This window comes from Curtobacterium sp. MCLR17_040 (assembly GCF_003234735.1).
Taxonomy (GTDB): domain Bacteria; phylum Actinomycetota; class Actinomycetes; order Actinomycetales; family Microbacteriaceae; genus Curtobacterium; species Curtobacterium flaccumfaciens.
This window is the reverse complement of sequence record NZ_QKTE01000022.1, coordinates 1-57,671: the sequence shown is the minus strand read 5'-3', so window position 1 is coordinate 57,671 and position 57,671 is coordinate 1. Positions and strand designations below refer to the sequence as shown.

Below are 57,671 nucleotides of genomic sequence, written 5' to 3'. Positions count from 1 at the left end.
GTGCGGGTTCTCGTTCCCGCTCGTGCAGGTCATCGGTCTCGCCGCCCACGGGAAAGAGGCGGGAACAGCCGCCTCGGTGCTCGGCGCCCTGAACTTCGGCGTCGCCGGGCTCATCTCGCCGGTGGTCGGTTGGCTCGGCATCACGACGGCCACCCCGATGGCGATGGTGATGGCGTCGACCGCCGCCGTCGCGATCCTGATGCTCTGGTTCGTGGTCCGCCCCCGGACGGTCCCCGCGCTCACGCACTGACGACCCGGACCGCCGCGCGCTCCGGTCCCTAGGCTGTGCCCATGAGCGACGCGACGGAGCGGGCACGGGCGGCTGCCGAGGCAGCGAGACAGGCCGCCGACGAGGCACGTCGGCTCGCCGACGAAGCGGCGCGGCGAGCCGAGGAGCTCGCCGCCGCACTGGCGGCGGAGGAGCAGGCGGTCCTCACCGCGGACGCGGAACCCGCGGTCGTCGGGTCCCCGCCACCTACCGGCCTGGAGGCGCGGCTCGCGCCCGACGCGGAGCCCGCCCCTGCGGCCGCACCGGCTCCCACCACCCCTGCCGGGGCGGTCGACGCGACCGCCCCGGATCCGGTGGCGACGGCGGCGACCGGCACCGTGCCTCCCGTCCGTGCAGAAGCCGGTCCGCTCGGACCGGACGCGGTCGCGGCCATCCGTGACGGCTACGCCGTCGACGGCGGTGCGATCGAACTCGGTGCCCTCGTCAACGGCGCAGCGGTGCCCGACGTGCAGGTCCGGATCCCGCTCTCGATGCTGAACCGGCACGGACTGGTGGCCGGGGCGACCGGCACCGGCAAGACCCGCACGCTGCAGGTGCTCGCCGAGCAGATCGCGGCGAACGGGGTGCCGGTGTTCGCCGCCGACATCAAGGGAGACCTGTCGGGTCTGGCCGTCGCGGGGCAGGCGAACGACAAGCTGCTCGACCGCACCGCGGGCATCGGCCAGCAGTGGCAGGGTGTCGCGAGCCAGGCCGAGCTGTTCTCGCTGGGCGGGCAGGGCACCGGCGTGCCGATCCGCGCCACCGTCTCCGGGTTCGGGCCGCTGCTGCTGTCGAAGGTGCTCGGCCTGAACGACACGCAGGAGTCCTCGCTCGGTCTGGTGTTCCACTACGCCACGCAGCAGGGCCTGGCGCTGGTGGACCTCGACGACCTGCGGAGCGTGCTGACGTTCCTGGTGAGCGAGCAGGGCAAGGGGGAGCTCGCCGAGCTCGGGGGCCTGTCGAAGCAGACCGCCGGGGTGATCCTGCGGGAGCTCGTCACCTTCGCCGACCAGGGTGCCGACCAGTTCTTCGGCGAGCCCGAGATCGACACGCAGGTGTTCCTGCGGACGGCGGCGGACGGGCGGGGGATCGTCAGCCTGCTCGAGGTGCCCGGTGTGCAGGACCGGCCGGAGGTCTTCTCGACGTTCCTGATGTGGTTGCTGGCGGACCTGTTCAACGAGCTGCCGGAGGTCGGCGACCAGGACGAGCCGAAGCTGGTGTTCTTCCTGGACGAGGCGCACCTGCTGTTCACCGGGGCGTCGAAGGACTTCACCGAGCAGATCGTGCGGACCGTGCGGCTCATCCGGTCGAAGGGTGTCGGGGTCTTCTTCGTGACGCAGACCCCGAAGGACGTGCCGAACGACGTGCTGGCGCAGCTCGGGTCGCGCATCCAGCACCAGCTCCGCGCCCACACCCCGGACGACGCGAAGGCGCTCCGGGCGACGGTGTCGACCTACCCGACGAGCGACTACGACCTGGGCGAGGTGCTCACGTCGCTCGCGACCGGCGAGGCGATCGTCACGGTGATGAACGAGCGGGGCGCGCCGACCCCCGTCGCGTGGACCCGGCTGCGCGCACCCCAGGGGTCGATGGACCCGATGCCGGCCGACGAGATGGCCGCACGGGTGCAGGCCTCACCGCTCCTGTCGACCTACGGCACCCGCGTCGACCCGGACTCGGCGCGCGAGGTGCTCGCGCGCCGGATGGAGTCGGCGGCCGCTGCGGCCGACGCCGCCGCTGCAGCCGACGAGGCCGCTGCTGCCGCGGCGGACGCGTCGGCGGACGCCCAGCAGGAGTACGAGCGGCAGCAGCGGGAGTTCGAGCGGGCCGAGCGAGCGTCGGAGGCGCGACGGTCCGGTCGGTCCGGTCGGTCCGGCGGCTCCGGTCGGTCGGGCGGGACGCAGCGGTCCGGGACGCGGCGAACCGCGGGGGACCCGCTGTCGGACCTGCTCGGCTCCGGGTTGGGCGGGACCATCGCGAAGGAAGTGGTGCGCGGCATCTTCTCGACGCTGCGGCGTCGGCGCTGACGGGTCCGCCGGTGGGTCAGCGGGCGTTGAGGCCGGCGAACTCGACGGCGAGCAGCCCGCCGACGACCAGCACGACGAGGCCGCCGACGAGCAGGAACGCCGACCGCTGCTCGTACCAGGCGCGGCTCGTCGGGTAGCGCTTCGCGAAGGTGCGGGCGGAGACCGGCCGCGACTCTTCGACGACCTGCACGCCGAGCGCGTCGACGACCCGGTCGAGCCCGTCGTCCCCCCACACGTCGGCGCGGAGCCGGAAGAGGTGGGTGCCGGTCCGGTCGAAGGCGACGAGTTCCCGGACGGTCCGGTCCACCGACGAGCCGAAGGTCGTGGCGAGCACCAGGCTGTGCACGCGCTCGCGGGGGATCCGCCGGTGCGCCGTGAGGACCCCGCGGATCGTCAGGCCGTCGTCGTCGATCCCGATGAACGCGGTGTGCAGTCGGACGAACACGATGCCGACGGCCGCGGCCATCGCGACGACGATCCCGGCGAACACGGCCCACGTGCGGAACGGGAACGAGACCCAGACCAGGGCGACGGCGAGCGGTACGGCCGAGAAGGCGATGCTCAGCGCGGTGGAGCGGACGAGGGACCGGCGCGGACGGAGGACCGTGTCGAAGACGGCGGGCCGCACGGGTACTGCGGGCACGGTGGTGTCCCCCATGGCGCGTCTCCTCGTCCCCTCGGGTGTTCCGGGCACGCTGATCAGCACGCCCTCCGAGCGACGCCCCTGCCGCTCGATGCACCGCGGTCGGCTCGTCCCGGAGCCGTTCGCTCGGCCAGCATAGGCGACCGACGGGTACCGGGGACAGCCCGTTCCACCCCTGGTCAGCGTTTCCCGGCCAACCGAGGGGGAACAGGGCACGCGCTCGTCCGCAGGGTGGGGGACCGCACGGTCGTGGAACGACGAAGGACCCGCACCGATCGGTGCGGGTCCTTCGTGGTTGTTCGGCCTTGCTCGCTGCGGAGAATGGGGGATTCGAACCCCCGAGGGCTTGCACCCAACACGCTTTCCAAGCGTGCGCCATAGGCCACTAGGCGAATTCTCCTGACACCATCTCGCGACGGCGACACCCAATGGTACAGGTTCTGCGCGGTGCTCACGACCGCGTGTCGTCGGCGCCGGTGCTCCCAGATGTCGTGACATGTCCGGCGACTACCCTGGGCCTCGTGTCGACCCGCATCTACATCACGTCAGCAGAAGGGCACACGGGCAAGAGCACCGTCGCCCTCGGTGTCCTCGAGACCCTCGCCCGGTCCGTCGGCCGCGTCGGCGTGTTCCGGCCCGTCGCCAGATCGGTCGTCGAACCCGACTACGTGCTCGAGCTGCTGCTGCAGCACACGGCCGTCGGCATCTCGTACGACGACGCGGTCGGGGTCACCTACGACGACGTGCACGCCGACCCCGAGGCGGCGCTCGGCACCATCGTCACCCGGTTCGCCCAGGTCGAGCGGCAGTGCGACGCCGTCGTGGTGCTCGGGTCCGACTACACCGACGTGGGCAGCCCCACCGAGCTGTCCTTCAACGCGAAGGTCGCCGCGAACCTCGGCGCTCCGGTGCTCCTCGTGCTGGGTGGCCGCGACGCCGCCGAACGTGCGGCCCGCACCCCCGAGGGCATGGCGCAGGTGGCGGACGTCACGACCAGCGAGCTGCGGGCGGCACACGCGCAGCTGTTCGGCGTCGTGGTGAACCGTGCCGACCCGGACGCCCTCGCCGCCATCGTGACGAGCGTCGAGCAGGCCGTGCACGACGACCACCCGGACGTGCCGGTGTGGGCGATCCCCGAGGACCGCGTGCTCGTCGCCCCGACCGTCCGCGCCCTGCTGCAGGCCACCGGCGCCACGCTGGTCCGCGGTGACGACGCCCTGCTCGACCGCGAGGCCCTCGGCACCGTCGTCGCGGGCATGAGCATGGAGAACGTGCTGCCCCGGTTGATCGAGGGCGGCATCGTCGTCGTCCCCGGTGACCGGAGCGACGTCCTCATCGCCACGCTGCTCGCCAACCAGTCCGAGACGTTCCCGAGCCTGGCCGGCGTCATCCTGAACGGCGGGTTCGAGATCGCCCCGCAGGTGTCGCGGCTGCTCGAGGGCCTGTCGAGCTCGCTGCCGATCGCGCAGAACGACCTCGGCACGTACGACACCGCCCTCCGGATCACCCAGACCCGTGGCCGCCTGGCCGCCGACTCGCCCCGGAAGGCGGACCTCGCGCTCGCCCTGTTCGAGCAGCACGTCGACGCCGAGGCCCTGCGCGACCGCCTGCAGCTCGCCCCGTCCGGGGTCGTCACCCCGCTCATGTTCGAGCACGGCCTGCTCGACCGGGCCCGCAGCTACGGCAAACGCATCGTCCTGCCCGAGGGCGAGGACGACCGCATCCTCCGTGCCGCCTCCACCCTGCTGCAGCGCCAGGTCTGCGAGCTCACGATCCTCGGCGACCCCGCCGCGATCCGCACGCGGGCGACCGAGCTCGGCCTCGACCTCGAGGCCGCGCAGCTCGTCTCGCCGTTCGACCCCGAGCTGCGGGAACGCTTCGCCGAGGAGTACACCCGGCTCCGCGCCCACAAGGGGATGTCGATCGAGCTCGCCCGCGACACCGTCACCGACGTCTCGTACTTCGGCACGATGATGGTGCAGCTCGGGCTCGCCGACGGCATGGTCTCCGGCGCGAAGCACACCACAGCCCACACCATCCGGCCGTCGTTCGAGATCATCAAGACCCGTCCGGACACCTCGATCGTGTCGAGCGTGTTCCTGATGGCGCTCGCCGACCGCGTGCTCGTCTACGGCGACTGCGCGGTGATCCCGGACCCGACGAGCGAGCAGCTCGCCGACATCGCGATCTCGTCCGCCGAGACCGCGACCCAGTTCGGCATCGACCCCCGCGTCGCGATGCTCAGCTACTCCACCGGCGACAGCGGCTCCGGCGCCGACGTCGACAAGGTGCGCGCCGGCACCGCGTTCGTCCGGGAACGCCGACCCGACCTGCTCGTCGAGGGCCCGATCCAGTACGACGCCGCAGCCGACCCAACGGTCGCGTCGACGAAGATGCCGGACTCCCCGGTCGCCGGCCGCGCGACGGTGTTCATCTTCCCGGACCTCAACACCGGCAACAACACGTACAAGGCCGTGCAGCGCTCGGCCGGCGCCGTGGCGATCGGCCCGGTCCTGCAGGGCCTGCGCAAGCCGATCAACGACCTGTCGCGCGGCGCCCTGGTGGGCGACATCGTGAACACCGTCGCGATCACCGCGATCCAGGCCGGCACCGCGACCGACGCGGCCTGACCGCCCGACCCGCACCGTGCCTCCAGGCCCGACAGAAAGTGACCACCCCGTGACCGCAGCCCTCGTCGTCAACTCCGGCTCGAGTTCGTTCAAGTACCAGCTCATCGAGCTCGAGGACGAGCGCACTCTCGCCTCCGGGCTCGTCGAGCGCATCGGCGAGTCCGCCGGGGCCTGGAAGCACACCAACGCGCTGACGGGGGAGTCGTCGTCCAACGACGCCGCGTCGGTGCCCGACCACGCGGCCGGGTTCCAGGCGATGATCGACGCGTTCGCGAAGGTCGGGCCGTCGTTCGACGAGCACCCGCCCGCCGTCGTCGGCCACCGCGTCGTGCACGGCGGCACCACCTTCGACCGTGCGACGGTCGTCACGGACCAGGTCGAGCAGCAGATCGAGGACCTCAACAGCCTCGCGCCGCTGCACAACCCCGCGAACCTCGAGGGGATCCGCGCCGCGAAGCAGGTCTTCTCGGACGTCCCCCACGTCGCCGTGTTCGACACCGCGTTCCACCAGACGATGCCGCCGCACGCGTACACGTACGCGATCCCCGCCGACCTGGCCGCCGAGTACGGGATCCGCCGCTACGGCATGCACGGCACCAGCCACAAGTACGTCTCCGAGCAGGCCGCGGAGTTCCTCGACCGGCCACTCGCCGAGCTCAAGACGATCGTGCTGCACCTGGGCAACGGCGCCTCGGTCGCGGCGATCGACGGCGGCAAGTCCATCGAGACCTCGATGGGGCTCACCCCGCTCGAGGGGCTCGTCATGGGCACCCGCTCCGGTGACCTCGACCCCGCGGTGCTCATCCACCTGCACCGCGAGGCCGGGATGACCTTCGACGAGCTCGACACCATGCTCAACAAGCGGTCCGGCCTGCTCGGCCTAACCGGCAACGGTGACATGCGCGACGTGCAGGACGCCGCCACCAAGGGCGACGAGCAGGCGGAGGCGGCGCTCGCCGTGTACCGCCACCGCATCCGTCGCTACGTGGGCGCCTACACGGCGCAGCTCGGTGGGCTCGACGCGGTCGTGTTCACCGCGGGGGTCGGCGAGAACAACGCGCTGCTGCGGCGGCGTGTGCTCGCGGGGCTCGAGCACCTGGGCATCGAGATCGATCCGGACCGGAACGAGCTGGCATCGCGGGACGCCCGCCGCATCTCCACCGACGGCTCACGGGTCGCGGTGCTCGTGATCCCGACGAACGAGGAGCTCGAGATCGCCCGGCAGTCGGCTGCGGTCGCGCTCTGACGCGTGGCGCCGCGGCGCGGCGTCGCGTCGCGGCGGCACGGTGCGGCGTTCGTGGGCTGGTGCGGGGTTGCCTGGTGGGTGCGCGCTTGCAGCGCGGCACGGGGCGCGGAAGTCTGCACGGGGTGAGCAGGTGCGCACGGTGCGGACGGGAGGCGCGGGGCGGGCTGGTTCCGTGCCTCCCGTCCGTCCGCAGGTCGCGTCCGGTGCATGGTGCGGGGCTGCCTGTTGGGTGCGCGCTTGCAACGCGGCACGGGGCGTGGAAGTCCGCACGGGGTGAGCAGGTGCGCACGGTGCGGACGGGAGGCGCGGGGCGGGCTGGCTCCGTGCCTCCCGTCCGTCGGTGGGTCGCGTCGCGGCGGCACGGTGCGGTGTTCGTCGGTGGGTGCGCGCTTGCAGCGCGGCACGGGGCGCGGAAGTCCGCACGGGGTGCGCAGGTGCGCACGGTGCGCGGCCCGGCACCTTCGGCGAGGAGCTCGCACGGGGTGGCGAAGCGCGCACGGTGCAGGCGGCACCGACCGGTCAGGTGAGCGCGTTCAGCGCCGCCGGGATCGGGGTGTCGCCGCTGGTGACCTCGAACTGCACGCCGACCGCGGCGTCGTCGAGCAGGGCGTGCAGGACGACGGTCGCGACGTCCGCGCGGGGGATCGAGCCGCGCGGGACCGTCCGGCCGACGTGCACGGTGCCCTGCGGCGGCGTGTCGAGCAGGCCGCCGGGGCGCACGATCGTCCAGCGGAGGCGTCGGGCCCGCAGGTTCGCGTCCGCCTCGGCCTTCGCCCGCAGGTAGACCTGGAACACCGCGGCGTCGTCCTGTGCGGGCACGACGGCGAGCTCGGGGTCGTAGGTGTCGGCCGCCATCGCGGAGATCATCACGTACCGCTCGATGCCGGCACGCTCGGCGGCGTCGGCGAGCAGGATCGCACCGTCGCGATCGACGGTGAGCTTCCGTTCGGCGCCGCTGTTCGGCCCGGCACCGGCGGCGAAGACCACGGCATCGACACCGCGCAGGCGGAGCGCGAGGTCGTCGTCGCCGAGCTGCTCCAGGTCGGCGACGATCGCACGCGCCCCCTGTTGCTCGACGTCGGCCACGTGCGCGGGGTTGCGGACGATCGCGACGGCGTCGTGGCCGGCGTCGGTGATCTGGCGGGCGAGGAGCAGGGCGATCTGGCCGTGTCCTCCGGCGATGGCGATCTTCATGTGTTCGAGTCTGCCCGTCGCGTCCGGTAGACTTCTCGGCGGCTCCTCACGTGACGCCATCCAGGCCAACTCCCCCAGGGCGGAAACGCAGCAAGGGTAACCAGGCTCTGGCGGGTGCGTGAGGAGTCTTCTTCGTTCCGGGTCGAGTCGGCTCCCCGGTGTCCGCCCCCTGTTCGGGAGGTCTCGCGTCCTTTTTCGTCGATGCTTGCGGACAGCTTCCTGATCATGTGTAAAGATCTGCCTCAGGAATCCCCAACCAGGGTTCCGACACTCCACCGCCTCACCAGCGGAGGAGCCTCCGCCGCCTCACCAGCGGTGGATTCCGAGGATCAGGTGGCGGGCGCGCCCGCCAGGAAAAGAGACACGCATGCGCAGGCACGCGTCGCTGCCCGGTACCCCCGTACCCTCCGCAGCGGACGAACGGACACGACGGATCACCCGCGCCGACGGCCGAGCTCGAGGACGAGCGACGGACGGTCGGCGGTTCCTCCTGCGCGGCGGCGTCGTCGCCACGGTGACGGCGCTCATCGCCGCCACCGTGGCGATCCAACCCGCTGCGGCCGCCCAGAACGACGTCGCCGAGGCCGAGGGGCTGCTGCTCAGCGGCTCCGGCATCGTCGACGCCGATGCGGTCGCCCAGCTCGGCGGCGCGTACTCCGCGCGGGGTGCGACCTCGGGCGGCGGCACCACGAACCAGCCGCTCAACCTGACGGCGCTCAACGCCATCGGGGTGGACCTCGGCAACGACGTCAACCTGCTCGGCCCGAACGGCATCCTGACCCTCGGCGTCGACGGTCAGTACGCCACGACCTCGGCCACGGGTGCGACCGCGTCGTCGGGGCTCCTGACGAACGACGGCGGCATCGGGGTCGGCACGGGGTCCGGCACCGGCGCCGCGACGCTCGACCTCAACCCGCTGTTCTCGCGCGTCGGCGCCGACACCACGGTGCTGTCGAACGCGCAGCTGCGGGTCGGGGCCCTGGCGTCCCGGATCCAGGCGACGCGCGGCACCACGGTCGGGACGACGACGGACTACCGGATCGCCGGCGCGGACCTGAACCTGACGAGCCCGGCGGTCGCCGGACTCAGCACCGCGCTCCGGAGCGACCTGCGCACCTTCTCGGGCACGGTGAACTCCGCGGTCGGCGCGAACGGCGCCCTCTCCGGCACCACGACCGCCCTGACCGCCGACATCCAGCGGCTGCTCCGTGGCACGACCCTCGGCCTGGTGAACGTCAACGGCACGAACGTCACCGCGACGGTGGACCTGAACCTCGACGACACCCTGACCCGGGTCCTGCAGGAACCCCTGACCGACGGCGCCGTGACGATCACACCGGCGACGGGCGCGATCACGGTCGACCTCGACCAGCTGACCACGCTGAACGGCCAGCCGGCGAACACGCCGGTGCTGACCGAGGCGGCCGTGGCCTCGATCAACCGGAGCATCACGACGATCCTCGGCACCCAGCTGCCGACCGTACTGCAGACGGCGGTCGTCAACACGATCAACTCGACCGCCGTGCGGGTGAACGTCACCGCGAACGTCAACGCGGCCGGCCTCCCGCTCGCCGGACTCGCGCTGCGCGCGGACACCACGCTCGGCGCCCTCGCCGGCACGTCGCCCGCCACCGCCACGGTGACGGCGACCGGTGGCCCCCTCGGGCTGAACGTGCTCGGCACCCTGCTCGCCCCGGCGGTCAACACCGTCGTCATCCCGGCACTGCAGACCATCGTGCGTCCCCTGGTGACGGGCACGGCCCTGACGAACCTCGGCACGACGCTCACGGCGACGACCTCGGCCGTCTCCACCCTGCTGAGCCCCGTCGTGCTGCTGCTCCGTCAGGTCGTCGACCTCACCGTGAACGCGCAGGACACCACCGGCTTCCGCGACCCCCGCGGGTACGACACCGGATCGCGGAGCGTGCACGCCCTGCGGCTCTCCGTGCTCCCCGGGGCGAACGTCGCCACCGTGGACCTCGCCACCTCGACCGTGCGCGCCACGGCGTTCGCGGCTCCGACCATCACGGCGCCCACGGCCGGACAGCAGTTCACCGTGCCGTCGGCGACCTCGACCCGCAGCGTCGTCGTGAGCGGGGCCGGCGAGCCCGGTGCCGCCGTGGCCGTCAGCCTCGGCGGAGGCCTGACCGGCGCCGCGACCGTCGCTGCCGACGGGACCTGGACGACGACCATCGCCGACGTCCCCACCGGTGCGTACACCGCGACCGCGACCCAGACGGTCGGCGGCATAGCGGCCGGCACCGCGACGCAGGAGTTCTCCGTCGTCGCCCAGCGTGCACTGACGATCACCACCCCCACGGCCGGTCAGGCCTTCACCACCACGGGGGAGACCGCCCCGGTCACCCTGACGGGCACCGCGACGGCGAACGCGCGCATCAACGTCGACCTCGGCGGCGGCGTGACCGCGACGGGCACGGCGGACGACGCCGGCGCCTGGAGCGTCACCGTCCCCGAGGTCCCGGTCGGCGAGCAGACGGCGAGCGTCACGCAGACCGTCGGCGACACGACCTCGGCACCCGTGACCCGGTCCTTCCGGGTCGTGGCCGCAGCCGGCCTGACCGTCGACACTCCCACGGCTGACCAGGACTTCCCGCTCGCCGGCGACACCCGGTCCGTCCCGTTCTCCGGCAGCGCACAGGCCGGTGCCCGCGTTGACGTCGACCTCGGTGACGGCCTGACCGCCACCACCCGCGCGAACGCCGACGGCACCTGGTCGACGAGCGTCACGGACGTCCCGGCCGGGGAGTACTCGGCCGAGGTCACCCAGACCGTCGGCGGCACCACGAGCGCCGCGGTCACCCGGGACTTCACCGTGACGGCGGCCCCCGCGCTCACCATCGACGAGCCGGCCGACGGCAGCACCATCACCGTCGCCGACGACAGCTCGACCACCCCGGTGACGGTGTCCGGCTCGGCCGCTCCGAACGCCCGGGTCACCGTCGGCATCGGTGGTTCCTTCACCGCCGCGGTCACCGCGGACGAGGACGGCGCCTGGACGACGACCTTCGCCGACGTCCCGGTCGGGGAGCGCACCGTCACGGCGCGTCAGAGCGTCGACGGCACCACGTCCGGCCCGGTGGAGACCACCTTCACCGTCGAGGCGGGCGACCCGCTCGCGATCACCGCGCCCGCGGACGGCGACGTGGTCACGGTCCTCGACGCCGACACCACCACCGACCTCGACCTGGCCGGCACGGCCGAGGCCGGCGCCGAGGTGCGGGTCTCGCTCGGCGACGGACTGACCGCCACCACGACGGCCGACGACGACGGCACCTGGACGCTGACCGTCACCGACGTCCCGGTCGGTCGGTACACGATCTCGGCGACGCAGACCGTCGGCGGGACCACCTCGCCGGCCGTCCGCCAGGTCGTCACGGTGCAGGCGGGCGCCCCGCTCGCCGTCACCGCTCCGGCGCAGGACGCCACCGTCACGGTCGCGACCGACGACTCCGTCGTCGACGTCACCGTGCGGGGCACCGCGCAGCCCGGTGCACGCATCGAGGTCGTCCTGGACGACGGCGACGCGGTGTCCACCACCGCGAACCCGCAGGGCGCCTGGTCGGTGGTCCTCACCGACGTCGGCACCGGCGACCACACCGCGACGGTCACGCAGACCGTCGACGGTGCGACCTCGGCACCGGTCGACCGTGACTTCGCGGTCGAGGCCGGCGACGAGCTCGTCATCGTGGCACCGGGTGACGCCCAGGAGGTCCCCGCCGGCACCGGCGGGCAGGCCAACGTGGTCGTCCGCGGCACCGCGGAGCCCGGCGCGACCGTCGCCGTCACGATCGACGAGGGCGACCCCGTCGAGGTCGTCACGGACACGGCCGGCAACTGGGAGCTCCCGACCACGCAGCTCGGCATCGGCGAGCACACCGTCGAGGCCGTGCAGACCGTGAACGGCACCGACGGCCCGGTGGTCACGCGTGACTTCACCGTGGTCCCCGGCAACGCCATCGTCATCGACACCCCGGCGAGCGGCGCACGCTTCGTCGTGGTCGACGCCGACGCCACCGCGACCGTCCGGATCACCGGCACGGCCGAGCCCGGCGCCGCGGTGACCGTCTCGGTCGGCCCCGGCACCCGGTTCACCACCACGGCTGACGACGACGGGCGGTGGGCGGTCGACGCCACCGGTCTCGCCCCGACCGGCGTGTACACGGCGTCCGCCAGCCAGGAGGTCGAGGACGTCGTGACGAGCGCCGTGCCGATCACCTTCGAGGTCGTCACGGCCAACGCGCTGACGATCACCGGTCCGGACACGGACCCGATCACGGTCGCCGGACCGGACGTCGTGCGCGACGTCACGGTCACCGGCACCGGCCAGCCCGGCGCCGCCGTCACGGCGACCCTCGCCGGCTCCGAGGACCAGGAGACGACGGTCGGTGCCGACGGCACGTGGTCGCTCACGTTCCCCGACCTCGGCGTCGACGAGCACCAGGTCGCGGTCACCCAGACCCTGGCCGGCGCCGTCTCCGACCCGCGCACCTCCGACCCGGTCGAGCGCACGGTGACGATCGAGGCCGCCGACGCCGTCACGATCACCGCGCCGGGGACCGACGTGGTCCTCCTCGTGCCGGACGCCGATGCGACGCGCGACGTCGTCGTCACGGGTTCGGCGGAGCCGGGCGCGCCGGTGACGGTGCGACTCGGCGACGACGAGGCGACCACCACCGCGGACGCGGACGGCGACTGGACGGTCACGTTCGGCGGGGTCGGTGTCGGCACCCCGACGCTCACCGCCAGCCAGACGGTCGGCGGGACCACCGCCTCCAGTCCGGACCAGACCGTCACGGTGCGGGCCGGGACCGCGCTCGCCATCGTGACCCCGGAGGACGGCGACGTCCTGACGGTCGCCGACACGTCCGGCACCGCCGACGTCGAGGTGACCGGTCGGGCGCAGCCCGACGCCGAGGTGACGGTCCGGATCTCGACCGGCGAGACCGAGACGGTGACCGCGGACGAGGACGGCCGGTGGGAGACCACCTTCCAGGACGTCCCGGTCGGTGACCACCGCGTCACCGCGACGCAGGTCGTCGGCGGGCAGACCTCGACGCCGGTGACTGCGGCGGTGTCGGTCCGTGCCGGAGCCCCGCTCGTCGTGTCCACCCCGCGCGGTGCCACCACCGTCACGGTGGCGGACGACGAGGCCACCACCGGGGTCGACTTCGCGGGCACCGGTGAGCCGGGCGCGACCGTCACGGTCGACCTCGGCGACGGCGGGACCGCCACGGCGACCGTGGACGAGGACGGCCGCTGGGCGACCACGGTCGAGGACGTGCCGACCGGTTCGTTCACGGCCTCGGTCACGCAGGCCCTGAACGGCACCACGAGCGCGGCGGTCGAACGACCGGTGTCCGTGGTCGCCGCCGCGGACCTCACCATCCGTGAGCCCGGCGACGACCCGATCACGGTGGCCGACGGCGACGCGACGACGACCGTGACGGTCGCCGGTGACGCCCAGCCCGGCGCCACGGTGACGGTCACCGTCGACGACCGCGACCCCGTCGAGGTCACCGCCGGTGACGACGGCTCGTGGAGCGTCGACGTGCCGGACCTCGGTGTCGGCGAGCACACCGTCGAGGTGACGCAGACCGTGGACGGCTCGACCTCGACCACGCCGGTCGAGACGACCTTCGAGATCGAGGCGGGCGCGCCCGTCGTCATCACCGAGCCGACGGCCGACCAGGAGTACACGGTCGCCGACGGGGACGGCACGACGACGGTCGACGTCGCCGGCACCGCCGAGCCGGGCGCGACCATCGTGGTCGACCTGGGCGACGGTCGCACCGAGTCGACCACCGCGGACGACGACGGCGCGTGGAGCGTCTCGGTGCCCGGTGTGCCGGCCGGCACGACGACCGTGAGCGTCACGCAGCGCATCGACGGCACCGAGTCCGCGCCGGTGACGGTGGACGTCCGCGTCCTCGTCGCCGAACCGATCACGATCGCCACCCCGGCGGACGGCACCACGATCCGGGTCGCCCAGCGTGACTCCGTCGCGACCCTCACCGCCGCGGGGGCTGCCGAGCCCGGTGCCGAGGTCCGTGTCACGATCGACGGCGGCGACGCCCGGACCGTGACCGCGACCGACGCCGGTACCTGGAGCGTCGAACTGCCGGACACCACCGTCGGCGAGCACACGATCCGGGCGACCCAGACGGTCGACGGCTCGACGTCCGCGGCGGTGCGCAGCACCTTCACCGTGGCACCCGGTGCCGCGCTGACGGTCACCGCACCGGCCGACGACACCACGTTCACCGTGCCGAGCACCGACCCCACCGCGACCGTCCCGGTCGGCGGCGAGGGCCAGCCCGGCGCGTCGGTCCGCGTCGTCCTCGACGACGCCGACCCGGTCGTGGTCCGTGTCGGCACCGACGGACGGTGGGAGACCACGCTGGCCGACGTGCCGGCGGGGGACCACACGCTCGTCGTCACCCAGGTCGTGAACGGCACGACGTCCGATGCGATCGAGCGCGACGTGACCGTCGTGGTCGCCGCCGCGGACGCGATCGTCGTGACCAGCCCGGCCGACGGCACCGACCACCGGGTGCTCGGCGGTTCGACCGACGTGCGGGTGACCGGTACCTCCGCACCGAACGCCGCTGTCTCGGTCCGCATCGACGACGGCACCGCGGTCGCCACGACCGCGGACGACGACGGGACGTGGTCCGTGACGGTGCGGGACGTCGCCGAGGGATCCCACACGGTCGCCGCCAGCCAGACGGTCGACGGTGCCACCACCGACGCTCCGCAGGTCGGCTTCACCGTGACGGCCGCGACGCCGGTCGTCATCTCGAGCCCGACCGACGGTCAGGCGTTCCCGACCACGGGGTCGACGACGTCGGTCCCGGTGAGCGGCACCGCCGAGCCCGGTGCGACCGTCACGGTCGACGTCGACGGCCGGACCGCCACGACGACCGCCGGCGACGACGGTTCGTGGACGGTCACGATCGGTGGCGTTCCCCTCGGGGACCACACGGTGTCGGTGACGCAGACGGTCGGCGGTCGGACCTCCGACCCGGTGACCGCCGACGTCACGGTCGTGGCTGCGCAGGAGACGGGCATCGTCATCACGAGCCCCGACGCCGGGCAGCTCATCCAGGCGGACGGCTTCGGGGACACCGGCTCGTTCACGGTGACCGGTCAGGCCACCCCCGGCGCCGCGGTGACGGTGACCCTGTCCACCGGGCAGGTCCGCACCACCACCGCCGACGACGAGGGGGCGTGGAGCGTCGTGTTCGAGCGTGTCCCCGAGGGGGAGTGGACGATCAGCGCCACGCAGTCGGTGAACGGCACGACCTCGGCGGCGCCGCAGGTGCCGATCGTGGTCGACACCCTGGAGCCGCTCGCGGTCACCTCGCCGACACCGGGTTCGCAGTACATGGCCGACGAGGACGGTGACCACGACCTGATGGTCACGGGCACCGCCGAGCCCGGCGCGACCGTCACCGTGCAGCCGATGGGCCGCGACGCGGTCGCCACGACGGCCGACGAGGACGGCGAGTGGTGGGTCATGGTGGCGCTGCCGGTCGGCGGTCACATGCTGCGCGTCACCCAGTCGGTCGGCGGGTTCACCTCGCAGGCGCAGATGCTCCGCGTCATGGTGATGGACGACGCCGTCGACCCGGAGGAGCCGGGCACGCCCGGCACCCCGGGGACGCCCGGAACGCCCGGGGCCCCCGGAACGCCGGGTGCGCCCGGTCTGCCCGGGACGCCGGGGACCGGCAACGGGACCGGCACCGGCGGTGGCTCCGGGAACGGCTCCGGCATCGGCGGTGGCTCCGGGAACGGCTCCGGCGCCGGGATCGGTGGCTCCGGCAACGGCACCGGTGCCCTCGCCTGGACCGGCGCGGACGTCGTCCCGATCGCCGGCACCGCGGCGGGCCTGGTGGCCCTCGGGTTCCTGCTGCTGGGGCTCTCCCGCCTCGCCGGCAGGCTCCGTCGCCGCACCCGCGGCTGAGTCCGCACCAGCGTCACACACCGCGCCTCCCGCCCGTCGACCAGACGGACGGGAGGCGCGGTGCCGTCCGGGCGCTCGGCCCACCGCCGACGGGTGGTCCGGCCCGGCAGGACGACCTGTGGACGGGCACGCGGGTTGTCGGTCGTGACGGCTACCCTTGTCGCGTGGTCACCGCCCTGTATCGCCGTTACCGGCCCGAGAACTTCGCCGAGCTGATCGGGCAGTCGCAGGTCACCGACCCGCTCCGCACGGCGCTCCGCACGAACCGCGTCAACCACGCCTACCTGTTCAGCGGGCCCCGTGGCTGCGGCAAGACGACGTCGGCCCGCATCCTGGCGCGCTGCCTGAACTGCGCCGAGGGCCCGACCGACACCCCGTGCGGCGTCTGCCCGAGCTGCGTGGAACTCGCCCGCGACGGCAGCGGGTCGCTCGACGTCATCGAGATCGACGCCGCGAGCCACAACGGTGTCGACGACGCGCGTGACCTGCGCGATCGTGCCGTGTTCGCGCCGGCTCGCGACCGCTACAAGATCTTCATCCTCGACGAAGCGCACATGGTGACGCCGCAGGGCTTCAACGCACTGCTCAAGCTGGTCGAGGAACCGCCGGAGCACGTCAAGTTCATCTTCGCGACGACCGAGCCCGAGAAGGTCATCGGCACCATCCGGTCGCGCACCCACCACTACCCGTTCCGGCTCGTCCCGCCCGCGGTGATGCTCGAGTACATCGAGCAGCTCTGCACGCAGGAGTCCGTGTCGGTGGCCCCCGGCGTCCTGCCCCTGGTGGTGCGTGCCGGCGGTGGATCCGTCCGTGACACCCTGTCGCTGCTCGACCAGCTGATGGCCGGCAGCGAAGACGGTGCGATCGCCTACGAGCGTGCCGTGGCCCTGCTCGGCTACACCGATGCCGCCCTGCTCGACGACGTCGTCGACGCCCTGGCCGTCGCCGACCCGGCGTCCGCGTTCGCCGCGATCGACCGCGTCGTGCAGACCGGACAGGACCCCCGCCGTTTCGTCGAGGACCTGCTCGAGCGCCTGCGCGACCTGATCGTCGTCGCGGCGACGAACGAGAGCGCCGCCGCCGTCCTGCGCGGGGTCTCCCCGGAAGAACTCGACACCATGAGCCGCCAGGCCGGGGTCTTCGGCGCGACCGGGCTCTCCCGCTCCGCCGACATCGCGAACCGTGCCCTCACCGAGATGACCGGCGCGACCTCGCCCCGGTTGCACCTCGAACTCATGACGGCCCGCATGCTCGTGCCCGAGGCCGACGACACCCAGCGCGGAGCCCTCGCCCGGGTCGAGCGACTGGAACGTCGTGTCGGGGTGGGTGACGTCGGTGGACACGACGCCGGTGGACACCAGGCCGGCGCCGGCGAGCAGTCCGCTCCCGCCGTCGCCGCTGCACCGCGTCGTGAGCAGCCGGCAGCTGCGGCTCCCGCAGCGCCTGCTCCCTCCCTCGCCCCGACGCCCGCTCCGGCAGCGGCTCGTGCGACGCCCGAGCGTCCCGTCGAGCAGCCCGCCGCGCCGCAGGCCGACTCCGGAGCCGTGGCCCGTGACGCCGCAGCGTCGTGGGCAGCGGTCGCTCCGAGCACTCCTGGAGCGCCCGGACAGACATCGGCCGAGCCCGCGAAGTCCGAGCCCTCGAAGCCGGAGCCCGCGAAGGCGGAGCCCTCGAAGCCCGCGGCCGAGCCGGTCAGCCCGTCGTCCACCGGTCAGGGCACGACGATCGGTGACGAGCCCGCCGTCCGGACCGTCGGTGCGGTCGGCTTCCAGCAGATGCGCGACTCCTGGCCGCAGATCGTCGAGCACGTGCAGCACGCCAAGCGTTCGGCGTGGTCGGTGGTCGTCACGGCGCAGGTCACCGCGCTGCGCGACGACGTGCTGACGCTGACGTTCCCGAGCCAGCAGGACGTCGCCTCGTTCAAGGAGATGTCCGACCCCTCGGCGAGCGTCAGCGAACTGCTGCGTGCCGCCATCGTGGACGTCCTCGGCCTCCGGGTGAAGTTCGTCGCCCGCGGGCCCGGACAGCAGCAGCGTCCCCAGCAGCAGCAGCAGCAGCAGTCGGCTCCGGCACAGCAGGCCGCACCGGCCCAGCGTCCGGCGCCCGCTGCCCAGACGCCCGCCGCCGCGGCCCCGGCCCCGGCGCCGGCGCCGGCCCCGGCGCCGGCGCCCGCAGCACCGGAGTCCCCGGCGCCGGCTTCCGCTGGTGAGCCCACGCCGAAGGCTGCCCCTGCCGCCGAGCCGAAGGCCGCGTCGGCAGCACCCGAGTCGACGGCACATCCTGCGCCGACGGCAGCGCCCGCGCCGAAGTCCGCGCCGGCGCCGAAGTCCGCGCCGGAGCCGAAGGCAGCGCCGGAGCCGAAGGCAGCGCCGACCGCGTCCGCCCCGCAGCGCGACCAGGCACCGGCCGAACCGGCCCCCGCTCCATCCGGTGCGCCGGTGACGGACTGGGCGGTCGCGACGATCCCCGCCAGCGACCCCACCGCCGACGCCGTCCCGGAGTCCGTCGAGCCCAGCTGGGCAGCACCCTTCGGCACCGTGCCGGCGTCCGCGCCGGTCGCCCCCGCCGAGACGAGCACGCCCCAGCCGGCCGAGTCGGCACCGTCGGCCGCACCCGCGCGACCGGGCGCTGCCACGGCCGGGCAGCCCGACCAGCCGACCACCCCGGGTCCGCAGGCGGCGTCCGGAGCGGGAGCCGTGCCTCCCGGCGGTCCCGTCGTACCGGGCGTCCCGGTCGACGACTACCCGCTCGACGACGAACCGTACGACGACGGCGCCCCGTTCCCCGACCCGGGGATCGGACGCGGTGCAGCGCCAGCAGCACCCGCAGCCGCGGCGCCGGCAGCCCCGACGCAGCAGGCCGCCCCGCAGCGTGCGGCCCAGCCCGCCGCCGCTCCCGCGCGCACCGCACCGCCAGCACGCCGCGCCCCGGTCGCCGGCCGGTACGGCGAGGCCGTTGTGCGTGAGATCCTCAACGCCCAGTTCATCGAGGAGACCGCTCTCCACCAGGACGGTGCCTGATGTACGACGGGATCGTCCAGGACCTCATCGACGAGTTCGGCCGCCTGCCCGGCATCGGCCCGAAGTCGGCGCAGCGCATCGCCTTCCACATCCTGCAGACCGAGTCGTTCGACCCGAGCCGACTGTCCGAGCTGCTCGCCGACGTCAAGGAGCGGGTCCGCTTCTGCGAGATCTGCGGCAACGTCACCGAGAACGTCCAGTGCAGCATCTGCCGCGACCCGCGCCGCTCGCCGGCCACGATCTGCGTCGTGGAAGAGGCGAAGGACGTCGCGGCGATCGAGCGCACCCGCGAGTTCCACGGGCTGTACCACGTGCTCGGCGGGGCGATCAGCCCGATCGACGGCATCGGTCCGGACGACCTGCGCATCCAGCAGCTCATGACGCGCCTGGCCGACGGCACCGTGGCCGAGGTCATCATCGCGACCGACCCCAACCTCGAGGGCGAGGCGACGGCGACCTACCTCAGCCGGCTGCTCGTCCCGATGGGCATCCGCACCACGCGGCTCGCGTCGGGGCTGCCGGTCGGCGGCGACCTGGAGTACGCCGACGAGGTCACGCTCGGTCGTGCCTTCGAAGGGCGCCGCGTCGTCGGCGGCTGACCGCCACGCAGGATCCTTGCGTCGGGGCCCGCTCGCACGCAACATCCCCGAAACACCGACTACCATTGTGAGACCGCGTGACCTCGCGGTGTCGCCGTCTCCGGGAGTACCAGCCAGTGGCCTTGATCGTGCAGAAGTTCGGTGGTTCATCCGTCGCGGACGCCGAGAGCATCAAGCGCGTGGCGAAGCGGATCGTCGAGACGAAGAAGGCCGGCAACGACGTGGTCGTGGCGGTGTCGGCGATGGGCGACACCACCGACGAACTCGTCGACCTGGCGCACTCCGTCACGCCGATCCCCGCCGGCCGTGAGCTCGACATGCTCCTGACCGCGGGGGAGCGCATCTCGATGGCGCTGCTCGCGATGGCGATCAAGAGCCTCGGGGTCGAAGCGTCCTCCTACACCGGCAGCCAGGCGGGCATGCTCACCGACGCCCAGCACGGCAAGGCCCGCATCGTCGACGTCACCCCGAAGCGCGTGCGCGAGGCGCTCGACTCCGGCCACGTCGCGATCGTCGCCGGGTTCCAGGGTTTCAACCGCACCACGGGCGAGATCACCACGCTCGGCCGCGGCGGTTCGGACACCACCGCCGTCGCCCTCGCCGCAGCACTCGACGCCGACGTCTGCGAGATCTACACCGACGTCGACGGCATCTTCACCGCCGACCCCCGTGTCGTGCCGAAGGCCCGCAAGGTCGACCGCGTCACCAGCGAGGAGATGCTCGAGCTCGCAGCCTCGGGTGCCAAGGTCCTGTACATCCGTGCCGTCGAGTACGCCCGGCGGCACGGCGTCACCCTGCACGTCCGGTCCTCGTTCAACAACAACGAGGGCACCATCGTCTACAACCCTGCCGAGGGGGAAACCGTGGAAGAACCGATCATCACCGGGATCGCCGGAGACCTCTCCGAGGGCAAGATCACCGTCGTGGGGGTCCCGGACCAGCCGGGCAAGGCTGCCGAGATCTTCACCAACGTGGCACGCGCCGGGGCGAACATCGACATGATCGTCCAGAACGTGTCGGCAGCGTCGACCGGGCGGACGGACATCTCGTTCACCCTGCCGAAGGACCAGGGCCAGACCGTGCTGACGGCGCTCGAGGTCGCGAAGGCCGACATCGGCTACGAGAGCATCCAGTACGACGACCAGATCGGCAAGCTCGCCCTGGTCGGCGCCGGGATGCGCACGAACGCCGGCGTCTCGGCGCAGCTCTTCCGCGCCCTGCACGACGCGTCGATCAACATCGAGATGATCTCCACGTCCGAGATCCGCATCTCGGTCGTGACCCGCGCCGACACCCTGAACGAGGCGATGCGCGTCGTGCACAGCGCGTTCGGCCTCGACGCCGACGCCGAGGCCGTCGTCTACGCCGGCACCGGCCGCTGACGCCCGCCGACCCGTCGATCCGCTGAACCACCAGGAGCACCGCATGAGCACCCTCACCGTCGCCGTCGTCGGCGCCACCGGCCAGGTCGGCGCCGTGATGCGTCGCCTGCTCGAAGAGCGCGCGTTCCCGGCCGACCGGGTCCGCTTCTTCGCGAGCGCCCGTTCCGCCGGCACGACGCTGCCGTTCCGGGGCGAGCAGATCGTGGTCGAGGACTCCGAGCTCGCCGACCCGTCCGGCATCGACATCGCGCTGTTCTCCGCCGGGGCCACCGCCTCGCGGGCCCTCGCGCCGAAGTTCGCCGCCGCCGGGGCACTCGTCGTCGACAACTCGAGCGCCTGGCGCATGGACCCCGACGTCCCGCTCGTCGTGAGCGAGGTGAACCCGCACGCCATCGACCAGGCGCCGAAGGGGATCATCGCGAACCCGAACTGCACGACCATGGCGATCATGCCGGTGCTCAAGGTGCTCGACACCGAGTCCGGGCTCCGCCGCCTGGTCGCGACGACCTACCAGGCGGTCTCGGGTTCCGGGCTCGCCGGGGTCGAGGAACTCCTGGGCCAGGCGAAGGCCGCGCTCGAGCAGGACACCGCTGCGCTGACGCACGACGGATCCGCCGTGACGTTCCCCGAGCCCGTCAAGTACGTCCGCCCGATCGCCTTCGACGTCGTGCCGCTCGCCGGCAGCATCGTCGAGGACGGCCTGGGCGAGACCGACGAGGAGAAGAAGCTCCGGAACGAGAGCCGGAAGATCCTCGAGCTGCCCGACCTGCTCGTGGCCGGCACCTGCGTTCGCGTCCCCGTGTTCACCGGGCACTCCATCTCGGTGCACGCCGAGTTCGAGCGTCCGCTGTCGCCCGAGCGTGCGACCGAGATCCTGTCGAGCGCACCCGGAGTCGAGCTCTCCGACGTCCCGACCCCGCTGCAGGCCGCCGGCCAGGACCCGGCGTTCGTCGGCCGCATCCGCGCCGACCAGTCCGCGCCCGAGGGCCGCGGCCTCGTCCTGTTCGTGAGCAACGACAACCTGCGGAAGGGCGCCGCGCTCAACGCGGTGCAGATCGCCGAGACGATCGTCGCGCGCCGCTCCGTCGACGCGTAGCGCGCCCCGAGCGCGACCAGCAGACGGACAGGAGGCCCGTGGCGACACCGCCACGGGCCTCCTGTCCGTCTGTCGGGTGCCGCCGGTAGGATCGACGGGTGGCAGAGCAGCAGGTGGACCCCATCGACGTCGTCCTGATCGGCGGAGGCATCATGAGTGCCACGCTCGGGGCCATCATCCACAAGCTCGAGCCCAGCTGGAAGATCCGCGTGTACGAGCGGCTCGGCACGGTGGCGCAGGAGTCCTCGAACCCGTGGAACAACGCGGGCACCGGGCACTCGGCACTGTGCGAGCTGAACTACACGCCGGAACTGCCGGACGGCCGCGTCGACATCGCGAAGGCCGTCACGGTCAACGAGCAGTTCCAGGTCTCGCGGCAGTTCTGGGCGCACCTGGTCGAGACCGGTGTGCTGCCGGAGCCGTCGAACTTCATCAACCCCACGCCGCACATCTCGTTCGTCTGGGGCGAGGCCAACGTCGCGTACATGCGCGCCCGGTACGAGGCCATGCGTGACCACCCGCTCTTCGCGGGCATCGAGTTCTCGGACGACCCGGCGCAGATCCGGAAGTGGGCACCGGCGCTCATCCCCGGCCGCAAGAAGGACCAGCCGATCGCGGCGACCTACTCGGCAGCCGGCTCGGACGTCGACTTCGGGTCGCTCACCCGCCAGCTCTTCGACCAGCTCGAGATCGACGGTGTCGAGTTCGAACCCTCGCACCAGGTCACCAACCTGACCCGCTCCAAGGTGTCCGAGGGCTGGGTGCTCAACGTCCGCAACGAGATCGGCCGGTCGACGCAGCGCATCGCCGCGAAGTTCGTCTTCGTCGGTGCCGGCGGCGGAGCCCTGCACCTGCTGCAGAAGTCCGGCATCCCGGAGATCCGCGGCTACGGCGGCTTCCCGGTGTCGGGCGAGTTCCTGCGCACCGACGACCCCGAGGTGGTGCAGAAGCACTCCGCCAAGGTCTACGGCAAGGCCAGTGTCGGTGCCCCGCCGATGTCGGTGCCGCACCTCGACACCCGCATCGTCGACGGTGGGTCGTCGCTGATGTTCGGGCCGTACGCGGGGTTCAGCCCGAAGTTCCTGAAGCAGGGCTCGGTCCTCGACCTGTTCCGCTCGATCCGACCGCACAACCTCCGCCCGATGCTGAGCGTCGCGTTCTCGAACTTCGACCTGGTCCGCTACCTGGTCGGCCAGCTCCTCGCGTCGAAGCACACCAAGTTCGAGGCGCTCCGCGACTTCATGCCGAGCGCCGAGCCCGAGAACTGGCACCGCATCACCGCGGGGCAGCGTGTCCAGGTGATCAAGCCCGACAAGGACAAGGGCGGTGTGCTGCAGTTCGGCACCGAGGTCATCACCGCCGCCGACGGCTCGATCGCCGGCCTGCTCGGGGCGTCGCCGGGTGCCTCGACCGCCGTGCCGATCATGCTCACGATGCTGCGCCGGTGCTTCCCGGACCGGTGGGACGGCTGGCAGGAAGACGTCCGCGCGATGGTGCCGACCTACGGGCAGGACCTGGGGGACGACCCGGCTCTGGCCGACGCCACGCTCGAGCGCACGGCGAAGGTGCTCGGCCTGCACCACTGAGGCCTGTCGTGGTCCGCTCGGGTTTGCGGTCTGTTCGAACGTGTGTTCGAATGACGGCATGCGGTGGAGTGGACAGGCGATCGACGCCGAGCAGAGCGACGCGCTGCCCGGGATGGAATCGAACAGCGGGTTCGTCCGGAGTGTGACGACGCCCGAGTTCGCCGGGGTGACCTTCCACGAGGTCCTGGCGAAGAGCGCCCTGAACCGGGTGCCGAGTGCGGACGGGTCGGGCACGTACGGCTGGACGATCAACCCGTACCGCGGGTGCAGCCACGCCTGCGTGTACTGCTTCGCCCGCCCGACCCACACGTACCTGGAGTTCGACGGCGGCGCCGACTTCGACCAGCAGATCGTGGTGAAGACGAACGTCGCCGACGTGCTGCGTCGTGAGCTCGGCAAGCCCTCGTGGGACCGTCACCCGGTGGCGCTCGGCACGAACACCGACCCGTACCAGCGGGCCGAGGGGCGGTACCGGCTGATGCCCGGCGTGATCGAGGCGCTGGCGGAGTCGCGCACCCCGTTCAGCATCCTGACGAAGGGCACGCTGCTGCGCCGCGACCTGCCGCTGCTGGCCGAGGCGGCGAAGGTGGTGCCGGTCGACCTCGCGATGTCGATCGCCGTGTACGACGACTCGCTGCAGCAGTCGGTCGAGTCCGGCACCCCGACGACTTCGGCCCGGCTGGCGACCGTGCGGGCCATCCGCGACGCGGGGCTCGACTGCGCCGTGTTCCTGATGCCGGTGCTGCCGTACATCACCGACACCCGGGCGCACCTCGACGACGCCATCGGTCGGGCGACCGCGGCCGGCGCGACGAGCATCATGTACTCGGCGCTGCACCTGCGGCCGGGCGTCAAGCCGTGGTGGTTCGAGTGGCTCGGCCGCGAGCGACCCGACCTGGTACAGCGGTACCGCGCGATGTACCTCGACAACACCTACGCGCCGAAGGACTACCGACGGTGGCTGTCGGAGCGCATCCGCCCGATCCTGGCGGCGCACGGGGTCGGACTGGGGCGAGTGGACCCGGCGACGGGGTCGATGGGCTTCTCGGAACCGCGGACGCTGCAGCCGGGCGTGCCGCAGGGGCTGGGCACGGGCGGGCCGCAGGCGCTGCCGCAGGAGCAGTCGGTGCCGACGGTGTCACCGCTGAAGCGCGCCGACCCCGGGTTCGACCAGCGGCTGCTCCGGCCGGCTGCGGCGCAGACGCTGTTCTGAGGGGCGGCCGTCCGGGTCGTGTCCGGTCCACGTTCGGGGGACAGCAAGACCCCGGTCCGGGCCGCTATCATCGTGCGGGTCGCCGCACGGCCCCGGATTCGGGGTACACGGCCGCTGCTCCGGTGGTTGGATCGTGGACGGCGCCCTCGCCACCCGGAAGGATCCACCTCGTGCTCGGCATCCCCACGCACCTCGCACCGCGAGTGAACGCGTGGTCGACCGTGCGCGCATTCCACGCCGGCGCCATCGGCTCGCTGTTGGCCGCGGCCATCACGCTCGTGCTCTACGGGCTGTCCGAGCCCGGGGTGCAGGTCGTCGGCACCGCGCTGGCGGTCGTCCCGATGCTCGCCATGATCGGCGTGCACGTGCAGTTCGGCACCCGGGTCTCGGCGATCGCGTTCCTGGCCGTCGGTGGCGTCTGCGCCTGGTGGTTCGCCGTCGGGGTCCAGCAGCAGGTGCCGACCGGGTGGGTGACCTCGTACCTGATGTCCCTCGTCGTGATCCCGCTCATCCTGGTCGGGGGAGCCGGCGCCGTGCCGAGCCGCGTCGTGCTGTGGTCCTTCGTCGGCTTCCTGACCGGACGACTCGCGACCTGGATCGCCATCGTGCAGGCCGACCAGTCGCCCCGTCCGCTCATCCTGGCCTGGGTCACCCTGGGCTTCGTGGTCGCGCTCGTGCTCTTCACGACCCGCAGCACGGGGCGGAGCGAACGGGTGCAGCCCGAACTCCTGCGCTCGGCGCGCGAAGAACACGTGTCCGCGTACCGCGCCGGGGTCGAGGCCGAGGCGTCCGCGATCCTGCACGACACCGTGCTCAACCACCTCGGCGCGATCGCCCTCGCGCCCGACGGCCCGATGGACCCGCACCTCGCCGAGACGGTCGACGCCGACGTCGCGGTGCTCACCGGCAAGGGGTGGCTCGCGCCGGCCGCCCGCCCGCGTCCCGGGGCCGCGGCCGAGGCGTTCGGCACCATGGTCGCCGAGCACCGGACGCTCGGACTCGACGTGACCGTCTCGGGTGACACCTCCGCGCTCGAGCGCCTGGACCAGCGTGCGCTGTCGGCGGTGGTCCGGGCCGTCGGCCAGTGCCTGGCCAACGTGCGGAAGCACGCGGGGACCGACGCCGCAGAGGTCAGCGTGTTCGACGACAGCGCGTCCTGCACCGTCATGGTCGTCGACGACGGTCGTGGGTTCGACGAGGACGCCACCGGAGCCGACCGGATGGGCCTCCGCGGTTCGGTGCGAGAGCGGATCGGCCGGGTCGGCGGTGACGTCCAGATCTGGTCGTCGCCCGGTTCCGGCACGAGCGTGATGATGACCGTGCCGTACGGACCGGTCACCGGCGCGGTCACCGTGCCGGCGGTCAGCGACGGCCGGGGGACCGAGCGATGACGGCGGCTCGGCAGCACGGGTCCCGCCGCACCGCCCAGCAGTACGACCCGCTCGGCGCGATGGGGTCGCGGCCACTGGCCGTCGTGCTCGGTGCCGGCAGCGTCGTCTGGGCCCTGCTCGTGTCGATCTTCGACCGCGACGTCGTGGGCAGCCCCACCCTCAGTGCCCTCACCGTGCTGCTCGTCGCGGCCTCGGCGGTGGTGGTGCTCGCCGCTTCGAGCCCGTTCCGTGCGCCGTTCCCGCGGTCGGCGTTCGTCGCGCACGTCGGGTTGCTCGGCCTGGCATCGGTGACGAGCGTCGCGGCGCAGTGGGGGCCGGACCGCAGTGCCCTGAACGACTTCATGTCCCTGATCACCGCGACCGGCATCGTCATGGTCGCGCCGTACCGCCCGTGGACCGACCTGACGATCGGTGGGTTCGTGCTGGCCGCGGTGAACGCCGTGACCTGGGGCGCGGGCGCCGCGGAGTTCCCGCACGAGGTGCCGGTCGCCGTCGCGGCGTTCCTGGCCGCGGCACCGACGCTCGTGCTGACCGCCGCGTCCGCGGTGTTCGCCTGGACCTTCGCGGGGCTCGCCGAACGGGTGCAGATCCGCGCCGGGTCGTACTCCGTCGCACGTGCCGAGCGGGACGGCATCGCGGCGAGCGTGCAGCAGGACCGCTCGACGATCCTGTCCCGCGACGTCGCCCCGTTCTTCGCCGAGCTCCGCACGCGCGACGTCATCACCGACGCCGACCGTGCCCGTGCCCGCGCGATCGCCGACGGCATCCGCGCGTCCATGGTCGCCGACGCCGACCGCACCTGGTTCGAGCACGCCGTCCGGGTCGACGGCGGCCAGGCGCCGGTGGTCGACGACCCCGACGGCCTCATCGCGACGCTCGACACCGACCAGCGGGCGGTCGTCCGCACGTTCGTCCGTGCGGCCCTCCGAGCCTCGACCGTCGACCCGGCCGGCTTCCGCGCGACCGTGCGACGAGCGGACACTCTGGCGGACCCGGCGCCCCAGGCCCGCCCGGCGGACCACGCGGCCCCCGCGGCCCGGGCAGCCCTGGCGGCCCGACCCGCGCAGGCACCCGCACCCGGCCGTGTGTCCGTCGACATGGAGCTCGCCGTCGCGGACTCCGACATCGGCATCCACCGCACCTTCGACCCCTACTTCGCCGTCCTCCGCGTGACGTTCCCCGACCTCGACGTCGCAGTCCGCCCTTCCGCCCTCGCACTAAGGTTCTCCTATGACCAGCACTGACCCGAACAGGCTCTCGGAGGGGTCGCCGTCCCTCCCGAACCCGGGAGCGCGACGTGTGCGGCTGGCCATCCTCGACGACCACGAGGTGCTGCTGGACAGCCTGTCGAGCTGGATCGCGGTGAACGCGTTCGACTTCGACCTGGCCCTGACCGCGCACACCTGGCTCGAGATGGTCCACAGTGACAGCTTCCCGACCGACCTGGTGTTCCTGGACTTCCAGCTCAAGGAACCGGTCTCGATCGAGGCCCGTGTCCGCACGTGCCGTGCCGCCGGAGCGAAGGTCATCGTGCTCTCGAGCGTCGACAGCCGTGAGTCCCGCGACCGCGCCCTGGCCGCCGGCGCCGCGGCGTTCCTGTCGAAGTCGCTCCCGATGCGCGAGGTCATGGACGTCGCCCGCGAGATCATGGGCGTCGCCCGCGAGACCCCGCAGCCCCGGGAGTGGCGTCCGCTGCCGACGGGTGCCGCCGCGCACCAGCGGCCGAAGCTCAGCGCCGGTGAGGAAGAGGCGCTGCGGCTCTACGTGTCCGGCTACTCGACGAACGAGGTCGCCGCGCAGATGAACGTGCAGTACGAGACCGCGAAGACCTACCTGCGTCGCGTGCGCGAGAAGTACAGCAAGGTGGGCCGCCCCGCCTCGAAGAAGTCCGACCTCATCCGTCGGGCCGCCGAGGACGGGTTCCTCGCGTAGTGGCGAAGCTCTACTTCCGCTACGGCGCGATGAACAGCGGCAAGAGCACGGGCTTGCTGCAGGCGGCCTACAACTACGAGGAGCGCGGGCACCGGGTGCTGCTCGCCAAGCCCGCGGTGGACACCAAGGGCGACCGTGAGATCGTCTCCCGCCTCGGCGTCACCCGGACCGTCGACATCGTGTTCTCGCCGGACGCCGACGTGCGCCAGGCCGTCTCCGCCGCCGGTGCCGTCGACCCCGAGTCGGAGCGCCTGGACGGCATGGTGCGGCCCGTCAGCTGCGTGCTCGTCGACGAGGCGCAGTTCCTCACCCCGCGACAGGTCGACGACCTGCTGCGCATCGCGGTGCTCGACGAGATCCCGGTCATCACCTACGGCATCCGCACGGACTTCCGCACCGAGGCGTTCCCCGGCAGCGCCCGCCTGCTCGAGGTCGCGCACTCCCTCGAAGAGCTGAAGACCATCTGCCGCTGCGGCCGCAAGGCGGTCTTCAACGCCCGGACGGTCGACGGCCGGTTCGTCTTCGACGGATCCCAGGTCGCGATCGACGGCGTCGACGTCGCCTACGAGTCGCTCTGCGCCAACTGCTACCTGACGGAGTCCGGCGGCCGCCTCGACGGCGCCTGACCGCTCGCGCCGGCGTGCGTCCGGTACGCACCCAGCAGACGGACTGGAGGCCCGTGGCGGCGCCGCCACGGGCCTCCAGTCCGTCGCGTGCACAGGAATGCACGTGCGCCGGCGTGTGTTGGTGACCACATGACCGACGACACCCTGCATCTGTCCGTCCTCGACCTGGCCACCCGCGAGTACGGCCAGTCCAACACCGAGGCCCTGCAGGGGTCCATCGACATGGCCGTGCGCGCCGAGCAGCTCGGGTACGAGCGGTTCTGGGTCGCCGAGCACCACGGGATGCCGGGCATCACCTCCTCGGCCCCGGCGGTGCTGCTGAGCGCCGTCGGCGCGGCCACCTCGACCATCCGCATCGGGTCCGGTGGCGTCATGCTGCCGAACCACGCGCCCCTCGTCGTCGCCGAGCAGTTCGGCACCCTCCGTGCGCTGTACGGCGACCGGGTCGACCTCGGGCTGGGGCGCGCTCCCGGCACCGACGGTGCGACGGCGATGGCCCTCCGTCGCACCGACCGACTCGACGTCGACGACTTCCCGGACCGCCTGGCCGACCTGATCGGGTTCTTCACCGGCATGGGCGCGGAGAACCCGCTGGCGGGCATCCGCGCCGTGCCGGGCTACGGCGATGTGCCGGAGTTCTGGCTGCTCGGGTCCTCCGGCTACAGCGCCCAGGTTGCCGGTGCTCTCGGCATCTCGTTCGCCTTCGCCCACCACTTCGCGTCCGACAACACCGAGGCGGCACTCGCCCTGTACCGCGACTCGTTCCGTCCGTCGCGCTTCCGCCAGACGCCGAACGCGCTGATCGGTGTGCAGGTCGTCACCGACGAGGACCCCGCCGTCATCGACGAGCAGAGCGCACCGGGCATGATCTCGTTCATCCGGATGCGCTCGGGCCGGAAGCCCGAGCCGGTGTCGATGGACGAGGCGCGTGCGTACGAGTTCAACGACCTCGAGCGTCGGTTCATCGCGGCCCGCACCGAGCGGCAGGCCTACGGCAACGCCGAGCAGGTCGCGGAGAAGATCAACGCACTCGTGGCGTCGACCGGGGCGAACGGCGTGATCGTCTCGCCTGGTGCTGCACAGGCGCGGTACCGGCACCAGGCGCTCGACGTCGTGGCCGGGCTGCACGCGGCCGGCAAGCTCGTGCCCGCGGGTGCGTCGGTCTCCGTCTAGGTCGCTTCGTGAGCAGGAATGGTCGGGTGTCCGCTGGGCACCCGACCATTCCTGCTCACGAAGTTGCGTGGTGCCTCAGGTGAGCAGGCCCAGGCGCGTGGCTGCGGCGACCGCCCCGACGCGGGAACCGACGTCCAGCTTGCGGAAGACGTTGTAGACGTGCCGCTTGACGGTGCCGATCGCGAGCTGCAGGTCGGCGGCGATCTCGGCGTTGGTCCGGGCGGCGGCGAGGAGTCGCAGAACCTCGAGCTCGCGGTCGCTCAACGGTGAGCCGGCTCGGGCCTCGGTCACCAGGTCGACGGGGAACGTGACGGGTGCCGCATCGGCGTGGGCTGCGCGGGCGATCCGGTCGACGAGTTCACGGCTCGGGGTGTCCTTCGTGACGAAGTCGACCGCGCCGGCATCGAGCAGGGTCCGGCGGAGGACGGCATCCCGGTGCATCGTGAGCACCACCACCCGGATGTCCGGGCGGGTCCGGCGGACCGTGGCGATCGTCGTCCGTGCCGGCGGGCCGTCCAGCTCCACGTCGAGCAGCAGGACGTCGATCGCGGCGGCCTCGGGGGAGTCGAGCACCTCCGACGGTCGTTCGCCGTGCGCCACGACGCGGATCGTGGGGACCGCGGCCAGGATCGTGGCGAGTCCTTCGCGGAAGAGCCGGTGGTCGTCGACGATGGCGACGTGGGTGACGGTCACAGGGTGCCCCTCGGGATGGTCAGTCGGACGGTGGTGCCGTGGTCTCGGCTGCCGCGGACGCTCTCGACGTCGAGCCGGGCGCCGATCACCGCCGCACGCTCGCGCATGGTCTGCTGGCCGAGGCGGCCGTCGGCGTCGCTCTCCACGTCGAACCCCGGGCCGTCATCGGCGACCGTCACCACCAGCGCTGCGGGTGACCAGAGGAAGCGCACCGAAGCCGTCGATCCACGCGCGTGCTTGCTGCGGTTCGTGAGCGCCTCGAGCAGGATCGTCAGCGCTTCCTCGGCCTGCCAGTTCGGCAGGGGACCGGCCACACCCGTCGACTCGATGGACAGGAGGTCGTCGTCGGGGAACAGGTCGCGCACGTGCCGCCGGAGCGCGTCGTCGAGCAGGGCATCCCCGACCCGGGCGTGCAGGCTCACTGCGAGGTCCTGGACGTCGCCGAGTGCGCTCCGGAGCAACCGCGCTGCGTCGTCGAGCTGATCGGCTCGTTCGTCCGCCGGTGGATCCGTCAGCAGGACGAGGTCGAGGCGCTGCAGCCCGGCGAGGATGCCGTGGGCGACGCGGTCGTGCAGGTCCCGCGCGATCTGCGTCCGGGAGTCCAGGTGCGCCGTGGTGAGGCGTTGGCGCAGTGCCTCCGTGTACGCGACAGCCCCGGCCGGGAACCGGCTCCAGATGCCGGCGTGCAGGGCCCTGGTGGCGCGCAGGACCTCGGCGGTGGACGCCGCGCCGACCTCGTCGACGAAGACCGGCAGGTAGGCGTCGAACAGCATCTCCGCCGCGAGCATGGCGCCGGCCGGGTGCTGGGCGTGCTCGGCGTGCAGACTGCCGGTCGCCAGGTGCTCGGGGTCGAGGAACGCGTGGCTCACGACGCTGCCGTCGGTTCCCGCGGCGTAGCGCTCGTGGGCCTCGGCGATCATCGACGAGACGTTCTCGGTCAGGCTCTGCGCCAGCGCCGGGTCGTCCGCGATGTCGGGGAACTCGGCGGCGATCGCGGCGAGCACGGCGGCGAGGGGATGGTCGTTCTGCATGGCGCTTGCGAGCGTAGCGGGAGGGGCTGCTCGTGATGGGGCGGGGACCGGCTGACTGGGTCGTGCGACCCATCGGGCGGCCGAGATGCACCCGGGGAAAGCAGAAGGCCCTGGTTCCGGAGAACCAGGGCCTTCTTCGTACTGTCTCAACACAGTGTCGGGGTGACAGGATTTGAACCTGCGACCTCCTCGTCCCGAACGAGGCGCGCTACCAAGCTGCGCCACACCCCGCGGTGTGATCACTCCGTACCGGAGCAACCAGACAATACTATCCGATGATCGGGGATGCTCACGACCATCCGGTGAACTCCCGGGCGCGTCGGCTCAGGAAGCCCGTGCGGTGAGGGTGACCACGACGGCCTCGGGCCGGCAGGCGAACCGGACGGGCGCGTAGATCGAGGTGCCGAGACCGGCCGAGACCTCGAGCCACGACCAGTGGTTGCGGTGCTCCCACTTGTGCAACCCGCTCGCGTACCGGCGGGGGAGGTCGCTGTTCGTGACGAGCGCGCCGACCCCGGGGACCGCCACCTGACCGCCGTGGGTGTGCCCGGCGAAGATGATGTCGGCACCCTGGGTCACGAAGGCATCGAGCACGCGACGGTAGGGCGCGTGCGTGACACCGATCGCGACCGGAGCGGGGCCGTCCTCGTCCTCGGACCACGGCACGTCGCTGCGCATCTCGTCGACGTTGGTGGGGAGGAGGTCGAGGCGGTCCCAGTCGCGGTGCGCGTCCGAGGTGCCGAACAGCTCGAACCGGGAGCCGCGGAGTTCGATCGCGTGCGCCTGGTCGTTGAGGTCGAGCCAGCCGAGCGACTCGAAGAACGCCGTCTGCCGGTCGATGTCGAGACCGACGGGCTCCGCAGCCTTGTGCATCCGGCTCGGCCCCGAGAAGTACTTGAGCGGGTTGCGCGGGGAGGGCCCGAAGAAGTCGTTCGACCCGTAGGCGAAGACACCGGGCACCCCGCGGAACGGCTCGAGCGCGTACTCCACGGCGGCGTTCGCGGTCGCGTGGCCGAGGTTGTCCCCGGTGTTCACGATGAAGTCCGGTTCGACCAGGCTCAGGTCGCGCAGCCACTGCTGCTTGTCGGCCTGCCACGGGGCCATGTGGATGTCGGAGAGGTGCAGGACGGTGACGTCACGGGAACCCGGCGGGAGCACCGGGACGGTCTCCCACCGGATCCCGAAGCGACGACGCTCGACGAGCGAACCCCACGCCGCCGAAGCAGCTCCGACGGCCGCGCCGGCAGCGAGGACACCGAGTGCGGTGCGACCGCGGGTCACTTGCAGTCCTTGGGCGCCTTGCCGTTCTTGTCGCCGTAGAGCTGGATCGTCACGTTGTCGTTCTTGTTCGCCGTTGCGTTGATCGCCGGCTCGACCGCGGCGACCTTGCAGGTCTTGCCACCGCCGCCCTTGGCGTAGCTGTCGGCGAGGTTGACGCTCGTGAACCCGGCATCGTTCAGGGCCGAGCGGGCGTCCCCGAGGGAGTCGCCGCCGATCTCGGGAACGGTCGCCTGGGTGCCGTCGGACGTGTAGACGGTGACGCTCGAGCCCGAGGACAGGAGCGCACCCGCCGCCGGGGACGTCGAGGTCACGGAACCGGGGTTCCCCGTGCCGGGACGCGCGCCGCCGTCGACGTACGTGAACCCGGCGCCCGAGATCGCCGCGCGGGCCTCGTCCGCCGTCTTGCCCTGCAGGTTCGGCAGTGCCTTGGCGTTGCCGCGGAGCGCCGAGGTGTTCGGGTCGGTGAACGGACCCGCTGGGTAGATCGCGTTGACCGGCGTCTGCGCCTGCCGCCACACGTCCGCACGGCTGGCGGCGTACGTGCCGCTCACCCCGTTGCTGAAGTTGCGGAGGTTGGTGAGCTTGCCGTCGGTGTTGCCCTGCCAGTAGGCGGTGGCGACACGCGAGCTCGAGCCGACCAGCCAGATCTGGTTGCCGTCGTCGGTCGTACCCGTCTTGCCGAACAGCTGCATGCCATCCGGGGTCTGTGCGCCGCGAGCGGTGCCGTTGGCGATCGTGCCCTTCATGGCGTAGATGGCGGCGTGAGCGACCTCGGGGTCGATCGCCTGCTTGCAGTCCTTGGTCTGTCCGCCGAGCTTCTTGCCGGACGGCGAGGTGATCTGGTCGATGGCGATCGGCTTGCAGTAGATGCCGTTGTTCGCGACGGCGGCGTACGCGGCGGCCATCGTCATGGGCGCGATCTCGTTGATGCCGAGGACCGACGACGGGTTGGAGAGGAGCTCTCCGCCGTCCGCACGGTGGACGCCGAGGGATTCGGCGACCTTCTTGATGTCGCAGAGGTCGAGCTTCTGCGCCATGTTGAGGAACGCCAGGTTGATGGACTGGGCCGTCGCCGCGGCGACGGTGTAGTTGCCGCTCTCGCCGGGACTGTCGTTCTTCGGCCGGTATCCGCCTCCGACGTAGTACGGCTGGCCGCACTGGGTCCACCCCGTCGACATGTCACGCGGCGCGCCACTGACGACCTCGTTCAGCCCGTGCCCGGCCTGCAGCCACGCGAGCAGGGTGAAGAGCTTGTAGGTCGAGCCCGTCTGGAAGCCCTTGGCGCTGCCGTACTTCTCGTCGACGCTGTAGTTCAGGGACGTCGATGTCGGCGCGGACTTCAACGACTCGTCGAAGTCCTTGTTCTGTGCCATCGTGACGATGCGGCCGGAGCCTGCCTCGATCGAGTTCAGCGTGGCGCCCAGGGCCAGGTTCGTCTCGGCCTTGTTGTCGTACGTGTTGACGAGACGCTTCTGCTCGGCGTTCAGGTCGATGTTCAGCGTCGTCTGGATCTTGTACCCACCGTTGCGCCACGCGGTGTCACGAGCCTTCTGCGACGAGCCGAGCTGCGACATCTCGAGTACGACCTTCTTGGCGTAGTCGCAGAAGAACTGCGAGCCGTCGCCGACCGAGGCGCGGCAGCCCTGCGAGGGCTGCGTCAGGTGCACGTAGTCCGCCGGCTTCGACTGGCGAGCCGTTCGGTACTCGGCCTCGGTGAGGTTCTTCTGGTCGTACATCGAACGGAGCACGACGTTGCGCCGGGCGACGTTGGCGTCGTACTTCTTCGGGCTCGACAGGTTGCGCGCCTCGGGGTACTGCACGATCGCGATGAGCGACGCGGCCTCGGCCGGGGTCAGGTCGGTCGCGCTCTTGTTGTAGTAGTGCTGCGCCGCGGCCTGCACGCCGTAGGTCTGGTCGCCGAAGTAGGCGATGTTCAGGTAGGCGGTGAGGATCTCCTTCTTGGAGTACTTCTTCGCCAGCCCGATCGCGAGCTTCATCTCCTCCAGCTTGCGGGGGATGGTCTGCTCGACGGCCTCGTTGTAGGCCTTCTCCTGCTCCTTCTTGGTGGGGAGGTTCAGGGCTTCGTTCATCTTGATGTTGCGGACGAGCTGCATGGTCAGCGTCGATCCACCGCCCGAGTCGCCGAGGCCGCCCGCGATGCTGCCCACACCGGCGCGGATGAGCGACGTCATGTCGACGCCGCCGTGGTCGTAGAAGCGCTTGTCCTCGCCGTCGATCGCCGCGTTCTTCAGCTGGTCGCTGATCTGGTCGAACTTCAGCTCTTGGCGGTTCTGGTCGTACAGGGTGGCGAAGTGCACCGACTTGCCGCCCGAGTACGCGTACAGCTCGTTGCGCTGCGGCAGGTCACCGATCTCGATGTACTCCGGCAGGGACTCGAACACACCGATCGTGGACGTCGTCGTGACACCGGCGACGGCGATGGCCGGGGTGACCCCGATCGTGACGAGCAGGCCGGCGAGGGCACTGAACCCGACGAATCCGATGAAGGCGCCGACTGCTGAGACGGGCTTGGTCCGCGATGCAGACGTCTTCTGGGCAGACATAGGATGCAGCCTAAACGACACCCCCGACTGAAAGGCTGGCAAGGAACCGCATGACTCGCTGGGAGTACTTCACCACGCCGCTGATGATCCACAACACCACCGCGATCCTCAACAACTACGGGGACGAGGGCTGGGAGCTGGTCCAGATCGTCACCGGGCCCGAGGGCGGTCTCGTCGCCTACCTGAAGCGCCCCAAGGCCGACGCATGAGCGTCTCCGACCGGCTCGCCGAACTCGGCCTGACGATCCCCGCGGTCGCCGCGCCCGTCGCCGCCTACGTGCCCGCCGTCGTGACGGGCCAGTACGTCTACACGGCGGGCCAGCTGCCCTTCGTCGACGGCGCCCTGCCCGTGACCGGCAAGGTCGGTACCGACGTCGACGCGGAGACCGCCGCCGCGCAGGCTCGCGTGGCCGCGCTGAACGCCCTGGCCGCCGTGCAGTCGGTCGCCGGTTCGCTCGACCGCGTGGCCCGTGTCGTCAAGGTCACGGTCTTCGTCGCGTCGGACCCGTCGTTCACCGGCCAGCCCGGTGTCGCGAACGGCGCGTCGACCCTGGTCGGCGAGGTCTTCGGCGACGCCGGCGTCCACGCGCGGAGCGCGGTGGGCGTCGCCGTGCTCCCGCTGGACGCGCCGGTCGAGGTCGAGCTGGTGGTGGAGCTCACCGCCTGACGGCAGTGACCGACGGAACGAACGTGAGCAGGGCCTCCAGTCTGTATCTGACTGGAAGCCCTGCTTCCGTCTGGCGGGACTACATGAGTTCCGCGATGGTCGCCATGATCGTCGGGTCGGCGAGCGTCGTCGTGTCGCCGATGCGGCGGCCCTCGGCCGCGTCGCGGAGCAGCCGCCGCATGATCTTGCCGGAGCGTGTCTTCGGCAGCTCCGGCACGATGACGACCTGGCGCGGCTTCGCGATCGCGCCGATCCGCTTGCCGACCCAGTTGCGGAGCTCTGCGGAGGCGGTCTCGCGGTCCACGTCGGCGGCGGCCTCGGCTGTCAGGATGACGAAGGCGACGACGGCCTGCCCGGTGGTCTCGTCGGCGGCCCCGACCACGGCGGCCTCGGCGACGCCCTCGTGGCCGACCAGGGCGGACTCGATCTCGGCCGTCGACAGGCGGTGTCCCGAGACGTTCATGACGTCGTCGACGCGCCCCTGCACCCAGATGTCGCCCTGCCCGTCGAGCCGCGCGCCGTCGCCGGCGAAGTAGCGGCCGGGGAACCGCGACCAGTACGTCTCCACGAACCGGTCCGGGTCGTTCCAGATTCCGCGGGCCATCGACGGCCACGGCTCGGTGATCGTGAGGTAGCCGCTCTCGCCCGGGTCGGCGCGGTTGCCGTCGTCGTCGACGATCTCGGCGACGATGCCCGGCAGCGGCGTCTGTGCGGCGCCGGGCTTGAGCTTCGTGACGCCGGGCAGGGCGGAGATCATGATCGCGCCGGTCTCGGTCTGCCACCACGTGTCGACGATCGGCGTGCGGTCGTGGCCGATGACCTGCCGGTACCACTGCCACGCCTCCGGGTTGATCGGTTCGCCGACGCTGCCGAGCAGGCGGAGGGTCTCGAGGCTGCGCGCCTCCGGGATCTCGCGGCCGGCCTTCATCGCCGCACGGACCGCCGTGGGTGCGGTGTAGAGGACGGTGACGCCGTACGCGTCGACGAGGTCCCACCAGCGGCCGGGCTTCGGCTCGTCGGGGGTGCCCTCGTAGAGCACCTGGGTGACGCCGTTGGCGAGCGGGCCGTAGACGACGTAGGAGTGGCCGGTGATCCAGCCGATGTCGGCGGTGCACCAGTAGACGTCCTTCTCCGGGTGCATGTCGAAGACGTTCTTGTGCGTGTACGCCGCCTGGGTCAGGTAGCCGCCGGAGGTGTGCACGATGCCCTTCGGCTTCCCGGTCGTGCCCGAGGTGTACAGGATGAACAGCGGGGTCTCGGCGGGGAACGCCTGGGCCTCGTGGGTCGGCGCCGCCTTCGCCAGCTCGTCGTGCCACCAGACGTCGCGGTCGTTCCACGCGATGTCGTTGCCGCCGCGCTTGACGACCAGGACGTGCTCGACCGTGTCCGTGCCCTCGCCGGTCAGTGCCTCGTCGACTGCGGGCTTGAGCGGTGAGACGGCACCGCGCCGCCACCCGCCGTCCGCGGTGACGACGAGCTTCGCGCCGGCGTCCTCGATGCGGGCACGGAGGCTCTCCGCGCTGAACCCGCCGAAGACGACCGAGTGCACGGCACCGATACGGGCGACGGCGAGCATCGTCACGACGGCCTCGGGGATGAGCGGCAGGTACACGACCACCCGGTCGCCCTGGCCCACGCCGAGGTCGGTGAGCATGTTCGCGGCGCGCTGCACCTCGGCGGTCAGCTCGGCGTAGGTGATCCGGCGCGTGTCGCCGGGAGCGCCCTCGAAGTGGATCGCGACCCGGTCGCCGTTGCCGGCGCGGACGTGTCGGTCGAGGCAGTTCTCGGCGACGTTGAGCGTGCCGTCGGCGAACCACTTCGCGAACGGGGCGCCCGACCAGTCCAGGGTCTGCGTGAACGGGCTGCGCCAGTCGAGCAGGGAGCGGGACTGCTCGGCCCAGAACGCCTCGCGGTCGGCCGCTGCTGCGTGGTGGAGGTCCTCGCCGGCGACCGCGTCGGCCACGAACTCGGGCGGCGGCGCGAAGGTCGCTCCGTCGTCGCCTCGGGGGTCGGTCTGGGTCGGAGTGGACATCGATGTCCTTTCGCGTCGTTGCGGCCTCTGGTGGCATCCGTCGTGGATGCGTGCGAGCATCCGTCGCCGGTGCCTGCGTGCATCCGGAGACTACCCCTCGGCCGGGTCGGGGCGCGGCACGCCCGGAGGTCGTGTCCGGGGTTGCCCTGGAGGGCCGATCGTGGGGTACAGTAGATCCCGCTGGACTCGTTTCCGGCGGCATCGAATCGGATTCCCCCCAATCCCTCGATGTCAAGGCGGCACCTGTTCCCCCCAACCGGTGCCGCCTCTTCTGTTTCCCGGGGTCCGACTCGAGCGATGGTGGCTCGTCGGGCTCCGCCGTGTGCCCCGATCCGCGCAGGGACGCCGGTCGCGTGGACAGACCGGTCCATGCTCGTGCATGCATTCTGCATGTTCTTGCGTAGCAGGTGCTACGCGCAGTCCGGCCGGGGGAAGCGGGGGTAGTGGGTAGCCCCGAGCGCGTCGGTGTCGCATCATCGACCGGGGTACGGCTTTCCGTTTCGGGGGACAAACCGGTCCGTTGGTGGTGCACTCCGACGTTGTCCACAGAAGTGGGGACCGTCCCGGCTGAGGGCTGACGTGCTCCCTACCGTCGGCGGCATGCCCCTGCACCGTGCTCCACTGCTTCCCCGCGCGTCGGCGCCTTCCGCGTCGACATCGCCTGCGTTCTCGGTGCCGGCACCGGCGCGGGCGCATGCTCCGTCGGCGCCGTTCCTGCCCGGAGCAGCGCCTCCGGCTCGTCGCCGGGCGTCCGTGGTCGTCGAGTTCGAGGAACTCGCCGCCCTGGTGGCCGATGCCACCGTGACGGACGTCCTGGTGCTCGGCGGCGTGGGGACGTGGGTCGACCGCGGCACCGGCCTCGAAGCCGTGCAGCCGCGACTGACCGAAGCACGTACCCGCGAACTCGCGACGCGGCTCGTCGCGCTCGGCGGTCGCCACGTCGACGAGACCACCCCGTGCGCGGACGTCCGGCACGGGGACGGTGTCCGGGTCCACGTCGTCCTCGCCCCGGTGTCCGTCGGGGGCACCGCCGTGTCCATCCGATTGCCACAGGTCCAGCGCCCCTCCCTCGCCACCCTCGAGCGCGGCGGGACCTTCGCGTTCGTCCCGCGGTCGGTCGTCGAGGACGCCGTCGCGGCGCGCCGGAACGTCCTGGTCACCGGCGCGACCGGCAGCGGCAAGACCACGCTGCTCGCGGCGATGCTCGGGAACGTCCCCGTCGACGAGCGGATCGTGACGGTGGAGGACGTCGCGGAGCTCCGGATCGCTCATCCGCACGTCGTCGCGCTCGAGGCGCGGCAGGCGAACGCCGAGGGGGTCGGCGCACTTGGCCTCGACCGACTCGTGCGCGAGGCGCTGCGGATGCGCCCCGACCGGATCGTCGTGGGGGAGTGCCGCGGCGCCGAGGTCCGTGAACTCCTCTCCGCCCTGAACACCGGGCACGACGGGGGAGCCGGCACCGTGCACGCCAACGGCATCGCCGACGTGGCCGCTCGCCTCGAAGCACTCGGGGCACTCGCCGGCCTCGGTGCCGAGGCGCTCGCCCGGCAGGCCGTCAGCGCGTTCGACCTGGTCCTGCACGTGGAGCGACGCGCAGGCCAGCGGCGGCTCGGTGGCGTGGGCACGTTGTGCGTCGGCCCGGACGGGAGGCTCGAGGTGCGCCCGGTGGACGGGCTGCGGTGAGGCGACCCACACCCGACGGCCCGGCGCGGGTGGCCGGGGTGCTCGACCGGGTGGCGACGCTGGTCGCGGCGGGGGTCCCGCCACCGCGGGCCTGGCGGCTCGTCGGCGGGCTGCCCGGGGTCGGGGGACCCGCGCAGCAGGACATCGTCGTCGTCCTCCGCGTGGCGGACCGGACGGGAGCGCCCGTCGCGGAGACCCTCCGCGGGCTCGCCGGCGCGCTCCGACGCGCCGCGGCATCGGACCGCGCGATCCGGGTCGCCCTGGCGGGACCGCGGACGAGCGCCCGGGTCGTGCTCGCGCTGCCGCTCTTCGGGCTGGGCCTCGGTGCTACCTGGGGCGCCGGTGCCGTCGAGGTCCTGGTCGGTTCACCTGCCGGTTGGGCGTGCTCGTGCACCGCGGCCGCCCTGGTCCTGGCCGGGCGACGGTGGACCGCCCGGCTGGTCCGTTCCGCGACCCCCGACGGCCGGGTCCCCGGGGTGCTCCTCGACGCCTGGGCCGTGGCGGTCGCCGGAGGCGGGTCGTGGACCACCGCCGGGCAGGCAGTCGCCGAGGCGTCCGCGGGAGCCGCCCCGCCCGCCGGGGACGTGCACCGGCTGCGGGAGGTCCTCGACCTCGCCCGGCGGGCGGGGGTGCCCGCCGCGGGGTTGCTCCGCCGCGCCGCCGAGGACGTGCGTGACGAGGCCGCTGCCGACGGGCTCGTGGCGGCGGAACGACTGGCCGTCCGACTGGTGCTGCCACTCGGGGTCTGCGTCCTGCCGGCGTTCGTGCTCGTGGGGGTGGTGCCCGTGGTGGTCGGGGTCCTCTCCTCCACGGTGGGCGGGGCCGCGTGACCTGTCCACAGATGGAGCCGAGGCCTCCTCGTCGACACCCCAGCCAGGACACGCTGGTCCCACCGAACAGAAAGGACGGACTCCATGAGCACCACGTCATCCCCTGACCGCCGCACCCGTCGGGCCATCCGCCACCACCGTCGCCCGCGTCCCCTCGTCGCCCGGTGGTCGTCCCGGCTGCGGGACGACCGGGGATCGGCCACCGCCGAGTACGCGGTCGTCATCCTCGCCGCCGTGGCCTTCGCGGGTGTGCTCGTCGCGGTCATGCGCTCCGGCGAGGTCCAGACCATCCTCACCGACCTCGTCCGTGGCGCGCTCTCGCTGTGAGCGCGGCTCGGTGACCGTCGAGTTCGCGGTGGCGCTCCCCGTGCTGGCGATCGTGCTGACCGCCCTCGTCGCAGCCGTCCTCGTCGTCGACGCGCAGGGCCGTCTGCAACTCGCCGCAGCCACCGCCGCCCGGGCGATCGGGCGTGACGACGAGCACCAGGGCCGGTCCGCGGCCGACCGGATCGCTCCGGGGGTCTCGGTCGTCGTCCGGTCGGACGGCGACCTGGTCTGCGTCGACGCCACGCGCGGCGGGACCGGTCCCTTCGCGGCGCTCCCACTGACCGCGACGGGGTGTGCCGCGGCCCGAGGGGGCTGACGTGACGATCCCCGACGGCCAACGCGGCTCGGCGACCGTGCTGCTCGTGGCGGTCCTCGGCATGGGGGTCCTCGTCGGGTCGACGGCGCTCGCCGCCGCCGGCCACCGCACGCAGGCCCTCCGCGCCCAGGGCACCGCCGACGCCGCCGCCGTGGGCACCGCGGCGGCCGCCACCGGGCTGGTACCGGGGGAGCCGTGTGCGGTCGCGACCCGGATCGCCACGGCGAACGGGGCCGCCCTCGACGCCTGCGAACTCGTCGCCACCACGGCCCGCGTCCGCGTGGTCGTGGGCACCGGACCGTTCGTCGTCGGCGCACTCGCGGTGGCCGGTCCGGCAGGCGACCCGCCCGAACACTATGTGTATGGTTTGCCTGTCGGCCCGCGGTCACCGATGTCCCGGTCGACCCGGACACGCTCGTGGCCAGGGCCGATCAGCACCATCGATCAAGGAGACACGTGCCAGGCACGAAGAAGCTCGTGATCGTCGAGAGCCCTGCGAAGGCGAAGACGATCGCGCAATACCTCGGTGACGGATACGAAGTCCAGGCCTCGGTCGGACACATCCGCGACCTCGTCGAGCCGAAGAACCTGCCGCCCGAGCTCAAGAAGGGCTCCCTCGGCAAGTTCTCGGTGGACGTCGACAACGGCTTCGAGCCGTACTACGTCGTGTCCGACGCCAAGAAGAAGACCGTCTCCGAGCTGAAACGCGCCCTCAAGGACGCCGACGAGCTCTACCTCGCAACAGATGAAGACCGCGAGGGTGAAGCGATCGCGTGGCACCTGCTGCAGGTCCTGAAGCCGAAGGTCCCCGTCAAGCGGATGGTCTTCCACGAGATCACGAAGGAGGCGATCCAGCGCGCGCAGGAAGCCACCCGTGAGCTCGACACCGCCCTCGTCGACGCGCAGGAGACCCGCCGCATCCTCGACCGGCTGTACGGGTACGAGGTCTCCCCGGTCCTGTGGCGCAAGGTCGCCCCCGGTCTGTCCGCCGGCCGTGTGCAGTCCGCCGCCACCCGGCTCGTCGTCGACCGCGAGCGCGAGCGCCTGGCCTTCGTGTCCGCCAACTACTGGGACCTCTCCGCCCGGTTCGAGAAGGCCGGCGAGTCCTCCTTCTCGGCGCGACTCGCCCGGATCCACGGCACCCGCGTCGCCTCCGGCCGTGACTTCGACGACCGCGGCACGCTCAGCGGTGACGTCGTCCGGCTCGACGAGGCCGCTGCCGCGTCGCTGACGACGGTCCTCGAGCGCGCCGGTGACGCCACCGTCCGCAGCGTCGATTCGAAGCCGTACACGCGACGCCCCGCCGCGCCGTTCACCACGTCGACGCTCCAGCAGGAAGCCGCGCGCAAGCTCCGTCTGTCCCCGCGACAGACCGCTCGTGCTGCGCAGACCCTGTACGAGAACGGCTACATCACCTACATCCGTACCGACTCGGTCTCGCTCTCGAAGCAGGCCATCGACGCCGCTCGCAAGCAGGCAGCCGACCTGTACGGCTCGGCCACCGTGCCCGACAAGCCCCGCCTCTACGCGAGCAAGAGCAAGAACGCGCAAGAGGCGCACGAGGCGATCCGTCCCGCCGGTGACTCCTTCCGCACCCCGCAGGACCTGCAGGGCACCCTCACCGGTGTCGAGTGGCGCCTCTACGACCTCATCTGGAAGCGCACCATCGCGTCCCAGATGGCGGACGCCAAGGGTTCGACCGCGTCGATCGTGCTCGGCATCTCCTCCACCGAGTCGGTCGAGGGCATCGCCTCGACCGCGAACGGCACGGATGCCGAGTTCACCGCATCCGGCACCGTCATCACGTTCCGCGGCTTCCTCAGCGCCTACGAAGAAGGCCGTGACGAGGACCGCCACGAGTCGTCCGAGCGTGCGGGCCAGGACGTCGCCCTGCCGAACGTGGCCCAGGGCGAGCACCTCGCGGTCACCGACGTCGAGGCGAAGGGGCACGACACCACCCCGCCGCCGCGCTTCACCGAGGCGAGCCTCATCAAGACGCTGGAAGAGCTGGGGATCGGGCGTCCGTCGACCTACCCCACGATCAGCCCGACGATCATCGACCGCGGCTACGTCTCGCTCCGCGGCACGCAGCTGGTGCCGAACTGGATCGCGTTCAGCGTCGTGCGCCTGCTCGAGGAGTACTTCGGCGAGCTCGTGGAGTACGACTTCACCGCCGAGATGGAAGAAGACCTCGACCGCATCGCCCGCGGCGACGCCGATCGGGTGGACTGGCTCAAGGGCTTCTACTTCGGTGGTGGCGACGACGACCAGCGCGGCCTGCGGACCGTCATCGACAACCTCGGTGAGATCGACGCCCGCGAGATCAACTCGGTCGAGCTCGCTCCGGGCCTCACGCTCCGGATCGGTCGGTACGGCCCCTACATCGAGGTGCCGAGCGACGACCCCGAGAAGCCGCGGCGCGTGAACGTGCCCGAGGACCTCGCTCCCGACGAACTGACCGTCGAGAAGGCGAAGGAACTCGTCGACGCCCCGGTGATCGGCGACCGTGTCGTCGGGGTCAACCCGGAGACCGGCAAGGAGGTCCTGGCGAAGGACGGCCGCTTCGGCCCCTACGTCACGGAGCGCACCCCGGAGCCCGAACCCACCGTGGACCCGAAGACCGGCGAGGTCGTCGAAGCGCCCGCAGCGGCAGAGGCCCCCGTGGCCGAAGCGGCTGCTGCGACCGCGACGAGCGAGACGGTATCGGCGACGGCGACGGCGAAGAAGGCCCCCGCCAAGAAGGCGCCTGCGAAGAAGACGACGAAGAAGGCCGCGGCGCCGAAGGAACGCACCGCTTCGCTCTTCAAGTCGATGGACCCGCAGACCGTCGACCTCGAGACCGCGCTGAAGCTCCTCGACCTGCCCCGCGTCGTCGGCCAGGACCCGGAGACGGGCAACGACATCACGGCGCAGAACGGCCGGTACGGGCCGTACCTGAAGAAGGGGACCGACACCCGGACCCTGCCCGGCGAGGACGCGATCTTCGACATCGACCTGCCCGGTGCACTCGAGCTGTTCGCGCAGCCGAAGTACGGCGGCAACCGCACCGCGAGCGCCGCGCTCAAGGAGTTCGACGCCGACCCGGTGTCCGGCAAGCCGATCAAGATGAAGGACGGCCGGTTCGGGCCGTACGTCACCGACGGCGAGACGAACGCGACCATCCCGAAGGGCGAGGACGTCGAGGCCGTCGACCACGCCCGCGCGGTCCAGCTCATCGCCGACAAGCGTGCCAAGGGGCCGGTCAAGAAGAAGACCCCGGCCCGTCGGACGGCGGCCAAGAAGAAGTGACCGGTCGCTTCATCACGCTCGAGGGCGGCGACGGCGCGGGCAAGACGACCCAGGCGGAGCTGCTCTCGGCGTGGCTCGGTGCGCACGGTCGGACCGTTGTCCGCACCCGCGAGCCCGGCGGCACCGACCTCGGCGTCCAGATCCGGCAGATGGTCCTGCACGAGCGGGGCCACGTCGCACCCCGGGCCGAGGCGCTCCTGTACGCGGCCGACCGAGCCCAGCACGTCGAGACGGTCGTCCGTCCGGCGATCGCACGCGGCGAGGTCGTCCTGCAGGACCGCTACATCGACTCGTCCGTCGCCTACCAGGGCGTCGCGCGCGGGCTCGGCGCCGAGCAGGTCCGGTCCGTCTCGGAGTGGGCAGCGGACGGTCTGGCACCGGACCTCACGATCCTGCTCGACCTCGACGTCACCGTCGGACGCGCCCGGGTGGCCGCGGCGCGGGGCGACACCTTCGACCGTCTCGAGTCCGAGGCTGCGGCGTTCCACGAGTCCGTCCGTCAGGCCTTCCTCGCGATGGCCGAGGCCGAGCCGGTGCGCTTCCTGGTGGTCGACGCCTCGGCCCCGACCGACACCGTGCAGGACGCGGTCCGTCGAGCGGTGGCCCCGCTCGTCGGGATCGACCCGGCATGACGGTGGTCACTGACAGGATGGTCCCGTGAGCGTGTGGGACGGCCTGACCGGGCAGGAAGAAGCGGTCGCGTCGCTGCGCAACGCGGCCGAGTCCACCGACGGCACCGGCGGCATGACGCACTCGTGGCTCATCACCGGCCCGCCCGGGTCGGGACGGTCGAACGTGGCGACCGCCTTCGCGGCGGCGCTCGTGGGCAACGGCCCCGACGACGACCACACCCTGCGGCAGATCACCGCGAAGACCCACCCCGACGTCTCGGTGCTCACGACCCAGCGTGTGATCATCACGATCGACGAGATCCGGCAGCTCGTCACCTCGTCGTACTACTCGCCGTCGGTCGGCCGCTACCGCGTCGTCATCATCGAGGACGCCGACCGCATGACCGAGCGCACCTCGAACCTGCTGCTCAAGGCGCTCGAGGAACCCCCGGAGCGCACGGTGTGGATCCTCTGCGCCCCGAGTGAGGCCGACCTGCTGCCGACGATCCGGTCCCGCGTCCGCTCGGTCCGCCTGCGCGTGCCCGGCATCGAGTCCGTCGCCGACCTGCTCGTCGCCCGCACCGGTGTCGACCGTGCCCTCGCGATGGATGCTGCTCGTCAGGCGCAGAGCCACATCGGCATGGCGCAGCGTCTCGCCACGAGCGAGCCGGCCCGTGACCGTCGCCGCCGGACCCTGACGACCGTGCTCGGTGTGCGGAGCGTGGGTGACGCCGTCATGGCGGCCGCTGAACTCCTCGCCGTCGCCGACGAGGACGCCAAGTCGATCACCGAGCAGCGCGACTCCGAAGAGCGCGACGCGGCCCTGCGTTCGCTCGGGGTCGAACCCGGCGGGACGATCCCGCCGGCGCTCCGGTCGCAGCTCCGCGCTCTCGAGGACGACCAGAAGCGCCGGGCGACCCGGAGCCTGCGCGACGGCCTCGACCGGATCCTGGTCGACGTCTCGTCCCTGTACCGCGACCTGCTCCTGCTGGGGCTCGGAGCCCCGGCGGAACCGGTCAACCTGGCCATGCAGGACCAGCTCGAACACGCGTTGCCGACGACACCGCCCGCTGCCGCGCTCGAGGTCCTCGACGCTGTGGCCCTGGCGCGCCAGCGCATCGCGGCGAACGTGGCGGCACTCCTGGCGCTCGAAGCACTGCTCGTCACGATCGCCCGCGCCCGCCGCTGAGGCCCGGCGTGCAACAATCACGGCATGCCCGACGCTGAACCCGGCCTGCGCGAACGGAAGCGCCGCGCCACCCGGCGCGCCATCCAGCAGGCTGCGCTCCGGATCGCCATCGAGGACGGCCTCGGCGCGGTGACGGTGGACGAGATCTCCCGGCGGGCCGACGTCTCGCCCCGGACGTTCTTCAACTACTTCCCGAGCAAGGAGCAGGCGATCCTCGGGGACGACCCGCAGCTGCCCGACGACGCGGCGTTGCAGGCGTTCGTCGACGGTGGTCCGAGCGGTGACCTGCTCGCCGACATCGGCACGCTGCTCGTGCACTCCACGCGGGAACTGATCGAGGAGCGCGGGCTCATCGAGGAGCGGCAGCAGGTGCTCCGCGCGAACCCGGAGCTGTTCAGCCGTCGCATGGCGTCCATGAAGGAGTTCCAGGCGGAGCTGCAGGCGGCCGTCACGCGACGGCTCGAACACGCCGACCCGGAGCTCGCCGGCGACGCCGAGGCACTCCGCCGCCGCGCGGGTCTCGCGGCCATCGTCGCCCTCGCCGCCCTGCGCCACGCGTGGTGGGAGTGGTCGGGTTCCGAGGCCGGAACACACCTGGTCGACGAGCTCGAACGGTCCTTCTCCGAGCTCGGCGTGCTGGTTTCGCGTTCACTCGTCTGAACCTGTATAGTCATTGCTCGTGCCACTCCGGACATGGAGTGTGCGCCGCCTTAGCTCAGTCGGTAGAGCGATTCACTCGTAATGAATAGGTCGTCGGTTCGATTCCGACAGGCGGCTCCGTGAACACCCCGGTCAGACCCACTCGAAGTGGCTCTGACCGGGGTTTTCGTATTCCGGACGAAACCCGTGTCCCTCGCCCGAGGGACAGACGTCGGGCGCGTTCGCGGGCTACCCTTGTCCGCGAAACGGGGGACACGATGACCGACCACCAGCCCAGCGCTCCACCGGCGGTGCCGCCGTGCTGAAGCGTGTCCTGGTCATCGTCGTGGTCGCTGCCACCGCCGGAGCCCTCGCGGTCACCGCGGCAGCCGTGCCCGAGTCCCGTGCCACGTCCGCATCGACCTCGTCGCCGAGCACCGGTCCGTCCGCGACCCCGACGGCGTCCGCGACCGGTCCCGCGTACCTCGCGGACCGCGAGCCGACCTTCTCCGAGGACTTCGACACCCCCGCAGCAGCGGGCGGCCCCTTCGCCGAGACGTACCGGAACTCGTGGCAGCCGTACCCCGACGGTACGGGCGGCAAGTACTACTCGGACAAGCTCATCAGCGCCCACGACGGCTACCTGGACGTCGCGATGGACGGGGAGCACGGCGCCGCCGGGACGTTCGGCACGCCCACCGGCGCCTGGTCACACGTCGGCGGCACCTTCAGCATCCGTGCGCGGGCGACCGGTGGCGACGGCAACGGGATCGCGGTCATGCTCTGGCCGACGTCGAACGCCTGGGCGGACGGCGAGCTGAACTACCCGGAGGGGCAGTTCAACGGCTCACCGCGCGTCTTCCACCACTCGATGCTCGAGGGGCTCGAGAAGCGGACCGAGCACTACAACACCCGGGTGTCCTGGAACGACTGGCACACCTACACGACCGAGTGGGTGCCGGGGAAGATCATCCGGTACTACCTCGACGGCAAGCTCGTGTTCACGGTGCCGCGCAACGTGCCCACCACGCCGCACCGCTACATGTTCCAGATCGGCAACTGGGGCGACCCCGGGCACGTGCAGATCGACTGGGTCCGCACCTACGACACGGAGTGACCAATCCCCCCGGACGGGGGCTCCGAATCAGTCCGGTCGTACGACCCGACACCCGTGTGCTCGCGTCGATGACCCGAACCTCGACGCGGGTGCGCGGGCGGGAACGATCCCCGTTCTGGGGCTGCCCGACGGCGTCGGTGCGGTCCACGATGAGAGGGAACCCGTTCCGTCGTCACCGAGAGGTCGTCATGCTGCTGTCCCTGGTCTACATGAGCGCAGCGAACGAGGTGTTCGACCAGGAGCGGCTCGACGCACTGCTCGAGCACGCACGGGTCCGCAACACCGCGTCCGGCCTGTCCGGTCTGCTCGTCTACAAGGACGGCCGGTTCATGCAGCTGCTCGAGGGCCCCGAGGCAGCCGTGCTCGAGACGTACCAGCGCATCATCGACGACCCGCGGCACACCGACGTCGGCCTGCTCGTCGAGGAACGCATCCACACCCGGCGTTTCGGCGAGTGGAAGATGGCGTTCCACCGCGAACCGGACGCCGACCTGCCCGACGGCTTCGACTCGTTCCTCGCCGAGGGCGATGCGAGCGCCGACACGAGCCGTGCCCGTGAGCTCCTGCGCTGGTTCCGGAACCACCCGATGGCCGCCCCGGACGCCGCGCTCGGCAAGCACCGCCGCTGACCGCCCGAGGCGGGCACCGCCGCTGACGACCCGAGGCGGGCACCGCCGCTGACCGCCCGACGCGGACCCCGCTGACGACCGCCGCGGGCCGCGCCACACCCCGCGCTGGTAGACAGGACCCATGACGGTTCGCTGGGGAGTCATCGGCACAGGCGGCATCGCACGGTCCTTCGTGGATGACTGCACCGCGGCCGGCATCGTGTTCACGGCCGTGGGCAGCCGCACCCGCGAACACGCCGAGGCCTTCGCCGCCGAGTTCGGCATCGAGCGGGCCCACGGTTCCTACGAGGACCTGGTGGCGGACGACGACGTCGACGCGGTCTACGTCGCGACCCCGCACGTCCGGCACGCCGAGGACGCCCTGCTCGCGATCCGGGCGGGCAAGCACGTCCTGGTCGAGAAGGCCTTCACGATGACCGCGGCCGAGGCCAGGACGGTCGTCGACGCGGCTCGGCAGGCGGGCGTCGCGGTGATGGAAGCGATGTGGACCCGGTTCCTGCCCCAGATGGCGATGATCCGCGAGATCGTCGCCGAGGGACGGATCGGCCGTCCGGTGGTGGTCGAGGCGACTCACCACCAGGCCCTCCCGACGGACCCCGGCCACCGGTTGCGCGACCCGGCACTCGGTGGGGGAGCGATGCTCGACCTCGGGATCTACCCGGTGTCCTTCGCGGTGGACGTGCTCGGGGTGCCGACCGCGCTGGTCGCAGCCGGGACGCTGAGCGAGCAGGGCGTCGACGAGCAGATGGGCCTGGTCATGACGCACGAGGGCGGTGCGCAGTCGATGATCCACTTCGGGATGGACCTGCGGAGCCCGAACACCGCGTCGATCATCGGCGAGACCGGCCGCATCGACCTCGACTCCACCTGGTACACGCCGACCACCTGGCGGATCCGCGATCGCGACGGAGCCGTCGTCGAGGAGTTCGACGGTCGCGAGGAACTCGCCGGCTACGAGCACGAGGCCCGCGCCTTCGAGACGATGATCACGTCGGGCCGCCACGACGGCGGCCCGATGGACCCGGACGAGACCGTCGCGATCATGGCGGTGCTGGACGAGGCACGACGCCAGGTCGGGGTCCGGTACCCGGCCGACGGTCCCGTCACGGCTCCCTGATCCGGCTCCCGTCCGCCACGGATCCCGGATCCGGCCTGGAGGCTCCTGCCGCAGTTCCGTAGGATCGGTCGCGATGTCCGAGCAGCAGCCCACCCCGCGTTCCGTCCCGGAGCGGTTCCACGCCGCCGTCACCGCGGTGCGCGCCTCCGCCGCGCGACGCCCGGTTCCGTGGATCGCCGGTGGTCTCGCGGCGCTGCTCGTGGTCGGTTCCGGTGGGGCCGTCGCCGTCGCGGCGGCCACGACCCCGGACTCCCGGACCGCTGCGGCGCCGAGCCCGACCCGGACCGCGTCCTCGGCTCCGGACCGGACGACCACCACGAAGCGCCCGACCACGAAGCCGTCTCCCACCCCGACCGCCGATGCCCGCGCGGTGCCGGACGACCTCGCCGGTCCGTCTGCCCTCCGGACCTGCTCGATCGCGACGGCTGCGTCGGCGAGCGGCCTCGGCGACTTCGAGGGGTACGTGATGGACGCGAAGACGGGCAAGGTCCTGTTCTCCAAGCACGGCGAGCGGGCCGCCCAGACCGGCAGCGTGATGAAGACCCTGACCTCGGCGACCGCGCTCTCGGTGCTCGGGGGCGACCACCGCATCCCGACGACCGTCGCACGGGAGTCCGCGAACACCGTCGCCCTGGTCGGCCACGGCGACGCGACGCTGTCCGCCGGCGGTGGCACCGTCTACCCGGGCGCCCCGACCCTCGCGCAGCTCGCGCAGCAGGTGAAGGCGAAGGTCGGCGACACCCCGGTCACGACGATCGTCACCGACGACTCCTACTGGAGCGACGCCGACGCCTGGGACCCCACGTGGCCGGTGTCCGAACGCACCATCGGGTACCAGCCGAAGGTCACGGCGCTCATGGTCGACGGTGACCGGGCGAACCCCGCAGCGGCGACCTCGCCCCGGTCGGAGGACCCGGTCGGACGCGCCGGCATCGCCTTCCGGACGGCACTGGCGAACGCTGGTGTCGCTGGCGCCGGGTCCGCGCAGATCGTCAAGCGGGCGACCACCGGCACCGAGACGATCGCCACGGTGTCGTCGCAGCCGGTGTCGACACTCATCGGGCAGATGATCCCGAACTCGGACAACACCCTGGCCGAGATGCTCGCCCGGGTGTCCTCGAAGGAGTCCGGGTCGAACGGCTCGGCGGCGTCGCTGTCGTCCGTGTACCAGTCGGCACTGCGCTCCTACGGCCTCGACCCGGCCGGCATCGTGATCAAGGACGGCTCGGGCGAGAGTGCCTCGAACGCCGTTTCGCCGGAGTTCGTCGCACACCTCATGGTGCAGGTCGCCTCCGGCGCGAAGGGCCTCGGCACGCTCGCGAACGCCCTGCCGGTGTCCGGCCAGTCCGGCACCCTGGCCAGCCGGTTCACCGGCGCCAACGCCGTCGCGCGCGGCAAGGTGCACGCGAAGACCGGCTGGATCGACAGCGCCAACACCCTCGGCGGCTACATCGACGCCGCCGACGGGTCGCGGCTGACCTTCGCCTTCTACGCCATCGGTTCGCCGCGTGCAGCGGCACTGCCGGCACTCGACGCGGTGACCGCCGCGACCTACTCGTGCGGGAGCAAGCTCACCGGCTCCTGAGCCGACGGGTGTTGGATGGACCCATGGCAAGAGCACTGCTCGTCGTGGACGTCCAGAACGACTTCACCGAGGGCGGTGCGCTCGCGGTCACCGGGGGAGCGGCGCTCGCGAAGCGCATCACCGCGTTCCTCGGTCGGCACGGGGACGAGTACGACCTGATCGTGGCGTCCCGCGACTGGCACCACGGCGACGACGACAACGGCGGACACTTCGCCGGACCCGACGGACCCGACTTCGTCGACACGTGGCCGGTGCACTGCGTCGCCGGCACGCCCGGCGCCGATTACCACCCCGATCTCGACACCGCACTGATCGACGTCGACGTCCGCAAGGGGCAGGGCACGCCGGACTACTCGGCGTTCCAGGCCCGGACCGAGGCGGGCGTCCCGCTGGCCGAGGTGCTCGCCGAGCGCCGCGTGCACACGATCGACGTCGTGGGCATCGCGACCGACCACTGCGTCCGTGCCTCGGCGCTCGACGCCCGTGCCGCGGGCCTCGACGTCGCCGTGTACGAGGACCTGGTGGCCGGCGTCGACGTCGAGCGCAGCGCCCGGGCGCTCGACGAGATCCGGGCGGCCGGCGGACACGTCGACCGCAGCGACATGGACGAGGGCCTCGCGAACCCAGGAGGAGCACGACTGTGACCGACACCACCACGAACGAAACCACCACCACCGTCGCCGACGAGCACGTCCGCGTCGAGGGCGTCCCCACCGGACTCTTCATCGGCGGCACCTGGCGCGCCTCGTCGAGCGGGTCCACCTTCGCCGTGCACGACCCGTCGACCGGTGCCGTCCTGGCCGAGGTCGCCGACGCCACCCCCGAGGACGGCATCGCCGCCCTCGACGCCGCCGCCGCGGCGCAGGAGTCGTGGGCAGCGACGGCCCCGCGCACGCGCTCGGACATCCTGCGCCGGGCCTTCGACCTGGTGCACGAGCACGCCGACGACCTCGCGGCCCTGATGTCGCTCGAGATGGGCAAGCCCCTCGCCGAGGCCCGCGGCGAGGTCGTCTACGGCGGCGAGTTCCTCCGCTGGTTCTCGGAGGAAGCCGTCCGCATCACCGGCGACTACCGCACGAACCCCGAGGGCACCGGCCGCGCGATCGTGCTGAAGCGTCCGGTCGGCCCCGTGTACGCGATCACACCGTGGAACTTCCCGCTCGCCATGGCGACGCGGAAGATCGGCCCGGCCCTGGCCGCCGGCTGCACGGTGGTCGCGAAGCCGGCCGACCTCACCCCGCTGACGACCCTGTTCCTGGTCGAGCTGTTCCGCCGTGCCGGGCTGCCGGACGGCGTGCTCAACGTGATCCCGTCGAGTGACGCCAAGGGACTGTCCGAGCCGATCATCGCCGACCCGCGCCTGCGGAAGCTGACGTTCACCGGTTCGACCCCGGTCGGTTCGGCGCTCCTCAAGCAGGCGGCGGACAACGTGCTCAAGACGAGCATGGAGCTCGGCGGCAACGCTCCGCTGCTCGTGTTCGACGACGCCGATCTCGACGAGGCGGTGGACGCGGCGATGCTCGCGAAGTTCCGCAACACGGGCGAGGCCTGCACCGCCGCGAACCGGTTCTTCGTGCAGGACGGCATCGCCGATGCGTTCGTCGCGGCCCTCACCGCGAAGGTGGACGCCCTGCGCGTCGGCCGGGGCACCGAGGACGGCACGACGCTCGGACCGCTCATCGACGACCGCGCCGTGGACAAAGCTGCCTCGCTCGTCGACGATGCCCTCGGTCGCGGTGCCCGGCTCGTCACCGGCGGCAACCGGATCGACCGCCCGGGCACCTTCTACGAGGCGACGGTGATCGATGACGTGCAACCCGGCTCGGAGATCATGACGACGGAGATCTTCGGACCGGTCGCCTCGGTCACGCGCTTCAGCACCGAGGACGAAGGGATCCGGCTCGCCAACGACACCGAGTACGGACTCATCGCCTACGCCTTCACGACCGACTTCCGGCGTGGTCAGCGGCTCGCCGAGAGCCTGGAGACGGGCATGCTCGGGCTGAACACGGGCGTCGTCTCGAACGCGGCGTTCCCGTTCGGCGGCGTGAAGTCCTCCGGCCTCGGCCGCGAGGGGTCGCACGAGGGCATCGAGGAGTACCTCGAGACCGTCTACGTGCTGACCCCGGACCCCTTCGCCGCCTGAGCCTGAGTCCGAGCCCGAGCCCGAGCCCGAGCCCGGATCGACGGTACGGCCGCGGTGCACGCGGCCGTACCGGCACTCACACCAGCAGCTGGTGCTTCGCCAGGTCGCGGTAGAGCGGTGTCGACTCGACGAGCTCGGAGTGCGTGCCGCTGCCGACGACGCGGCCGTGCTCGAGCACGACGATCACGTCGGAGTCGACCACCGTCGACAACCGGTGGGCGATCACGAGCAGGGTGCGGTCCTCGGCGACGGCGTCGATCGCGAGCCGCATCTTCTGCTCGTTGACCCCGTCGAGTGACGACGTCGACTCGTCGAGCAGCAAGATCGGGGGAGCGGCGAGCAGCGCGCGGGCGATGGCCAGGCGCTGTCGTTCGCCACCGGAGAGCATCACGCCGTCCTCACCGACCTGCGCGTCGAGACCGCGGGGGTCGCGGTGCAGGACCTCGCCGAGGTTGACCGCCTCGAGCACCCGGACGCAGTCGTCCTCGGTGGCGTTCGGCGACCCGAGCAGCAGGTTGGCGCGGATCGTGCCGGCGAGCACCGGCGCGTCCTGCTCGACGTAGCCGATCTGGGCGCGGAGCTCGTCGCGGTCCATGCCGCGCACGTCGATGCCACCCAGGCGGATGACGCCGTCGGTGGGGTCGTAGAACCGCTCGATGAGCGCCAGGGTCGTCGACTTGCCGGCACCGGACGGGCCCACGAGTGCGACGCGTGAGCCGCGGGGCACCCGGAACGACACGTCGTGGAGCACCACGTCGTCGGCCGGGCGCTCGTCGTCGACGTGATCCGGGCCTCCTGGACGGTCCGCGGGGTCGGACGCGACCGCGCCGTCGGCACCCGAGGCGTCCGCCTGGGCGCGGTACCGGAACGAGACGTGCTCGAACGCGATGGCGTCGTCGGTGGCGACCGCTGCGGCAGGCCGGACCGACTCGTCGTCCTGGGACTCCGTCGGCAGGTGCAGGATCTCCTCGATCCGGCCGAGCGCGCCGAGCGCCTGGGCGACGGCGACGGCCGCGCCCATCGCCTGGCCGAGCGGCATGATCATCATGAAGAGCAGCAGGATGAACGTGATGAGCGTCGCGATGGTGATGGTGCCGGCCGCGACCTGCGCCCCGCCGACGCCCAGGACGGCGATGAACGCGACCTGCATGACGATGCTCGCGACGGGGACGACGAAGGCGGACATCTTGGCGATGTCGAGACCGCGCTTGTAGGCCTCGGTCGCGTGGCCGTCGACCTCGCGCACCTCACGTTCGGTGGCGCCGGCCGCACGGATCGTGCGGACCGCGCCGATCCCGCGTTCGACGGCGGCGGTGAGGTCGCCGACCTTCTCCTGCGCACGCTTCGAGGCGACCCGGATGCGACGGCTCAGCCCGCCGACGACGACGATGGCGATCAGGACGATCACGATCACGATGCCGAGCAGCAGCGGGTCGATGATCGCCATCGCGACGATGGCGCCGATGAACGTGAGCGCGCCGCCGATCGACTCGATCAGCCCCTGGGTCAGGACGGCCCGCAGGAGCGTGGTGTCGCTGCCGACGCGGGACACCAGGTCGCCGGTGCGCCGGGTGTCGAACTCCGAGATCGGCAGGTTGAGGATGCGGGCGATGAGCTTGCGGCGGGTGGAGAGCACGACGCCCTCGCCCGCACGCTGCAGCAGGAAGTGCTGCACGCCGTTCAGCACCCCCGCGACGATGACGAGCCCGACCAGCAGCCACACGAGCGTGCTGAGGGTGTTGCCCTGCTGCACCGCGGTGATGACCTGGTTGACCAGGAGCGGCTGCGCGAGCGAGGCCCCCGCACCGAGGACGCTCAGCACGATGATCACGACCATCGCGGGCTTGTTCTCGAACAGGTAGGACAGCAGACGACCGAACGTGGCGCGGGGGCCGTCGGAGGTCTTCGGGCGTGCGAAGGGGAAGCTCATCGTGTTCCTAGTTTCTGCCGTACTTCTTGTGCACTGCCTGTCGGCTGACACCGAGCAGCGTCGCGATCTCCTGCCACGAGGCGCCGGCGGTGCGGGCACGTCGCGCAGCGAGCTCTTCGGTCCGGTCGAGCTCACGGCGCAGCTCCCGCACGTTGGCGAGGGCGGAGAACGGGTCGTCCCCTGATGCTCCGGCCGCGAGGCTCGTGATGGTCGGTCGGTCCATGCCTGTCAACCTACATTGACGCACCGACATCCGTCAACCTGCGTTGACGGGTCTCGCCGCGCTGCATCGGGTGCGCAGACGCCGGCGTCTTCGTTCGACGCCGCCACGCGCCGAGACGCCGCCGAATCCGGCGGCGTCTCGGCGGGCATGCGGCGTCCCGCTGACACGACGGCGTGTTGCGCGGGGGGCGAGGCGCGCACACGACGGACGGGAGGCCCGGTGCCAGCTGGCACCCCTCCCTCGCAGGCTCGGTCGGCGTACCCCGCGCAACGCTTCGCGTCGCTGCTGAGCGGTGTGCGCCCGTCCCGCGGATGCGTCGCCGATCAGGCGTCGGCGATGTCCTTCGACTTCGTCTCGCGCACGAAGAGCAGCGCGACCAGCGTCACGACCGCCGCGATCGTCAGGTACAGGCCGACCAGGAAGATGTCGCCGTCCGGCTTCCAGAGCGCCAGCGCGATGGTCGGGGCGAGTGACGCACCGAGGATCGACGCGACGTTGTACGCGATGGCTGAGCCGGTGTACCGGACGTTCGTCGGGAACAGCTCGGGCAGCAGCGCCCCCATCGGACCGAAGGTCAGCCCCATCAGCGAGAGCCCGACGATGAGGAACGTCACCACGGTGATCGGGCCGCTCGACGCCGCGAACCAGAACTGGAACGTCAGACCGAACAGCGCGATGCCGATCGTGGTCGGGATGAGGGTCTTGCGGCGGCCGAACTTGTCGGCGAGCAGCCCCGCGATCGGCGTGAAGATGCCGAAGAACACGACGCCGATCATGAGCAGGGTCAGGAACTCGCCACGGGTGTAGCCGAGGCCGACCTTCGGGACGAGCGCGCTCGCCTCGGAGCCGGTCGTGCCGTACGACAGGGTGAACGTCGTCATGAAGTAGAAGAGCACGTACGTGGCGACCATGCCGAACGTACCGACGATGACGGCCCGCCACGAGGTGCGGAACACCCGGCCGAGCGGGACCTTCGCGACCGTGCCCGATTCCTGCACGCCCCGGAACACCGGCGACTCGACGAGCTTGAAGCGCACGTAGAGGCCGATGATGACGAGCACGGCGGAGAGCAGGAACGGGATGCGCCAGCCCCACGCCTGGAAGTCGGCGTTCGGGGTGCCGTCGGCACCGGCGGGCATCGCTGCGTTGATCGCGATGAACAGGCCGTTCGCGAGCAGGAAGCCGATCGGGGCACCGAGCTGCGGCATCGAGCCGAACACGCCGCGCTTGCCCTTCGGCGCGTTCTCGGTCGCGAGCAGGGCCGCGCCGGACCACTCGCCGCCGAGTCCGACGCCCTGGGCGAAGCGCATCACGGCGAGCAGGACCGGGGCCCAGACGCCGATGGTGTCGAACGTCGGCAGGCAGCCGATCAGGAACGTGGCGGTGCCCATCACGAGCAGCGACGCGACGAGGGTGGTCTTGCGGCCGATCCGGTCACCGAAGTGCCCGAAGATGATCGACCCGACCGGCCGGGCGAAGAACGCCAGGGCGAAGGTGACGAAGGACGACAGCTGCGAGGCCGTCGGGTCCTCGTTCGGGAAGAACAGCGTCGGGAAGACGAGCACCGCGGCGGTCGCGTAGACGTAGAAGTCGTAGAACTCGATCGACGTGCCGACGAGGCTCGCGATGACGACGCGGGAGCGCGGGTTGCCGGCGGGTGCCGGCGCGGGCGCCTGAGCACGAACGGGCGACGGACGCTGCGGCCAGCTGACTCTGGGCTGATTCGCAGGCAGACGACATCTGTCGTATGATCGGGCTTCCGT

General features: G+C 71.9%; 43 protein-coding genes, 3 tRNA genes and 1 other RNA gene (1 of these 47 running past the window's edge). 35 read left to right on the top strand and 12 right to left on the bottom strand.

What is annotated here, in order from left to right:
* Together DEJ01_RS15615 and DEJ01_RS15610 are read left to right on the top strand one after the other, a co-directional pair.
* Positions 1-250 carry part of the coding region annotated (locus DEJ01_RS15615; protein ID WP_375342387.1) for a multidrug effflux MFS transporter on the top strand (this coding region is incomplete at its 5' end). Its footprint begins 1,056 nt before the window's first position, so 250 of the 1,306 annotated nt are shown.
* A gap of 41 nt (positions 251-291) precedes the next feature.
* A complete protein-coding gene (locus DEJ01_RS15610; RefSeq protein ID WP_111093521.1) occupies positions 292-2,295 on the top strand; it encodes a helicase HerA-like domain-containing protein in 2,004 nt (667 codons plus the stop codon).
* Positions 2,296-2,311: 16 nt separating this feature from the next.
* Here DEJ01_RS15610 and DEJ01_RS15605 read toward each other — a convergent pair whose 3' ends face one another.
* Together DEJ01_RS15605 and DEJ01_RS15600 are read right to left on the bottom strand one after the other, a co-directional pair.
* A complete protein-coding gene (locus tag DEJ01_RS15605; RefSeq protein ID WP_110863379.1) occupies positions 2,312-2,953 on the bottom strand; it encodes a hypothetical protein in 642 nt (213 codons plus the stop codon).
* Between the two features lie 300 nt (positions 2,954-3,253).
* Positions 3,254-3,338 (bottom strand) — tRNA-Ser (locus DEJ01_RS15600).
* A gap of 121 nt (positions 3,339-3,459) precedes the next feature.
* Here DEJ01_RS15600 and pta point away from each other — a divergent pair.
* Together pta and DEJ01_RS15590 are read left to right on the top strand one after the other, a co-directional pair.
* Positions 3,460-5,568, top strand: coding sequence for a phosphate acetyltransferase (gene pta / locus DEJ01_RS15595; RefSeq protein WP_071405020.1), 2,109 nt, complete (start codon positions 3,460-3,462; stop codon positions 5,566-5,568).
* A gap of 49 nt (positions 5,569-5,617) precedes the next feature.
* Positions 5,618-6,814 (top strand): acetate/propionate family kinase, encoded by a 1,197-nt coding sequence (locus DEJ01_RS15590; RefSeq protein ID WP_027466390.1) that lies wholly within the window; start codon positions 5,618-5,620, stop codon positions 6,812-6,814.
* 519 nt (positions 6,815-7,333) lie between these two features.
* On the opposite strand, the gene DEJ01_RS15585 is transcribed toward DEJ01_RS15590, so the two are convergent.
* Entirely contained in the window at positions 7,334-8,008 is a 675-nt protein-coding gene (locus DEJ01_RS15585) for an SDR family oxidoreductase (protein ID WP_071405018.1), read from the bottom strand.
* Positions 8,009-8,045: 37 nt separating this feature from the next.
* Here DEJ01_RS15585 and ffs point away from each other — a divergent pair.
* From ffs to DEJ01_RS15520, 13 genes are all read left to right on the top strand, one after another.
* An RNA gene (gene ffs, locus DEJ01_RS15580) (signal recognition particle sRNA small type) lies at positions 8,046-8,142 on the top strand.
* A gap of 233 nt (positions 8,143-8,375) precedes the next feature.
* Complete coding sequence (locus tag DEJ01_RS15575; RefSeq protein WP_111093520.1) at positions 8,376-15,992, top strand: choice-of-anchor G family protein; 7,617 nt, start codon at positions 8,376-8,378, stop codon at positions 15,990-15,992.
* Between the two features lie 164 nt (positions 15,993-16,156).
* Positions 16,157-19,012, top strand: coding sequence for a DNA polymerase III subunit gamma and tau (locus DEJ01_RS15570; RefSeq protein ID WP_111093519.1), 2,856 nt, complete (start codon positions 16,157-16,159; stop codon positions 19,010-19,012).
* Positions 19,012-19,611, top strand: a complete 600-nt coding sequence (gene recR / locus DEJ01_RS15565; RefSeq protein WP_111093518.1) for a recombination mediator RecR — start codon at positions 19,012-19,014, stop codon at positions 19,609-19,611. The genes DEJ01_RS15570 and recR overlap by 1 nt, the downstream gene beginning before the upstream one ends.
* Before the next feature lie 116 nt (positions 19,612-19,727).
* A complete protein-coding gene (locus tag DEJ01_RS15560) occupies positions 19,728-20,993 on the top strand; it encodes an aspartate kinase (RefSeq protein ID WP_017888681.1) in 1,266 nt (421 codons plus the stop codon).
* Between the two features lie 43 nt (positions 20,994-21,036).
* Entirely contained in the window at positions 21,037-22,089 is a 1,053-nt protein-coding gene (locus DEJ01_RS15555) for an aspartate-semialdehyde dehydrogenase (protein ID WP_071405015.1), read from the top strand.
* Between the two features lie 98 nt (positions 22,090-22,187).
* Entirely contained in the window at positions 22,188-23,675 is a 1,488-nt protein-coding gene (locus DEJ01_RS15550; RefSeq protein WP_111093517.1) for a malate:quinone oxidoreductase, read from the top strand.
* A gap of 58 nt (positions 23,676-23,733) precedes the next feature.
* Positions 23,734-24,888, top strand: coding sequence for an Rv2578c family radical SAM protein (locus tag DEJ01_RS15545; protein ID WP_111031969.1), 1,155 nt, complete (start codon positions 23,734-23,736; stop codon positions 24,886-24,888).
* A gap of 170 nt (positions 24,889-25,058) precedes the next feature.
* Positions 25,059-26,279 carry a sensor histidine kinase gene (locus tag DEJ01_RS15540; RefSeq protein ID WP_111093516.1) on the top strand — a complete coding sequence of 407 codons (1,221 nt, stop codon included), beginning with the start codon at positions 25,059-25,061 and terminating at the stop codon, positions 26,277-26,279.
* Complete coding sequence (locus DEJ01_RS15535; RefSeq protein WP_111093515.1) at positions 26,276-27,523, top strand: hypothetical protein; 1,248 nt, start codon at positions 26,276-26,278, stop codon at positions 27,521-27,523. Before DEJ01_RS15540 ends, DEJ01_RS15535 begins: the two co-directional genes overlap by 4 nt.
* Positions 27,510-28,211 (top strand): response regulator transcription factor, encoded by a 702-nt coding sequence (locus tag DEJ01_RS15530; RefSeq protein ID WP_035808846.1) that lies wholly within the window; start codon positions 27,510-27,512, stop codon positions 28,209-28,211. The genes DEJ01_RS15535 and DEJ01_RS15530 overlap by 14 nt, the downstream gene beginning before the upstream one ends.
* Positions 28,211-28,837 (top strand): thymidine kinase, encoded by a 627-nt coding sequence (locus DEJ01_RS15525; RefSeq protein WP_111038068.1) that lies wholly within the window; start codon positions 28,211-28,213, stop codon positions 28,835-28,837. The genes DEJ01_RS15530 and DEJ01_RS15525 overlap by 1 nt, the downstream gene beginning before the upstream one ends.
* Positions 28,838-28,966: 129 nt before the next feature.
* Positions 28,967-30,010 (top strand): LLM class flavin-dependent oxidoreductase, encoded by a 1,044-nt coding sequence (locus tag DEJ01_RS15520; protein WP_111029414.1) that lies wholly within the window; start codon positions 28,967-28,969, stop codon positions 30,008-30,010.
* 75 nt (positions 30,011-30,085) lie between these two features.
* Here the strand turns inward: DEJ01_RS15520 and DEJ01_RS15515 are convergent, their stop codons facing one another.
* The 5 genes from DEJ01_RS15515 to DEJ01_RS15495 form a co-directional block, all read right to left on the bottom strand.
* Positions 30,086-30,703, bottom strand: coding sequence for a response regulator (locus DEJ01_RS15515; RefSeq protein WP_111022276.1), 618 nt, complete (start codon positions 30,701-30,703; stop codon positions 30,086-30,088).
* Entirely contained in the window at positions 30,700-31,734 is a 1,035-nt protein-coding gene (locus DEJ01_RS15510) for a sensor histidine kinase (protein ID WP_111093514.1), read from the bottom strand. Before DEJ01_RS15510 ends, DEJ01_RS15515 begins: the two co-directional genes overlap by 4 nt.
* 157 nt (positions 31,735-31,891) lie before the next feature.
* Positions 31,892-31,965: transfer RNA gene (locus tag DEJ01_RS15505), tRNA-Pro, on the bottom strand.
* Positions 31,966-32,058: 93 nt separating this feature from the next.
* On the bottom strand, positions 32,059-33,015 hold the full coding sequence (locus DEJ01_RS15500; RefSeq protein WP_071405008.1) for a metallophosphoesterase: 957 nt from the start codon (positions 33,013-33,015) through the stop codon (positions 32,059-32,061).
* Complete coding sequence (locus DEJ01_RS15495) at positions 33,012-35,579, bottom strand: transglycosylase domain-containing protein (RefSeq protein WP_111093513.1); 2,568 nt, start codon at positions 35,577-35,579, stop codon at positions 33,012-33,014. Before DEJ01_RS15495 ends, DEJ01_RS15500 begins: the two co-directional genes overlap by 4 nt.
* 50 nt (positions 35,580-35,629) lie before the next feature.
* Between DEJ01_RS15495 and DEJ01_RS15490 the strand changes: the two genes are divergently transcribed.
* On the top strand, positions 35,630-35,788 hold the full coding sequence (locus DEJ01_RS15490) for a DUF4177 domain-containing protein (RefSeq protein WP_017888699.1): 159 nt from the start codon (positions 35,630-35,632) through the stop codon (positions 35,786-35,788).
* The gene (locus DEJ01_RS15485) at positions 35,785-36,246 is read left to right on the top strand and encodes a RidA family protein (RefSeq protein ID WP_071405006.1); all 462 of its coding nucleotides are present in this window, start codon (positions 35,785-35,787) and stop codon (positions 36,244-36,246) included. Before DEJ01_RS15490 ends, DEJ01_RS15485 begins: the two co-directional genes overlap by 4 nt.
* Positions 36,247-36,325: 79 nt before the next feature.
* Here the strand turns inward: DEJ01_RS15485 and acs are convergent, their stop codons facing one another.
* A complete protein-coding gene (gene acs / locus DEJ01_RS15480) occupies positions 36,326-38,278 on the bottom strand; it encodes an acetate--CoA ligase (RefSeq protein WP_111093512.1) in 1,953 nt (650 codons plus the stop codon).
* Positions 38,279-39,031: 753 nt separating this feature from the next.
* On the opposite strand from acs, the gene DEJ01_RS15475 reads away from it, so the two are divergent.
* The 16 genes from DEJ01_RS15475 to DEJ01_RS15400 all read left to right on the top strand — a co-directional run bounded on the left by DEJ01_RS15475 (position 39,032) and on the right by DEJ01_RS15400 (position 53,755).
* Positions 39,032-39,961 (top strand): CpaF family protein, encoded by a 930-nt coding sequence (locus DEJ01_RS15475; RefSeq protein ID WP_111093511.1) that lies wholly within the window; start codon positions 39,032-39,034, stop codon positions 39,959-39,961.
* A complete protein-coding gene (locus DEJ01_RS15470; protein WP_181438473.1) occupies positions 39,958-40,791 on the top strand; it encodes a type II secretion system F family protein in 834 nt (277 codons plus the stop codon). Before DEJ01_RS15475 ends, DEJ01_RS15470 begins: the two co-directional genes overlap by 4 nt.
* Before the next feature lie 84 nt (positions 40,792-40,875).
* On the top strand, positions 40,876-41,118 hold the full coding sequence (locus DEJ01_RS15465) for a DUF4244 domain-containing protein (RefSeq protein WP_181438472.1): 243 nt from the start codon (positions 40,876-40,878) through the stop codon (positions 41,116-41,118).
* A gap of 10 nt (positions 41,119-41,128) precedes the next feature.
* Positions 41,129-41,434, top strand: coding sequence for a TadE family type IV pilus minor pilin (locus DEJ01_RS15460; RefSeq protein WP_181438471.1), 306 nt, complete (start codon positions 41,129-41,131; stop codon positions 41,432-41,434).
* Position 41,435: 1 nt separating this feature from the next.
* Positions 41,436-41,915, top strand: a complete 480-nt coding sequence (locus DEJ01_RS15455; RefSeq protein ID WP_146247645.1) for a flp pilus-assembly TadE/G-like family protein — start codon at positions 41,436-41,438, stop codon at positions 41,913-41,915.
* The gene (gene topA, locus DEJ01_RS15450) at positions 41,891-44,722 is read left to right on the top strand and encodes a type I DNA topoisomerase (RefSeq protein ID WP_111093507.1); all 2,832 of its coding nucleotides are present in this window, start codon (positions 41,891-41,893) and stop codon (positions 44,720-44,722) included. The genes DEJ01_RS15455 and topA overlap by 25 nt, the downstream gene beginning before the upstream one ends.
* Positions 44,719-45,354, top strand: coding sequence for a dTMP kinase (gene tmk, locus DEJ01_RS15445; protein WP_111046823.1), 636 nt, complete (start codon positions 44,719-44,721; stop codon positions 45,352-45,354). Before topA ends, tmk begins: the two co-directional genes overlap by 4 nt.
* A gap of 25 nt (positions 45,355-45,379) precedes the next feature.
* The gene (locus DEJ01_RS15440) at positions 45,380-46,522 is read left to right on the top strand and encodes a DNA polymerase III subunit delta' (protein WP_071404998.1); all 1,143 of its coding nucleotides are present in this window, start codon (positions 45,380-45,382) and stop codon (positions 46,520-46,522) included.
* Between the two features lie 24 nt (positions 46,523-46,546).
* Entirely contained in the window at positions 46,547-47,182 is a 636-nt protein-coding gene (locus DEJ01_RS15435) for a TetR/AcrR family transcriptional regulator (protein WP_111093506.1), read from the top strand.
* 44 nt (positions 47,183-47,226) lie between these two features.
* Positions 47,227-47,299: transfer RNA gene (locus DEJ01_RS15430), tRNA-Thr, on the top strand.
* 181 nt (positions 47,300-47,480) lie between these two features.
* A complete protein-coding gene (locus DEJ01_RS15425; protein WP_111046824.1) occupies positions 47,481-48,278 on the top strand; it encodes a glycoside hydrolase family 16 protein in 798 nt (265 codons plus the stop codon).
* 188 nt (positions 48,279-48,466) lie between these two features.
* Positions 48,467-48,907 (top strand): BLUF domain-containing protein, encoded by a 441-nt coding sequence (locus DEJ01_RS15420; RefSeq protein ID WP_051596899.1) that lies wholly within the window; start codon positions 48,467-48,469, stop codon positions 48,905-48,907.
* Between the two features lie 121 nt (positions 48,908-49,028).
* A complete protein-coding gene (locus DEJ01_RS15415; protein WP_111093505.1) occupies positions 49,029-50,024 on the top strand; it encodes a Gfo/Idh/MocA family protein in 996 nt (331 codons plus the stop codon).
* A 73-nt stretch (positions 50,025-50,097) separates the two neighbouring features.
* Positions 50,098-51,609: a D-alanyl-D-alanine carboxypeptidase/D-alanyl-D-alanine-endopeptidase gene (gene dacB, locus DEJ01_RS15410; RefSeq protein ID WP_111029427.1), complete on the top strand. Its 1,512-nt coding sequence runs from the start codon at positions 50,098-50,100 to the stop codon at positions 51,607-51,609.
* Positions 51,610-51,632: 23 nt separating this feature from the next.
* The gene (locus DEJ01_RS15405; RefSeq protein WP_071404992.1) at positions 51,633-52,253 is read left to right on the top strand and encodes an isochorismatase family protein; all 621 of its coding nucleotides are present in this window, start codon (positions 51,633-51,635) and stop codon (positions 52,251-52,253) included.
* Entirely contained in the window at positions 52,250-53,755 is a 1,506-nt protein-coding gene (locus DEJ01_RS15400; protein WP_111093504.1) for an NAD-dependent succinate-semialdehyde dehydrogenase, read from the top strand. Before DEJ01_RS15405 ends, DEJ01_RS15400 begins: the two co-directional genes overlap by 4 nt.
* Before the next feature lie 76 nt (positions 53,756-53,831).
* On the opposite strand, the gene DEJ01_RS15395 is transcribed toward DEJ01_RS15400, so the two are convergent.
* From DEJ01_RS15395 to DEJ01_RS15385, 3 genes are all read right to left on the bottom strand, one after another.
* Positions 53,832-55,685, bottom strand: a complete 1,854-nt coding sequence (locus DEJ01_RS15395) for an ABC transporter ATP-binding protein (RefSeq protein WP_111093503.1) — start codon at positions 55,683-55,685, stop codon at positions 53,832-53,834.
* A 7-nt stretch (positions 55,686-55,692) separates the two neighbouring features.
* The gene (locus DEJ01_RS15390) at positions 55,693-55,908 is read right to left on the bottom strand and encodes a hypothetical protein (protein ID WP_027466417.1); all 216 of its coding nucleotides are present in this window, start codon (positions 55,906-55,908) and stop codon (positions 55,693-55,695) included.
* Positions 55,909-56,231: 323 nt separating this feature from the next.
* On the bottom strand, positions 56,232-57,641 hold the full coding sequence (locus tag DEJ01_RS15385; protein WP_111093502.1) for an MFS transporter: 1,410 nt from the start codon (positions 57,639-57,641) through the stop codon (positions 56,232-56,234).
* Positions 57,642-57,671 lie beyond the last annotated feature (30 nt).

Excerpts from the sequence above, each read along its gene's own strand:
- DEJ01_RS15610 (WP_111093521.1), top strand. The coding sequence starts at position 292 with ATGAGCGACGCGACGGAGCGGGCACGGGCGGCTGCCGAGGCAGCGAGA.
- DEJ01_RS15605 (WP_110863379.1), bottom strand. The coding sequence starts at position 2,953 with ATGGGGGACACCACCGTGCCCGCAGTACCCGTGCGGCCCGCCGTCTTC.
- DEJ01_RS15585 (WP_071405018.1), bottom strand. The coding sequence starts at position 8,008 with ATGAAGATCGCCATCGCCGGAGGACACGGCCAGATCGCCCTGCTCCTC.
- DEJ01_RS15575 (WP_111093520.1), top strand. The coding sequence starts at position 8,376 with ATGCGCAGGCACGCGTCGCTGCCCGGTACCCCCGTACCCTCCGCAGCG.
- recR (WP_111093518.1), top strand. The coding sequence starts at position 19,012 with ATGTACGACGGGATCGTCCAGGACCTCATCGACGAGTTCGGCCGCCTG.
- DEJ01_RS15555 (WP_071405015.1), top strand. The coding sequence starts at position 21,037 with ATGAGCACCCTCACCGTCGCCGTCGTCGGCGCCACCGGCCAGGTCGGC.
- DEJ01_RS15545 (WP_111031969.1), top strand. The coding sequence starts at position 23,734 with ATGCGGTGGAGTGGACAGGCGATCGACGCCGAGCAGAGCGACGCGCTG.
- DEJ01_RS15535 (WP_111093515.1), top strand. The coding sequence starts at position 26,276 with ATGACGGCGGCTCGGCAGCACGGGTCCCGCCGCACCGCCCAGCAGTAC.
- DEJ01_RS15530 (WP_035808846.1), top strand. The coding sequence starts at position 27,510 with ATGACCAGCACTGACCCGAACAGGCTCTCGGAGGGGTCGCCGTCCCTC.
- DEJ01_RS15520 (WP_111029414.1), top strand. The coding sequence starts at position 28,967 with ATGACCGACGACACCCTGCATCTGTCCGTCCTCGACCTGGCCACCCGC.
- DEJ01_RS15510 (WP_111093514.1), bottom strand. The coding sequence starts at position 31,734 with ATGCAGAACGACCATCCCCTCGCCGCCGTGCTCGCCGCGATCGCCGCC.
- DEJ01_RS15495 (WP_111093513.1), bottom strand. The coding sequence starts at position 35,579 with ATGTCTGCCCAGAAGACGTCTGCATCGCGGACCAAGCCCGTCTCAGCA.
- DEJ01_RS15490 (WP_017888699.1), top strand. The coding sequence starts at position 35,630 with ATGACTCGCTGGGAGTACTTCACCACGCCGCTGATGATCCACAACACC.
- DEJ01_RS15485 (WP_071405006.1), top strand. The coding sequence starts at position 35,785 with ATGAGCGTCTCCGACCGGCTCGCCGAACTCGGCCTGACGATCCCCGCG.
- acs (WP_111093512.1), bottom strand. The coding sequence starts at position 38,278 with ATGTCCACTCCGACCCAGACCGACCCCCGAGGCGACGACGGAGCGACC.
- DEJ01_RS15465 (WP_181438472.1), top strand. The coding sequence starts at position 40,876 with ATGAGCACCACGTCATCCCCTGACCGCCGCACCCGTCGGGCCATCCGC.
- DEJ01_RS15435 (WP_111093506.1), top strand. The coding sequence starts at position 46,547 with ATGCCCGACGCTGAACCCGGCCTGCGCGAACGGAAGCGCCGCGCCACC.
- DEJ01_RS15420 (WP_051596899.1), top strand. The coding sequence starts at position 48,467 with ATGCTGCTGTCCCTGGTCTACATGAGCGCAGCGAACGAGGTGTTCGAC.
- DEJ01_RS15415 (WP_111093505.1), top strand. The coding sequence starts at position 49,029 with ATGACGGTTCGCTGGGGAGTCATCGGCACAGGCGGCATCGCACGGTCC.
- dacB (WP_111029427.1), top strand. The coding sequence starts at position 50,098 with ATGTCCGAGCAGCAGCCCACCCCGCGTTCCGTCCCGGAGCGGTTCCAC.
- DEJ01_RS15405 (WP_071404992.1), top strand. The coding sequence starts at position 51,633 with ATGGCAAGAGCACTGCTCGTCGTGGACGTCCAGAACGACTTCACCGAG.
- DEJ01_RS15395 (WP_111093503.1), bottom strand. The coding sequence starts at position 55,685 with ATGAGCTTCCCCTTCGCACGCCCGAAGACCTCCGACGGCCCCCGCGCC.
- DEJ01_RS15390 (WP_027466417.1), bottom strand. The coding sequence starts at position 55,908 with ATGGACCGACCGACCATCACGAGCCTCGCGGCCGGAGCATCAGGGGAC.